The organism is Parabacteroides caeci (assembly GCF_023656795.1).
GTDB lineage: Bacteria > Bacteroidota > Bacteroidia > Bacteroidales > Tannerellaceae > Parabacteroides > Parabacteroides segnis.
In genome coordinates, this window is sequence record NZ_JAMOKT010000007.1 from 1 (window position 1) to 56869 (window position 56869).

Genomic DNA, 56869 nt, shown 5'->3' on the forward strand with positions numbered 1-56869 from the left:
GACTTGGCTGGTTCAGGCTCTCGCCCATTGACCAATATTCCTCACTGCTGCCTCCCGTAGGAGTCTGGTCCGTGTCTCAGTACCAGTGTGGGGGACCTTCCTCTCAGAACCCCTATCCATCGTAGACTTGGTGAGCCGTTACCTCACCAACTATCTAATGGAACGCATGCCCATCTATCAGCGATAATTCTTTAACAAATATTTCCATGCGGAACCCCTGTTTTATGCGGTATTAGTCCGACTTTCGCCGGGTTATTCCCCTCTGATAGGTAGGTTGCATACGCGTTACTCACCCGTGCGCCGGTCGCCATCAAAGTATTGCTACCTTATGCTGCCCCTCGACTTGCATGTGTTAAGCCTGTCGCTAGCGTTCATCCTGAGCCAGGATCAAACTCTTCGTTGTTTAAATTGTTATATCTTATGCTCAGAATTCGTATTTATTTTCAAGTTATTGACGGTATTAATTTTTAATACTTGTACTACTTGTTGATATGTAAATCTTTCAAAGAACTTTCGCTTTCTTTTCGATTGCGGCTGCAAAGGTAAGGACTTTTTTTTAACTGCCAAATTTTTCAGAAGAAAATTTGAAAAGTTTTTTTCGAGTCGCTGTGGCGGTTGGAATTTTGCTTAGAACATCTAACCTCATCCCCTTTCCTCAGGTTACCTCTTTCATCATGTTCGTGCGCCGTTCTCTCTCGAATGCGGGTGCAAAAGTAGTAGATTACTATATACGATCCAAACTTTTTACAAACTATTTTTCATTTATTTTTTTACCGGAGACAATGTTATATAATGTACGCACAGAGAAAGAGAAAATTATGCATCTGACTTTCCGCTTATCTTATAATGAATGAAACCTCGCTTTGGAAAAGTTAGTTTCTCGCTTGGAATAATTAATCGTTCGATATTTATCCTCTATTCGTTCGACAGTTGTCGAATGAATAGAGAACGCCTGTTTAATGAATAGAGAATGATTGTCGAACGATTAATTATTCCATCAGAAAGAATAGTTATAACATTGGGAGATTTGCAGGGAGGTCGGGGAAAACTCAGAAAAAAGATATATAAATAGGATCTGTTTACTTCTCTTACCCCAGTTACAATAAATAGTAATAGAGTCTATACCAAAGTTCTAACAGCAAAGAGACATATCTCCCGAAATAATTCAAGGCAAAAGAATGGTTAGTATCAATAAGTTAACTATATTTGCTGTCTGATAAAAACTTACGAAATATAGATATGAAACAATTTTTTAAAATGATGTTCGCCTCAGCACTAGGTGTTTTTGTTGCTGTTGGCCTGATTTCCATTGTATTTGTATTCACTCTGATTGGTATTGCAGCCAGTGTAGGTAGTACTCCTGATTACACCCCAAAAAGCAATACCGTATATAAATTAACGCTTGAAGGAAACCTCTCCGACAATACCGAAGAAAACCCAATCGCTATGCTGATGGGTGAAACAGATAAGTCTCTTTCATTAAAAGATATTCTTTCCTCTATCCAGACTGCCAAAGAGAACAAAAACATTAAAGGCATATATATAGAAGCAAAAAGTCTTAGCACCGGCTCTGCCAGCCTAGAGGCCATACGCAGAGCATTGAATGATTTCAAAGAAAGCGGAAAATTCATTATTGCTTATTCTGATAATTATACGCAGGGTTGCTATTATCTATGTTCTGTTGCCGATAAAGTCTTCCTGAATCCACAAGGTACGTTAGGACTTGTCGGAATGGCTTCACAAACGATGTTCTATAAAGATTTATTAAAAAAGGTCGGCGTAGAAATGATGATATTTAAAGTCGGAACTTACAAGGGCGCTGTTGAACCGTTCATGCTCGACAAACTAAGTGACGCCAACCGTGAACAAATCCAATCATATATAAGTACCATTTGGGACAATGTAACCAACGGCATTGCCGAATCCAGAAAAATCCCGGTTGCCGACATCAATAGCTTTGCCAATCAAGGCTATGCTTTCTCTGCGGCCGAAAAAGCTGTCGAATGCGGCCTGATTGATGAATTGAAATACCGTCCCGAAGCCGAAGAATTCGTAAAAGAGCTGGCCGGACAAAGCGACAAACGCCTACAGACCGCCAGCCTTTCAAATATGAAAAGCATTAAAACCATCAGTCGTGAAAAGGCAGATCGTATAGCAATCCTGTATGCAGAAGGCGAAATCAAACCCGAAACTCCCTCTTCACCTTATAATACGGAACAGGCTATTACAGAAAAAGTAGCCTCCGAACTCATCAAGTTAAAAAATGACGAAAACGTAAAAGCCGTTGTTTTCCGTGTCAACTCACCAGGCGGAAGTGCCTTCGTATCCGAACAAATCTGGCGCCAGGTCATCGAATTGAAAAAAGTAAAGCCGATTGTTGTCTCCATGGGCGATGTAGCTGCCTCGGGAGGTTACTATATTTCGTGTGCCGCCAGCAAAATCGTAGCTGAACCCAACACGCTTACCGGTTCTATCGGTATTTTCGGTATTTTCCCGAACGTAACGGGCTTATTCGATAAACTGTCGCTTACTACCGATATTGTAAAAACAAATACATACGCAGATTTGGGAGACATGAGCCGTCCGATGCGTGAAGATGAAAAAGTCCTGATTCAATCATTTGTTGAGAGAGGGTATGACACATTCATTACTCGTTGCGCCGATGGCCGCGATATGAGCAAGGAAGCAATCAACGAAATAGGGCAAGGACGCGTTTGGACCGGCGAACAAGCAAAAGAACGTGGCCTGGTTGACGAACTCGGAGGTATAGATAAAGCTATCGAGACTGCCGCCTCTTTAGCCGACCTGACTGATTACAGCCTGACTTATGTTTCCGGTTCCAAAGATTTCTGGAAAGAATTCATCGAAAAACAACTCGGTGAAGTAAAAGTTTCTGTTGTAAAAAGTGTATTGGGCGAAGAATATGAGTATTTCAAAACACTGAATAATATCAAATCGACAACCGGAGTCCAGGCGCGACTTCCTTATGATGTTAAACCATTATAATCCGAGATGCCGACAGAAAACGACATAAAAATACACTCTCTGCTTTCTCCCTTTTCCTTCCTGTATGGAATAGGAGTCCGGTTCCGCAATCAGCTGTTCGACTGGCGACTGCTGTCTTCGGAGTCATATCCTATACCTATTATATGCATTGGGAATCTGGCTGTGGGAGGAACAGGGAAAACACCTCATACCGAATATATCATCCGTTTATTAAAGGATGATTACAGGATAGCCGTACTCAGCCGGGGATATAAACGAAAATCTTCCGGTTTTATCCTGGCAAACGAGCAGAGTACAAGCCACGAGATTGGTGACGAACCTTATCAGATGAAACATAAGTTTCCCGATATTCTCGTGGCCGTAGATGCCGACCGTCGCGAAGGTATCGGCAAACTGCTGGCACTTCCTGAAGAACAGCGTCCGCAAGTCATCCTTCTTGACGATGCCTATCAGCACCGCTACGTCGCCCCTTCATTCTCTATCGTCCTGACTGACTACCATCGTTTGTTCTACAACGACAAGCTACTCCCCGCCGGCCGCCTGCGTGAACCTATCTGCGGAATACGCCGGGCAGACATGGTTATCGTCACCAAATGCGAGGAGGATATGAAACCTATCGAGTACCGCATCATTGAAGAAAACATGAAGTTGCTGGCCCACCAGTCCATCCACTTCACACATATCGCTTACGATGAAATTAAACCGGTATTCGGGAATCAGGGCAAACCGCTCAGCCGGAAAGACATTCAAAAAGAAGACGAACTGCTGGTTATATCCGGCATCGCTTCTCCCGAAGGGTTCATCAAAGAAGTCGGAAAGTTTTCCGACAAGGTAACGCCGCTGATTTTTCCGGACCATCATGCCTTCGAAAAATCCGATATACGACGCATTAAAAATACCTTTGATAAAATGAAGTCATCCGCCAAATACATTCTGGTTACAGAAAAAGATGCCGCCCGGCTATTGGATAATCCGCACATTCCGGAAGATTGGAAAACGTGCATGTATTATTTGCCGATTACCATCGAATTCTGCCTGGACAAGAAATTTGACGATGAAATCAAAAAACATATAACAACTTTCCATAAAGATAATTTGTTACGATAAATAAAAGATGAGCAAAAGAACAGAAATTGCAACATTTGGCGAATTTGGTTTAATCCGCCACCTTACAGAAAAGATAGAGTTAAAAAACGAAAGTACAGTAAAAGGCGTTGGCGATGATGCCGCAGTACTAGACTATAAGGAAAAGCAGGTATTGGTAACAACCGACCTTTTACTTGAAGGCATTCACTTCGACCTGACGTATGTTCCGCTAAAACACCTGGGATATAAATCAGCAGTCGTCAACTTCTCCGATATTTATGCAATGAACGGAAAACCGAAACAGATAACGGTCTCCCTCGGTATATCCAAACGTTTTTCGGTAGAAGAACTGGAAGAATTCTATTCGGGTCTCCAACTGGCCTGTGATATTTATGGAGTTGACATTGTAGGTGGTGATACTTCCGCATCTTTGACCGGCCTGTGCATCAGCATTACATGTATCGGTGAAGGTGAAAAAGAAAAAATAGTCACCCGCAGCGGAGCAAAAGATACCGACCTTGTCTGCGTATCCGGAGACCTGGGAGCCGCCTATATGGGTTTGCAGTTGCTTGAAAGAGAAAAAAGGGTATTTAAAGGAGAAAAAGAATTTACCCCCGACTTCACCGGCAAGGAATATCTACTGGAACGCCAGTTAAAACCGGAAGCCCGCAAAGACATCATCGAGTTGCTTGACAAAGCCGGTATTGTTCCTACCTCCATGATGGACATTTCGGACGGCCTTTCTTCCGAATTACTTCATATATCAAAGCAAAGCAATGTAGGTTGCCGTATCTATGAAGATCGCATTCCTATCGACTACCAGACAGCAGCTATGGCAGAGCAGTTCAACATGAATTTATCGACGGCAGCCCTGAATGGCGGCGAAGATTATGAGCTTTTGTTCACCGTCCCTCTAACCGCCCACGACAAAGTTTCTGAGATAAAAGGAGTTAAAGTCATCGGTCACATTACCCGTCCCGAACTGGGCAATTATCTAGTAGGCCGTGACGGTGGAGAAGTTGAACTGAAAGCCCAGGGCTGGAATTCACTTAATGAATAATTTTTATCATTTTTTCCATCGAACTATTGCATATTAAAAAAAAGTCCGTATCTTTGCACCCGTTAAACAAAACAACGGTGCCATAGCTCAGTTGGTAGAGCAAAGGACTGAAAATCCTTGTGTCCCCGGTTCGATTCCTGGTGGCACCACCAAAAAGCTTTTCAATTTTAGAAAACCCTTGAATTAGAGATAGTTCAAGGGTTCTTTTTTTACCCTCGCTACGCATTTCATTACATATTTGTGAAGTTGGATTTTGCCAGTTCAGTGGCTTTTTTTAAGGTTTTTGAAAAAGCCATAAATATGTATCATACTTCATTGTTTTTCAACTGTTTGACAATTTCAATCTCCGGTGTGAAAAAGTAATTTTGCACACATGACCGGATGGAGTTGAAAATGTGAAATAAATTTAAAAATTCGGTATTTCCCATCGGGATAAAAAAAGGAATCGAACCCGGGATACAAAAGGCAATTCGAACCTGATAAAAATGGGATTTTTATGGCTATTCCACAAGTCCCTCAAAAAAGCCACCGAATTTAACATTTCGTTTCACGTCCTCATGCCATCCGGTTTTGACGAAACAATTGGATGTAACACCTCTAAAAAAACAAAAGTGATGAAACAAGGAACAATGAACATTCTTTTTTTCGTGCTCAAAACGAAATTGTTGAAAAACGGTGAGGCCCCCGTACTGATGCGGATAACCATCAACGGGAGCTACGACGATGCCCGTATCCAAAGAAGCGTGCCTCTGAACTTATGGAATGCGGCCAAAGGATGCAGCAAGGGCAGGGACAGGGCATCCATCGCATTGAATACCTATATTGCGGAGTTACACGCACGTGCCCTCGAGAAACACAAGGAACTGGTATTGGAACAGGCCCTGATTACCCCGAAACTGATCCTGAAACGTGTTTTCGGGAAAGACACCGAAATGCGTACATTGCTCGGTACCATGCAGGATGGCATCAAGGAAATGGAAACACTGACAGGCATAGACTACTCTCCCGTTACGATCAACCGGTACAAGAACGTGGTGAAGAAATTGCAGCGGCTTATCCCCTCTTATTACGGCAAGGAGGATATCACCTTCCATGAGCTGACACCGGAGTTCATCCGCGCGTTTGACATTTACCTGAAAACGGAGGGGGGACTGTGCCGTAACACGATAGTCCGCTACATGAAATGTTTCAAGAAATTCACCAACATGGCATTGGCAAAGGAATGGATGCGTAAGAATCCCTTTTACGGTTACAAGATGGAACAGGACGAGACCGATCCGGTATTCCTGACCTACGACGAGTTGCAGGCCGTCATGAAAAAGAAATTCACCATCCCACGGCTCGAGCTGGTCAGGGACATATTTGTCTTCGCGTGCTTCACCGGTCTGGCGTTCTCCGATGTCGCCACTCTGAGTGGTGAAAACCTGGTACAGGACAATCTCGGTGACTGGTGGATAAGGAAAGGAAGGGTCAAGTTGGAACACCGCAGAAAAGCGTCTTCCATCAGCAACATCCCGCTGCTGCCCGTTCCACTGGCCATATTGGAGAAATACAGGGAACATCCGATCTGCGTAAAGAAAGGATGCTGCCTGCCTGTCATGTGCAACCAGAAAATGAACAGCTACCTCAAGGAAATCGCCGATTTCTGCGGCATAAAGAAAAATCTGACCACGCATGTGGCCAGGCACACTTTCGGGACCACCGTCACGCTCGCCAACAATGTACCCTTGCAGGACGTGTCCGTCATGCTCGGACATGCCTCCACACGCATGACGCAGCATTATGCGCGGGTCATGAACAGCAGCCTGAAAGAGGCGATGAACAATGTGAAGGAACGTCTGGAATGGTAAACCTAATTTCCGCAAGCGAATGAAATCAGAGATTGCCATGCATTTTTTAGTGAGTTTATTATCTTTACATTGTGTTTTAGTGAAACGAAGGTGCCAAAGGTCCACTCTTTTGCATAACTTCCCCTTACCCCATGAAGCGACTTGAGGCAATACGCATTACCCACCATTAGAATAAGGATTAGCCAAAATCCTGTTGAAAGGCTATTTTATACGCTGGATTCTCGGTATAGATGTTTAGCACGTACGTCCTTGAAGTCCTAATCCACTTTGCGGCAACCGAGATGTATTTGAAAACGAAAGTCTTAATACGACTCGATATGGATAGGCCAAAATCCTTAACGTTTAATTTTCGGATGATCGTTTTGTAGAAGTTCCTTATCAATGCAGTCATCAGCAGGTATACTGCATTTTCTGCCATGAATGACTTTGGCAAATGTTTCCATCCAAACCCGTTGTTCATGTCATCGAGGATTCTTTCCTTCCCACCGCGCAGGTTATAGAACTCTACGACATCCCTTATATCGGATTCGAAATCATTGGTAAGGATACACCGGTAGGTATATTCTCCTTCCCATAGCTCCCGTATGTCATCTGCTCTTCTTTGTCTTTGGATGACAAGACGGTATGGTTTCCCCTTCCATTTTTCTACGACAATCGAGTTCAACTCAAACCTGATCCCGTTGATTTCCTCAGCTTTCCATCCCCTGAGAGCGAACATGTCTTCATAAAAAGCGGAGCATCTGTTGGCTCTGATATAGAAGTACTTGCAATGGGCCTTGACGGTATCTACAATCTCTTCGGAGCACGACCCACAATCCATACGGGCTCTATTTATATGAATGCCGTTCCATTCCAGCCTGGTGAAGATTCTTTCCAATGTACACTGCTGACAGAACCGGACATTCGTGTTGCCATCCCGATTTTCAATGCCGACAATATGGTCACCTATAACGGCCACTCCCGGGCTGTATCCTGTGAACTTCTTGTATGTACGTTTGGCATCATACTTCTCCGTTTCAATGAACTGGTGGTCAAAATCCAGATCGTAACCCTGCTCCTGACATAATTCTCCGGTAGCAATGAGAGACTTGACCAACAATTCGGTCATTGTGTCAGCTGTATTGAAGTCATATGATTTACCTGAGTCTGGAGATGAATACGTTATGTTGTCTGTAGTCAGTTCTTTTATGGCGCGAAGAATCGTGTCTGCGCTGCAGGTTTTAAGTTTGGGATGCAGGGAAAGATGGGGCATGAGATGAGTGGATATGTCTTCAATGCACGAGCCGCCACAGAAGAATACGCACATGAGAGAACGGATGATTTCACTGTATTGGTAACCATAGGTTCTGCTACGCAGTCCTAATGTGGAGTCGATTACGTCCGATAAAAGAGCATCAAATTGCTCCATGATTGAAAATATTCCGCCAAAAGGTGTGATTGAATCGAATTTTATTTGTACTTTAGCCATGTCTGCTGAAGATTGGTTTGATTTTTACGCAACACGAAGTTAAGTAAATCTTCGAACATGACAAAGCACTGAGTAATATATTACTACTCACTGCTTTAAATTATTCTTATACAAAAGTGTTGCGGAAATTAGGTTTATGTTGATAATAATCACTTTCTGATGCAGGAATTCCTACGGCTAATGCCACTTTATCCCAATTACATGAACCTATCCTGCCTGAAAACGGCTGCAAAAGTAACGATTTTCCACGAGCATCCAGCCAACAGTCTGTCACAAAAATAAGGGTGGATAGAAAGTGGATAGCATTAGAGTAGTCAGGCGGACAAAAGATATCCTAAACTATTTTCAACACACGTAATCAGCAATCAATCTTTATTCAGATCGTATAAAAAGAAGGATATAGAAAAAGATGGGCTGCAAATTTATAAAGAAGGTAAGCTCATTGCAGATGTATCCGTTCCTACGAATTTTAGAGTAATGGGATATATGGCACCCTATTATTATTCGTATATCATACCCAATATGGACGAGGAAGACAATTCATTAATGCTATATCGTTTTAGACTATAAGTGAAAGTCACAAAATAGGCTGAAAGCTCAGTGGTCTTCCTCGCCCATTTTGTCTCTTTTAACCCAATTCGGTCGTTAGAACGAATAAAAATAGTCAGTCGCTTTACTTTTCTCGTTCTAATGACTGATTGAGGTTTATCCGCTAAAAGCCCTACTTAGGCCACATATCTACTATAAATTCTTTATTCCAGGCATCTTTCTCCGCTAAAACATATTCCGTTTCCCACTTGCCTAACGAATATCCCACTATATGCAATTCGGCTCCTGTCTTACCGGCCAGCTTAAACTTGCCGCTGGTGTTGACCTTGAACTGATAGTCGGAACCCGTTACTACACTTGCAGACAGATCTGTTGAAACAGAAGGACCTACTTTAACGAAAGGACCTCCGCAATAGGCTATATTGACTTCCGTCTTGAAATATACACCCAGGCTTGCAGCCACTTCACCAGAGTAAGTGATGTTGGTTCGATCTACATAGCAGTTAAACGAATGGTTGTATTCTTTATAAAAGACCCAGCCTCTGTCTCTTGCATAGGAAGGACCCAGCTTAAAGGAAGAATCAAAAGTCATGGGCAGAGTTATGCCTATCGTGCCTTTTGCATGTGCATTACAGTCCATAGTTAAAGTGGGTATAACCATGACCGAAATGTGAATGGGACCTGCTATCGGGAATACAACTACAATAGGAGGATAATAGACTAATGGGACTTCACCGCCGCTTGATTTATCCTTCACATCCCATTCAACGAACAGAGGACCATCCAGTTTGTACTCACCTGTGAAGTAGCAATCAAAGTTACGTAATTTGAACCAGGAAATGTTGATGCCGATTTCAAGGTCTAATGCTGTGTGGGTCTGTACATCCTTCAGTCCAATGCGTAAGCCTTTTTCTTCGTATGAATAATTGGTTATTCCATCCTTGTTGAAAATATGCCATGTAGCTTCTTGGGCCAGCAGCTCTTCGGCTGTTGCATACTTTTTGCCATTGTCTTCTGTACCGCTGAAGATAACCACGCTGGGATGATAAACGCCGTCTTTGGAATAACGGTTCTTCAAGCCTTTCTCGCCGTAGTTAACATACAATTCCGTGCTCAGCTTGAAGTCGCCATGCTCTATCAGGTCTGCCAATGTACCTTGGGTTGTCGTCAGAATAGCATCCTTTCCGTTTGCCGATACATTTGATACCTTCCGAATGAAAGGTGGCGTGTCGATGCTGCGCCATATAGACAACACATCGTTCTTGTTTACCTTTGTCTTTATCTTATCCAGGTATGCCTGGCTCACACGAATCTGTGTTGTGTCAGCATTTAAGATCTCCACATCGTTCGGATTGATAAAATCAAAATAGTTGAGAGCTTGGGCATTTTCTGCAAGCTCAATTTCGCCTTTCTCAATAGGCGGATCGGGAGAAACATTGTTATCGTCATCGTTGTCACAAGATATTACCGTAAGTGATACGAAGAACAAGGCAAGAAAAGCAAACTTGCCCGATTTGAAAAAAGACCAATACTGCTTCATAAATGTGGATTATTTTACGCCTTCCAGGTTTCTTGGAAGAACCTGATAATACATGGAAGCGTGAAACCGGAACACCGCATTTTGAGTGGAGTCACAACAAAACAAGCATAACGCTTCCTCAATTGTTGATATACCTAATTTCCGCAACACTTTTGTACAAGAATAATTTAAAGCACTGAGTAGTAATGTATTACCCAGTGCTTTGTCATGTCAGAAGATTCACTTAACTTCGTGTTGCAATAAAAATCAAACCAATCTTCAGCAGACATGGCTAAAGTACAAATAAAATTCGATTCAATCACACCTTTTGGCGGAATATTTTCAATCATGGAGCAATTTGATGCTCTTTTATCGGACGTAATCGACTCCACATTAGGACTGCATAGCAGAACCTATGGTTACCAATACAGTGAAATCATCCGTTCTCTCATGTGCGTATTCTTCTGTGGCGGCTCGTGCATTGAAGACATATCCACTCATCTCATGCCCCATCTTTCCCTGCATCCCAAACTTAAAACCTGCAGCGCAGACACGATTCTTCGCGCCATAAAAGAACTGACTACAGACAACATAACGTATTCATCTCCAGACTCAGGTAAATCATATGACTTCAATACAGCTGACACAATGAACGAATTGTTGGTCAAGTCTCTCATTGCTACCGGAGAATTATGTCAGGAGCAGGGTTACGATCTGGATTTTGACCACCAGTTCATTGAAACGGAGAAGTATGATGCCAAACGTACATACAAGAAGTTCACAGGATACAGCCCGGGAGTGGCCGTTATAGGTGACCATATTGTCGGCATTGAAAATCGGGATGGCAACACGAATGTCCGGTTCTGCCAGCAGTGTACATTGGAAAGAATCTTCACCAGGCTGGAATGTAACGGCATTCATATAAATAGAGCTCGTATGGATTGTGGGTCGTGCTCCGAAGAGATTGTAGATACCGTCAAGGCCCATTGCAAGTACTTCTATATCAGAGCCAACAGATGCTCCGCTTTTTACGATGACATGTTCGCCCTCAGGGGATGGAAGGCTGAGGAGATCAACGGAATCAGGTTCGAGCTGAATTCGATTGTCGTAGAAAAGTGGAAGGGGAAACCATACCGTCTTGTCATCCAAAGACAAAGAAGAACAGATGACATACGGGAGCTATGGGAAGGAGAATATACCTACCGGTGTATCCTTACCAATGATTTCGAATCCGACATAAGGGATGTCGTAGAGTTCTATAACCTGTGCGGTGGGAAGGAAAGAATCCTCGATGACATGAACAACGGGTTTGGATGGAAACATTTGCCAAAGTCATTCATGGCAGAAAATGCAGTATACCTGCTGATGACTGCATTGATAAGGAACTTCTACAAAACAATCATCCGAAAATTAAACGTTAAGGATTTTGGCCTATCCATATCGAGTCGTATTAAGACTTTCGTTTTCAAATCATTGCTGTCCGCTAAAGTTTAGTGTAGTACGATTCGCCTACCCGCAGTGTCACTTGATAGGCATTGCGGGTGTTTGTTTTGTCTGGTAAGCCCCTCTATCCAAAGAGCAGGAGTTCCTTGGGTGGCGATTCTGCCTCGGCTACCAGTTTTGACCAGTCTTTGTCGGGTTCTTCGAGGAAGGTGTAGAGGTTGACGTAATACATTAACATGATTCTGACCATTGTTGCCAATCCCGAGAAGCTCCAGCTGCGTTTGATGCGTTTCTTCAGCACCATCAGTAGAAGGTTGGCGATGAGGGTTATCCATATCTGGATTTTGATGGCATTGGCGCTTTCGCCGTAAAAGTACCGAAGGGGGAAGTTCTGCTTTATCTGCTTGAACAACAGCTCTATCTCCCAGCGTTTCCGGTAGATTGCCACAATATCCTCGGCGCTCATCTCCATGTCGTTTGTGAGGAGGGATATGAGCTTGGCCCCTCTTTTCTTTTGGTCGACGTAGGTGACTATGCGTGCATGGTGCTTTATATCGTCGCCATCTTTGACCTTCTTCGTGAATGTCACATGGCGTTCCCGAAGTGCCATCAACCCACTTTCTGTCATGTATATCGTATCAGCAGAAACCTCATAGACAAGATTCTTCTTCATCTTGGTGACATATATGACACCTGCCCGGCTCAGCTCCTCGAACTTGGCGTAATCGATGTAGGCCCTGTCCAGGGCAACGATGTCTCCGCTTGTGTAATTTGACGGCTTGAGCATGAAACTGTCATTAGTGGCGGCAGATGTGAACCTGATATCTGAAGAAACTCCCTCGTTTGCATGGATATTGGTGTGGACCTTTATGCCGCCTTTCTTCTTCCCCGTCTTCGGATGGCGTCCGACTCCCGTGAAGATAAGGTTGGAGAACAGGCTGATTGTCGTCGAATCGATAATCTGCAGCCGGTTTATCCAACTGGAAGATGGATTGTTTCGGCTGTCCGATGAAAGTTCGTTGCGGTATGTCTTGTACAGGTCGCGATAGATTGCCTCAAAGATTCCCTCTGACCTGCGTGCATTTGCGTCAGACAGAGTACTGCGCCGGGGCATCATGCTTATCCCAAGATGGGCAAGCTTTCTCGCTTCAGGGAACATCGAGTCCGTGATTTCCCGCAGCGAATCGAACCGTTTGATCACGGCATACAACATTATCAGCAGATGCTGCCAGGCGTCAAAGTGTTTGACATACCGTTCGCCGCCCTTTTCTTGACTGATTTGGAGAATTTTTGACTTGTCCAGCAAATTTATCAGCTGACCATATGCCGGCTGTCCGTTGAAATGACTACCTTTGTTCATCGTTATTGATTTATTTTTTAGCAGAAACAAAGGTAACGAAAAAGGCTGGACCTCCGAGAGGGGATTCAGCCTTGTATTTTTGATTCGGTCAAACTTTTACCGGACACCAATATTTTCAAATACATCTCGATTGCCGCAAAGTGGATTAGGACTTCAAGGACGTACGTGCTAAACATCTATACCGAGAATCCAGCGTATAAAATAGCCTTTCAACAGGATTTTGGCTAATCCTTATTCTAATGGTGGGTAATGCGTATTGCCTCAAGTCGCTTCATGGGGTAAGGGGAAGTTATGCAAAAGAGTGGACCTTTGGCACCTTCGTTTCACTAAAACACAATGTAAAGATAATAAACTCACTAAAAAATGCATGGCAATCTCTGATTTCATTCGCTTGCGGAAATTAGGGTAAATATGCAACCGGCCCGTCATTGAAGGTATCTGAAAAGGATACCTTCTTTTTGTTATACTGTCTGTTATCCATTTTCTCTGGAAAACATCTTTGATCTTCATAATCATCCTACGCTGGCGAAATAATTCATCATGGACACTACATATCCAAGTAACGGTATCAGTACACCGATTACATATACCATAGCGTACCCCAAAAGGACGAGAGGTAATATTTTACGGTAAAGACCGGCGATAACAAGAAATATAAACAAAAAACAAGAACCATAAACTCCTATTTGAAAACCGGGCATCAATTCATAAACGGGTACGGGCTCGGGGTTAAGCATGGCTCCGGCCACAATGGAATAAAGACTTGCCAACAATATAAATAATGTATACAGGCAGCTCTTAAAAATCCCGGGATCGTTTCTTTTACAATAGAGAATTGTTTGGATATCACTCCTAAGAAACTCAATACCCAGCAAGAGAGCTACCATGACACCCGTATCAAAAGCAGAGAATATATTCATTTCAATCAATCACCTTTGACGCGAAGACATGTATTTATTCCGGAATGCCACGCCTTCGCTTGTTTTACGATATGATATTGATATCCGATAGTTTGGAAAATATTTGAAAAACCTTCGTTGTATGCTTTTAAATTTGCTCATTATACTTATTACATGTTGTATCCGACAAATTGAAAATCCCAGCCATTCTTTCAATTTCTTACCTGCAAATATAGCCCTTTGCCGGGTTGATTGCGCAAGGCGGCCCCTTTCAGGGGCTGGTTGGCTAAAAGAAAATCATCCTCGCTTCGCTGCGGTATTTTCTTTTGCCAAGCCTTGCGCAATCCCCGGCAAAGGACAGTCCGGCAAGTAAGAAACCGAAAAACCGGCTCCACGGAGCCGATCATGTCAAACAAACTAAAAAAATGAAGGTATGAACAGAGAGACAACAAGCAAAGTCCACAAAGGACAGCAGGGTGCCAATCCGAAAATGAGAATGTTGGTTTATCGGGAAAGGAGCTATCCCGCACGGAAGGTGCAAGGCAGGGACGGAAGCTATACGGTTGCCGCAGACAGCCTGGTGCCGGAACTGCTGGACGGCATCAGAAGCCTTGACCCGGCAGCTTTCAAGCTGGACGAGGAAATCGCCTGCTATTGCTCGGACGAGGAAATCCAAAAACTGGCGGACGAAGAACTGGTAGAAATAATTTATGAATGGCAACGGTTATGACTGAAACAACAACAGCAAAGGTCCGGGAAGAACAAGTAACGGGCCTTACCGCAGAGAATGCGCACCGGGTCACGATGATCCGGGAAAAGGGTACGGACCATCCTCCCGTACCGTTCCATTTCAGAAAGGAGCATCATGGAACGGGCAACTATGTACACCTGTACGGAAATCCGGAAGATCGGAATGAATTGCATTCCAGGGACTTCAAAGACTGGGAAGCCGTAGCGTTCAAACATCCTGGCTATCTGGAGGATATGTGGAAACAGGCTTGCGACGCATACGCCTGGAGTTCCTTCGACCCGGAGATTCGTGGCGAGACGGACATCATGATTTACGGGGAGGAGCTGCACAACGACCTGCAACTCATGCAGGAAGAGGAACGGGATACATACATCGCCGCCTACCGGAAAAAGCTATCCGCCCAGCTCTCGGCCCTCTCACGCTGCGCCAACCCGATGGTGACGGGACGAGGCGGATTTGATTACCACAGGCAGGAGAATACGAACAGAAGCTATCAGAACCGCTACGAGGAGTTCCGCAATTGGCGGCAAAAGGTTCTTGAAGCCGTCAGACGAAAAAAGGAAGCCGCACGACCGGAGGAAGAAAAACTGGAAAAGGCATGGCAGACGCTCAAACGCGACATCAAGAGCAGCGCCGACACCATCCACGGGATTGACACCGGACAATGCCGGGGTTATAACCGTGCCCTGTTCGTCAGCAGCATCCTGAACAAGGTATCCACCTTCGCCAATCACGGGGAAGTGGAAATCGTCCGCAGGGCCGTGGACTTCATTTCCGAATATAACGCAAGGCTAAGGAAACCCGTCATCACCCCGAGAAACAAATTCTTCCAATTGCCGGAACTTGCGGAACGGATGCGCGAAAGGCTGAAAGCGGTGCAAAGCCGGGAAAACAAGGAAGTGCCGTTCGAGGGCGGGACACTTGTATGGAACTATGGGGAAGACCGCCTTCAGATCCTGTTTGACAGGATTCCCGAAGACAACAGACGAAAGGAACTGAAATCCTCCGGATTCCGCTGGTCACCCAGAAACAAGGCATGGCAACGGCAGCTCACCTCCAATGCCCTCAGTGCCGCCAAGAGAGTGTTGAACCTTCAAAACATCTGAACCATGAATAACGACAAACTGAAATTCGTAGTCGATTCACGCAGTTTTGACGGCAGCTGCGTGACCACCATGTCTGACGGAATACACGGCGACTACCATCATGAGACACTGGAGGAACTGAGGGACAGGGAAAAGAACCCGTACCTCACAGCCGTGTCCGGAAATACCGTCCGCAAGATGATACGCATCCACCTGCAATCCCTCTGCGCCCCGTTCAGTGAGATTACGGAAGAAAGATATTTCGACTACATGGATGTCTTGCCCCCCATCCGCCATACCCGGAATTTCTTTTTCCTGGGAGAGCCTTATCATGCGGACATCTACCGGTTCTGCTTCCGGGCGGGCGGACGCTACTTCACGGGACTCCGCTCCGTTACCACGCCAAGAAAGGAACTGGAACGGCAGATGGACAACCATTACCGGAACATTACCTTCAAAGGAGACATCCTGAAAGAAAAGCCGATGGTCATCTCTGACCACGCACGGCATGCCTCTATAATTATAGTTCCTTATCTGTTTCTTGACATAAATGGCGAGAAGAAGTTCATCTGCAACCTGATGAGAGGAACGGACGAATCGTCAGGCAGGGATGTAAGGCTGGAAACCGCCAAAATCCTGCGAAGCCTGCGCCGTCATCATTTCCTCTACTTCTCCGGCTATGAGGGAAACGACGATATGGACAAGTTCCTAGGCGAAGTGATGAAGAAAAAGCACACCCTGCTGGCAAACGGCAACTTCCTCCAATATCCCGTGAACCGGGAGTCCGTGTCTTTTACCGGAACGGTCAGGGAAACAGGCGAGCCGTTCTTCTTCCGGATTTACGACAGGGAGCTGTTCCTGCACCTGTTGTACGTCCTGAGAGGCATCAAAAGGGAAAAAGCTAAAATATAACGTGACACATAACGACGGTATGGTGACTGTCTTTCCGACCCGTCACCATACTAAAAAAACAATGAAATCATGAGAACTGTGACCGAAGAATCGTTGCGACGCAGGCTGGCCCGTCTGGAGTCGGCCCTGGAAAGCGAAAAGGCACGCCTGAGAAAAGTATGCGGCGGCATCCCCTGGGGAGCCGGGATGAGGCGTACCAAATGTACCCCCTCATTCCGAAGGGAGGACGAACTGATTGGGAAAATCAAGGCGGTGAGACAGCAACTCTCCCAAATGTCCGCAGGCGGTGACAATCACACGTTTAAAGAAACAGGCAGGTGAATGCCGGCCAATTAACTTGCAAGTCAATAATTTTAAAACCAGTTACGAATATGAACACCCGATTGGCTATAATCCGTTCAGAGGGAAAAGAACATCTCTGCTACCGGGAAGAGGAATGTTTTGTCGATGTATCCTATCCGATGGTGACATTTACCAAAGGGGAGGATGATTTTGAAATTGCCAAATGCGACCATCCGTCCATGGAAGAGACTTTCCTGTATCAGGAAAGCCGTCTCTCAATCGTGATTGAAATGTACCATAACGGCTGGCCGGCATTGTCTCTGAAAGATCCCGTGACCCATGAGATATACACGGTCCTGACGGTCAACTTAGAAGATAAGGCGGCATTCTCACTGCCTGACAGGGCATTCGTGGACATCAACAACAATCCTGATGCCATGGAGTTCCTTCTGTCTAACAAATTGGCTGAGGATACAGGTTATAGACGTCAGAGCGGCTGAGTAAGCTACCCGATGGTCACACTTAACCTTCCGACGTTTTACAGGCTTGACCCACATGCCTTTAGCGCAATATTGAATATCCGGTAATCCTTCCGGGCAATGAATCTGGTATCAACAATCAAATGGAAAGAATCATGAAAAGATATGACATAAGAGTAAGGTATTCCTTCGAGGGCACTTACACGGTAGCGGCAGAAGACCGCGATGAAGCAAAAAGAATGGTAAATGACGATTGCGGTCTTGTTTTGGGCGGCGATATCCACACGACACGCGATGACGATGAAGTGTTGGACTGGGATTTCTGTATCCATCCCGACACGCGGATTCTCTCCTTGCAGGAAAGAGGCGGAAAAGGAAGTTTACCGTCAGAAGCCGTTGATTTCAGCGGCAGGATCAAGGAACTGCGGGGGGACATCATCGACGCGATACGGCAGTTGCTCCATGCTCACTGCGTGAAAGAAATTCGTCTTCCGGAAGAGGATTATGATCCGGTCTGGGTGATATGGTTTGGCAAGAACGGAGAACCATATGAATGCAGGGTGACAGGACTCCGGGTAACGGCGGACAGCCTGACCGTCCTTGCCGAAGAGAAAGAAAGCGGTGACGAGGTGCAGTGTCACAGCCCGTTTGAACTCGGCGCGAAGAACATAGACTGGCTTCATGAGATGTATGAGGCTGTGTGGCATCAACTGAGAGAAACAAACAATGTAGAATCACAAATAGAAGAACCATGAAATATCAAGCGGAAAATACCGTCTCCAGTTTCTTCTACTACATGTGGAACGCCTGGAGCGAGGAGGAATGCAAAACCGTGTATGGCGGCATGTACCCGCATTTCTGGGAAAAATGGTGCGTGGCGACAGACAAGGGCACATTCGGCGCGGCGGAACGGTTCTATCTGGAACTTTCGGAAGACAACCGCAGGCTTTTGGTGGAACGGGCCGTCTCGATATACGACGGACGAGGCCTCAGAAACAGGAACAGAAACATAAAAAATCAAACAGCATGCAGGGAAACATTATCAGTCTGATCTGCAACTCATGCGGTTGCGGTCAAACGGAAGCACAGGAATACCTGGACTCCGAAATCCGGTACCTGCGCGAATTGCAGGAGGCGGACGACCTGAGAGAAGATGACATGGAAACGGCCTGTCTCAACCTCGGTCTTGACCTTGACTACCGGGAATATTTTATCAACCGCCTCGCAGGGGCATAAAAAACTTATGGCTATGACTTATTTTCAGAACATACACTCTCTGGCGGACTTGAAGAAAGAATACCGCCGGCTGGCATTGGAGCACCACCCGGACAAGGGTGGTGACACCGCAATCATGCAACAGGTGAACACCGAGTTTGGAAGGCTTTTTGAGGCTTGGAAAGAAAAACCGGATATTCCCTCGACCTCAACCGGATATGAATATGACTATCCGGGAGCCACGGCAAAGGAATACACCAAGTATGTGTATAACGAATACCGCTGGAAAGGCCGCAATTACAAGGGGCAGCACGCTCCTGAAATCGTGGGACTGGTACGGGCATGGCTCAAGGAGACCTATCCGGGATACAAGTTCTCTGTCAGACGGGAGAATTGCCACTCCATCCATATCCGGTTGATGAAAGCGGATTTCGAGGCGTTCACCAAAGAGTCCGGAAAAGTTCAAGGCGATGTCAACCACCATCATATCCATTCAGACAAATCCTTGACGGACAGGGCAAAGGATGTAATGGTGAATATCTGCGATTTCATCATGTCGTACAATTTCGATGACAGCGACCCCATGACGGACTATTTTCACACCAACTTTTACCTGACGCTCGGAATCGGAAGTTACAAACAGCCGTACAAGGTGGAACCGCCCAAACTCGGCAGCAAAGACAAGCCGGAGATATTCAAGCATCCGGAAGGTCCGGCACACGAGGCAATGCGCCGGGCATTGGGCAAAGCGCGTTTCGGCTTCATCGAAAGCCGGAAGTATGCCGGGGAAATAATTCTGGGGGAAGACTGTTTCGGCTCACGGGGCGAAGTCTATTTTTGGCCGAAGGAATATTCAAGCGCAAAAATGGCCCAAAAACGCATCGACAAACTGGAGGAAGCCGGAATAAGGTGCGAACTCACCGGCTATAACGGAGGATACATCCGCCTGCTCGGATACACCCCTGAGATGAGAAATTCCCTGGAACGGGAACGTCAGGAGTATGCCGCCGCGTATCAGGCATGGTACTCAAAACAGAATTTAAAAACAATCTGATTCAGAAATTATGGATACAAACAATTTGGACAAGTGGTGGTACGGACTTCCGGAAAACACCAGACAGGCTATAGGAAACGATGGGATATGGGAAAAACTGGATATGCCGTCCCGTTCGGCGCTACACCGGTATTCCCGGCTTAGAATTTACGGAACGGCAAAGGACAGGGATGAGGAACGCACGCTGCTCAATGAAATCGCGTGCGGACTGGGCGACCTTGCCCTTGTCCGTAAAAACGGCATCGCTTTGGAGAAAATGTGCAACGGGAACGGGGAATTTTACGATGAATACCAGGAACAGTTCGACATATTATATGACAATTACGGACATACAATAGAAAATATAAGCTGGCCGGACTGGATCGGACATACAATTCCGACAAACAGGGAACTGGTCCGGTTATTGGAACATCACGGTTACAAGCGTATGGAAATCGATACCGACAGAAGAATCCCGAAAACTTTCTATGTTTTCCGTCGTGGGTTGCACATCAACGCAAGCGAGGACTTGTCTTACCACATCGTACCGCAACAGGACAGTTTCGGACTGGGGCGTTTTGCGGTATGCGCTACCAAAGACGGTGAAAGCTCCCAGCTGGGAACTGACTGTGCCCGGCTCTTTTTGAGGCGCTTCCTTGCCTTCCTGAAGGGTGAAAGAAGCGGGAAAGAGATTATAGATGAAATATGCAACAACCGACAAACTGAACGATAGTATGAAAGCAAAAGTATTCAAGTACAGGTCTGACGGGAATACCGTCGTGGCTCCTTATATGGAACTGGAACCGTACGCCGAGAATGTATATCTCTCCCTGTCTAGAAAGAACGAATATGGGAATGAGGACGATGACTGTTTCCATGTGGTCTGCCGGATTGAAAACGTTTATTTCTCCAGCGGGCAGTATTCACGCCGGTTCCTCAACGGAGAAAACCGCAGGGACGAAACTGCCGCCTATTGCAGGAACTGGATCGCGGATACGCTTCAGGGCGCGGAAAGAGGAGCCTTTGTCAGGTTGATCTCCGTCCGCGTGTTCGAGGCTCTCGGACTTGACACCACCCCCCTGGTGCAAGCCCGTGAGGCATACAAAAGGAGGCAGGAACAGAAACGCAGGGAACAGGAGGAGAAAGAGGCGGAAGAGCGCAGAGCGCGGGAAGAGCAATATCAGCGGCTGCTCGATGAACAGAAACAGAAATTCCTGGACGGGGAACGGATCACGGGAGGAATGTTCCTTGAAATCACCGGAAGGGACGGTTTTGACATCCATATCAGAACCAAAGGGACATTCAACAGGCATGTAAGAGGCATTGACAGGAACGGAACCGTCAGTTACCGGAAAATCAAAGGTCTCCGGACTCCGGACTTTACCGGATGCCATAAGGCCGTGGGCGATTATCTTGCATTTATAACAACAAGAAAGGGCAAATAATAAAACCTGGCGGTAACGGCGTGCTCCATGCGGCTGTTACCGTTGCCGGCTTCCGGACTCACAACTTACGGTTCAGCGCCATCGCCAACGGAAACATAAACCGGTTATAGGCCTTGAGCTTTTGCAAATTCAGCGCATATCCGGCATAGGGGCTGGTCAGATCGGTATAGAAGAATACATCGGTAAATCCCGCGTGTTCCTCCACAATTTCACCATCCAACGGAATCTCCTCCACATTGAACCGCTCCAGAGGCAGCTCTTCCAGACGGGCATGCTCCGCATTGCCCAATACGTTCAGGTTGCGGTTAAACAGCACGAATCCTTTCTTCCTGTAATCCACACGCATACCATACGGACGCTCCACAAGGAAAGCATCCGCCGCTTTCTTTATATAGTTTTCCATGATCCTGAAATTAGAAACTGCAAAAATACACCATTTGTCCGGCAATGGCGAACAAATCAGGAAGATTATCTCCGGAAGCCATACAAGATCCCGCAACAAGGAACAACCGCATATTTTATTTCCCACCCTGCAAAGGTAGTCCCGTGTCCTGTGTACCCGTACAAGGTCAGGCCCCTGCGGGGTTGGCTGAAAGAAAATCATCCTCGCTTCGCTGCGGTATTTTCTTTCGCCAAACCTTGCGGGTACGGCCACGGGACTGTCAGGCAGGCGAGAAATAAAAATACCGGCTCCCGGAGCCGGACGTGTTTAACAGATAAAAATACAAAAGTCATGAAAATCCTGAATGAAGAACATTTCGAGAATGTAAGGCGCTATGCCGAATCCATCGGTGACACCTCGCTCCAAAAATGTCTGGAACGGTTGAAAAGCTGGGAAGAAAACCCTGACTGTCCCTGCGAAATCTCACTCTACTACGACCATGCCCCGTACTCGTTCGGCTTTACACAGCGCTATCCCGACGGAAGGACAGGTATCGTGGGAGGTCTGCTCTATCATGGAATACCTGACAGATCGTTTGCCGTAACATTGCAGCCGTTCCACGGATGGCAGATACATACCTGAAAAACATGAGACTCGACAATGACCGAAAAGCAGACTTCAGAACAGAGAATCCGAGGTCTGCTTTTTCATTTCTTGCTGTAAAGATAGCCGTTTCCCGGGCTGATTGCGCAAGGCGGCCCCTTTCAGGGGCTGGGTTGGCTGAAAGAAAATCATCCTCGCTTCGCTCCGGTATTTTCTTTCGCCAAGCCTTGTCGCAATCCCCGGCAAACAGGCCGGAAAGACACCAAGAAATAAAAATGCCTACCCATGTAGGCCGATGTTTTACTTAAAAAAGAACGGATATGGAAACACTGGATTATAACCGGCTGCTGCTTGTCTCTCTGTGGCAATACAACCACCATGGGGATGAAGGGCTGACTCCCGCACTTTTCGAGGAAACGTTCGGAAAGGTCTATGGAAGTCACTGCTACGAAAAATGGACCGGCTACTTCAATCAGAATCTCTGGGACATGATTGCCTATTTCAGAAGCGAGAAGGAGAACGGACAGAAGTTCTGTGATATGGTTGCCCGCCAGGTCAAATTGTACCAACAAAAACGCTCTCAATATGAAGTACGGTAATTTTTATGATTTGGAAAGCCTGACTCTGCTCAACAGGCATGAAGGGTGTGCCTGTTCCATAAAGGAGTGCGACGTGGAGAAGGTGAACCGGCTGATTTCAAGGATGCGGGAGGACAGGGAAAGAGTCAGTTTACCGACCGCAGGGGATGTCGTCACTTATACTACCCGTGGCGGTGACTATTATCCGCAGGCACACATTGAAAGGGGCGATGACCGGGAAGTCCATATTTGCCTTCTCCCACAGACACCTTTCTGCCATGAAAATGAAAAGTGTACCGGTTACAATACGGAAGGAGGCCCTTGGGTTATAACCGGTCCGGAATTGCTGCTTCCCGATGGCATACGCAGCAAACAGTTCCGGATGTGGGGGCATACCGGAAGGCACAGGAACGGTGCCGTCCTCTTCCACACATTCGTCAGGGCATGGAAATACACGGAACCCGATCCTCTGTACGGAAAGTACACCACAAAAGAATGGACGAGATACATCATCGAGTGTCAGCCGGATATTGAACCGGCTGATGCCTTTATCTATCGGAATGAGTCATTCACCCTTTACTCGCGGGAAGAACTGGAGCGGCTGGTCGGGATTCTGCACGGAGAACTTTTCAACGGATTCCGTCCCGGTCTGTTCATACTCTGGGCATACCGTATGGAATGGAAGGAACTTCCCACATGGGAATGGAACATGCTGAAAGCGGAAACGCACCTCTTTTTCCTTGGCGTCTCCCCCGTCAAGATACGGACAGACCATAACGGACATACAGTAACCTTCTATAAAAAAACAGAACAATATGACACGCTATGAGACATCCCCAGAAGTCCGGCCACTTGAAAAGACAATCTGTGAGTTTGCAGGCTTGAACGGGTACGATCCGATGAACGTGTTCACAGATTTCCTGCGTTACGTCATACACGGATTCTCACCGGGCGCTCCTCCGCTGAAAGACTGGAGGTACAAGCGGCAGCAGAATGCCGCATTCATGAAAATGTTTGCGGAATGGGTGCGGCTCATGCAGAAGCAGCTGGAGGCCGCATCCTGGTATGACGCGTTAGGAGACCTTTTCATGGCGCTCAGTTCCAGAAAGGGACAACAGGCGCAAGGGCAGTTCTTCACTCCCGTACATATCTGCGACCTGATGGTAATGTGTACGGAAACGGACGGAAAAAAGACCGGGCAGAGGATAAACGACCCTACCTGCGGAAGTGGGCGTCTCCTGCTGGCATATCATGTACGCCACCTGGGTAATTATCTTGTCGCGGAAGATGTCAACCGTACCTGTTGCCTGATGACCATATGCAATATGCTCATTCACGGCTGCGTGGGGGAAGTCATCCACCATGACAGCCTCTGCCCCGAAAACTTCATGGACGGCTGGATGGTAAACCATACACTGACCCAGACGGGCATTCCTTCCATTCGCCGGATGAGCGAGGAGGAATATCGGACAAGCAGGAACATGTCCGTTGACCTGCTCAGAAAGCAGAAAGAGAAATTGCGCCAAATGCAGCCGGACAAGAAACAATTGCCATAAAAACATGGCAGAATTTATAAACAATAAAACGAATGATTATGAAACTGAATGTTAGCAATGAATTGAAATCCCGCCTGGTGCATGCGGCGGAAAACGGAAGTGTGATAGCCAAAGACATCCTTTCGGAAGTAAAAAAGAACGTACCGGTGGAAGAGATCATACGCGGTACCTACAACTGCTTCTCCACCAAGCGCAAGCGGACGGAAGCGGGCACGTTCAAGAAAATCCGAATCGTGTTCACGGCCTGCAGCAAGGATCTGGCCCATCCCAGTTTCCCGGACCGGAACAACCCGCAGGCACCCTGGTTCCCGGAGAACCGGACAGACCTGGAACCCTCCACGTTTGTGGAACTGTTCAAGAACCTGCCCAAGTACTCACCCGACGAAATCAATTATTTCTGTAGTTCTCTCTCATTGGACAGCAAAGTCACGGTCAGGCTGCATGAAAGCATGAACGACTTCATGGAAGCCTATCTGGAAAGCAACTACAGCCCCATCTCCGACAGTGACACATCCAGCCTGCACAGTTCCTGTATGCGGTATGAGGACAAGGCACGCAACGCCGCTGACTTCTATACCAACTTCGCCGGCGCTAAAATCCTTGTGGCAAGGGACGAGAGCAACAACATACTCGGACGGGCTGTCGTATGGAACGAGGTAACATTGTGGAAATCAATAAACACACCGATTGCCGCCTCCCTGCTGGACCGCATCTATTCCTCACACGCATTCGTCGCCGAACTGATCCGCAAGCAGGCGCAGGAGGCGGGCATCCTGTTGCGACGCAGATACAACGATTATACACATACAACGGATTTCACCGTACTGAATCCCATTGAGGGGCAGGAATGGGCGGCCGGAGACAATATACAGGTTTCATTGACGGTGAAAGTGCCCGCCTGCAGGTGGCACAAGAAAGGGGTGCCTTACCTCGACACGTTCTACAGCCTCCATCTGACGGACGGTAACCTGGAACTGAGAAATACGGAGGGCGACACGAGCATAGCCACCTGCCGGAGCACGGAAGGGCGCGCAAACAGGAGAAAATATGTATGTCCCAAATGCGGAAAGATACATTCCTTTCCGGATACGGCATTCTGCAAGAATTGTCAGGACATGTTCTATATATCCACCGTATTCGGAAAAGTACTGAAAGGCACGTCCGCGGAATACAAGGGAAAGAAATATCCGTCCTTCCTCTTCAAGAAGGGACGTCCCGTACCGGAGTTCAGACGGTACCTGCAAATCGAAAAGTTGTTCATCTCCTGAAAAGTCAGTATCATGGAAAAATTAATGGCTCTTTACAACATCTCCTCCCCCTCCGGCAAGGAGGGGAAGATGGCCGGGTTCATCATCGGGGAACTCAGGCGGATGGGTATTCCTTTCCGGCAAGACCGGCACGGAAACATCTACGCGGTCAAAGGCAACCGGAAAAGCTACCCCTGTGTCGTGGCGCACATGGACGAGGTACACCGGCGCAAGACAGGCACCTATGCAGCCCATCTTGTGGCGGACTCGATGATTGTCGGCTATGACCGCAAGCGTAAACGGATGGCCGGAATCGGCGCGGATGACAAGAACGGCATCTGGATCTGCCTGAAATGCCTGGAGGATTTCAAGGCGGTGAAATGCGCCTTCTTCGTACAGGAGGAGATAGGATGCATAGGCAGCGGCCATGCCGACATGTCCTTCTTTTCCGACTGCCGTTTCGTCATCCAGTGCGACCGGAAAGGGAACGGGGACATGGTGACACAAATCAACGGAATGAGGCTCTGCTCCAATGAGTTCATTTCGGCAGTAGATCCCCGGAGGTACGGTTACAAGCCTGCACAGGGGCTGGCTACGGATGTGGCGGCATTGAAAAGGAACGGGCTGGAAGTATCCTGCGTCAATCTCTCCTGCGGATATTATGAACCTCATACGGACAACGAGTACACCATCCTGGCGGATCTTTGCAAGTGCTACCGGTTTGTCCGGCACATCATCTGTTGCCATAAGGAAACCAGCACGCATATACCGGAAACGGAAAGAAAACCCTTCCCCGGATATTATGAACTGTTCGGAACGGCCGGATATAGCGAAAAGGATTATATCCGTCTGTCAGAAGAGTACAGATCTGAATTTACTAAAACAAGCAGGACAAGCCATAAGAACAAATTGTAATTTATCAACGACTTTAAAAACAAGAAATATGGAAGCAACGTAAGTATTCGATAAACTCCCTCGTATATTGGGTAACGTATGTTCATAATGTCGTTTATTCATTTTATCGTTCTATGATTTATTGTTACATCAATTCAACCCAAAGATGTGCGGGTTCTATAGTAATTGATATTATCCCTACTAATGGAGCGGATAAAAGGAAGTTTTTCCCCTTTGCCCCTTATTTTCCTGTGACAAATGTGATAAAGCGATATTTTTATCCCTACTTTCCCGCCATAATTGGTATAAAAGGGTATTCTTTCCCTTATTTTCCCTATTTATCGGGGATAATGAAGATAAAAACGGCACTTTATTCCCTATTTTCCCGTCTTGATTGGCATAAAACGGTAGTTTTCCCGTGTTTAGGCGAGATTTACGAAGGTATCAGGAGTCTTTCTTGGGAGATTCCGGTGACGTAACGGATAATATCTTGCCCCTGGATAACAGATTGTCAGGTAACAATTCGGCCAGATCCATCGAGTAGTCATCGTCATAATCATGTATATGTTCAAGGAAGTAGATCAGCCACGTGCGGAAGTCAGCCCCGGCAGCCTTGCAGCAGCCGAAGAACGAGTAGAGCACCGCCGCATCTTCAGCGGCATCATTATTGCCACAGAACAGGTAATTACGTCTGCCGCACGCGACAGGCCGCACTTTATTTTCTATCTCGTTATTATCCGGTCTGTAACGACCGTCCAGATGGTACCTGGAGAGTTTGTCGAACCTTCCGTATGTATATTTTATGGCTTTTCCGATCGGACTGTCTTTCATTACTTTGGGATATTCATTGACCAGCCATTTCTCGAAGCGCACAAGTATGGGATATGCAAGACGTGCCCTAAGTTCAGCCCTCTGTTCGTAAGTCAGGCGTTCATCGTCAGCCTTACGCTCCACGTCATAAAGCAACTGTATCTGTGCGAGCGCATAGTCGACACGCTGCATGTCATTCTTTCTTGCCTCCCAAAAATGTCTGCGTGCATGGGCCCAACAGCCAAGAAGGATAATACCTTTCTTGGCGTCCAGCATCTCGTACCTTTCGTATCCGTCCGTCTGTATGGCTCCCCGGAACTTGCCGAAGAGTTTCAGCACCACCTTTCCACTTCGGGAACCCTTGTCATAGTAAAAGAACTGACGTCCGGTCATGACACTGCGCACAAGCCAGATATAACCTTTGACCGTCTTGTGTCTCTCGTCATTCATCACGGGGATTGTCGTTTCATCCGACTGTATGTAGTCAGTCTGCATCACCAGCTCCCATAATCGGAAGTAAAGGGGCCTTAGCAAATCCGCCACATCCTTGAACCAGTCGTTGACCGTTGACGCGGGGAGATGTACCCCCACACGTTTGAACTGTTCCAGTTGCCTGTGGAACGGTATGTGATCCACATATTTCCCTATCATCATGTCTGCCAGCAATGAGGCAGAGGCATAGCTCTTTGCTATTGGCATGACGGGAAGCGGGCCGGTCTTGAACTCGTTTGTACCCTTCCGTTTGGCTGTATGGCGCACTATCCTGCGGATATAGAACTTCTCGGGCTCGTGCATAAGGATCTCGGTCACTTCCTCTCCGGGAAGGAGCGTCCACTCTTCCGGATTATACCCTTCGGGATATATATGGACCACCTCACGCTCAAGATTCTCCGGAAGGGATTTTCTCGCAGGATGCTGCTTCCCCGCTTTTTTACGGGCGATGATCGCTTCTCTGGTAGCCTTCAACTCCTTTTCTGCTTCTTCTGCGGCTTCAGCCTCCTGGGGAAGCATGTCAAAGCCTTCAAAATCCAGCCAGCGGTCCTGGGCGTCAGGCTTTATGAACTTTTCCGCCTTCTTACCGTACAACTGCCGTTCAAGATAGGATACACGTTGCTCCAGACTGTTGATTTTTGCTTCCTTTTGGGCGATTATGGCATCCTTGTCAGACAATAAAGCCTCATACACCTCTTTGTCCGCAGCTTTAAGGGGCTGCGTGGACACCATCTCCTTCAACCGGCTGTTTTCTCTATACAGACAGTCGCATTTGTGCATGAGATCCTTTATCAGTAATTCCTTATCGGTTGGCATAATCGTTTAAATATGATGCTAAGATACTAAAAAACAGCCGGAATACGGCATTGTATATGTTATAATTTGTTACAACTATAACCCATGGAAACCACTCCTTTTATAACGCCTGACCTTGCTGCCGTCCATTCCTTGAACCATCATCACAAGGTCATTCCAGAAGGTTTCAATCGCTTTAATCCGACCTTCCTCCGTATTTATGACCGGCAGATGGAAGTGCCCATGTTCCAGCCTCATATGGTATATCACCAGACCACCATATTCCATATGGAGGATTTTCATACAGGTACAATTCGCATTGATAAAAATGAAAGCGTCACCGTCCCGTACATTCTTTCCCATCTGGTTGGTCACGATGCCGCTAAGCGTATAAAAACTCTTACGCATGTCTGTCGGATACGGGTAAAGATAATATCTGTTGGATTCATTCAAAGAAAACATAGGCTAACGGTTTGAATTCAAAAATATCAGGGTTTGCAATACCTCCGGTGACAAAGGGCTGTTCAAGCGGACTGTGACGCCATTGGGATAGGAGATCTCACATAGCGGCTGGGGAATTGGCGACGGGCTGACCGGAGGGGCAGACAGCAGGGATTTCTCCTTATGGGGAAGACTGACCTGGCCCTTACTGTTTACCTTTACCGGGATAAAGCCGCCTTTGCGCAACAGCTTGGAACGCCACTCGTAGAAACGTTTGGGACGAATACATTCATTCGAACAAAAATCCATAACTGACAGTCCGCTCGACTTGAAACGGGAATAAATAGATTCAAAATCTTCCATGGTCCATTGATGTGACATAACAATTGAGCTTTTTTACTTTGATTACAAAAGTAATATCACATTTTTAGAATGAAAGGGGGAGTTTATCGAATGCTTACGAAGCAACAGTCATGCCGGCCACTGCACCGGTACAGAAACAGCAGGGACTCAACCAGGTAGTCATCAACAAGGTACGGCGAATGATAGAAGGCAGGCAGGGGGATGTCATGGACACCATCAACCGTCTGCTCAGTGAGGGACGGATCGCGCAGGATTTCATCGCTCCCATCGGGGTAAGCCAACGTAGCAAGGAACGCCCCGTTATCTCTTTCAAAGCGGAAGGAAGGGTACAGATGGCAATGCCCGAAGGGAACTTCAACCTGCACGGCAACGCCATAAGCCAGATTTCGGAGAAGATGGGCATTCCCGCCAAATACCTGCGCGAGCTTTCCGCCGGGGATGTTTGGCAGAAACAGTTGTGCGCCACCATCCTGAACGAGCATTCGGGATGGACCGAGCGTACACGGGTACTGATACGGGCGGTAGGAATGGAAGTCCGGGGCGTATTGTCGGACTCCTACCGTCGGCTGAACTCGGTGGATATCCTGACCGCTTTCATCCGTGAGGCGGGAGGACAGGGGGCGGTCGTGTCCGATGCCTATATGAACGACACGAAAGTATGGTGTGAGACAATCCTGCCCACTCCGATAGAGATACCCACCCGTAAGAACGGAACGGTCATCATCTTCGCAGGAGCACGCTTCTCCACATCCGACTATGGCAACGGATCGGTGGACATGCGGTCGTTCCTGCTCAACGGGGCGTGCCTGAACGGGATGGTCAGGGAGTCCGTCATGCGGCAGATACACCTTGGAGGCCGACTGCCGGAATCCCTGTCCCTCTCCCAAAAGACCTACGAACTGGACACGCAGACCACCGTATCGGCTGTTTCCGACCTGACCAAAGGACTGTACAGCAAAGACACCATCATGCAGAAGGCCATCGAAATTCAAGGAGCATCGGAAATTGACGTGGATTTCGACAAGGAACTGAAGAATCTGGTGCAGAAAGGAGCCTTGTTGAAAAACGAAGGACGCGAGGTGGAAAAACTGCTGATGAACAACAATCCTGACGACGGAGTGACAGGCGGGGCCACGCTCTGGAAACTGACACAGGGAATCACCGCCTTTGCAAGGGAACAGCAGCCGGAACGCTGCCGGGAACTGCATGAAATATCGGGGCAGCTGATGAACCGGGTAAAGGTAAATTAAGAGTGGCTAAGACTAAAGCCGTGAACGGCGATGGCAAGCGTCCGTTCACGGCTTTGCATAATTTCAATCTACGGTATATAGAACAGTTCAAACTCCTCTTTTCTTCTTCTCTCTATGCCTGGAATGACTTTCCCCCGATAACAGCGGAACGATACATATTCCCTGTAAATATCCCGGTTGCCGCTGTCCAGTTTCTGAATCAGTCTGCTTTTAGGTATTTTGCCGTTTCCGATCAGACGGTAACAGCCTACATTAAAGCCTAACAGACTTAAAAGAAGCGAGTCTTTTCCATATTTACGGAATACGTTCAGGCACCGTTCAAGGTCGCATCTCAAAAGTGAGTCCGCCTGTGCCTCACTCAGGTTCTCGGTCAGCTTCTCATGGGGGAGCAGGCGGTGTCCGTAACCGATGTAAGGCATTTTCCCCCGGTGCCAGCCTTCCCACCGCTTGATGCAGGCTACCGCCTTATCCTTGTCAGACGGGGGATTTTCCGCCTTGCCATACAGAACAAGTGACAGAAAAATCATAATAACCGGTATTCTTTTCATGCGGCCTCCGTATTATTGTCTTCCTCCTCCGCATCCTTTCCATTGAAATCATATGTCAACTGTTGCAGATTTCCCCAATTGTCTTCAAAATAGAGGTCTATGGTCTGTGATTCCTTGCCGCTCTGCGAGGTATAGTAAAGACGGAATTTCCATTCGTTCAGCAAATAACGGTCATTGGGTTTCAGTACCGTTCCGTCCTCCATCTTCAGACTGCCCTTTCCGTCGGGCTGGAAATACCTCAGCGTATAGACAGTTCCGGAAAAGTTTCCTTCCGGCTTGATTTCCAGACGGATTTCCACCGTCTCACCGTTTACGATTTCGTCCGCCACCGGCATGGACTCCACCGTGAACGGGTATTCTTGTCTGATATCCAGCTCATTGTCACAGGCGACAAGGGCAAGAAAGGAAAATACCATGCAACAGGCTGTCATCATAAAATCAAGGATTCTTCTTTTCATGGGTATATGTTCTTTTTAAGGTTAGAAAATGTATTTGACTCCGGCTCCATACTGGAAATGGCAGCGGCCGGAAGCGCCACCCCATACAAAACGTTCACGCAGGCGTATCAGCAGGGCTATCCTGTCCGACAGGTATCCCTCCGCTTCCAGTGTCACCGCGCCTCCATAGATGAAGGACTCATACTTGCGCAAGGAAGCTCCGTCATCCAACAGGCGGTTTCCGTTGTTCACGGCCTCGTAGCCCAGCAAGGCGGAAGCGCCGAGGTTCAGAAAGAAAGACTTGCCGGATGTGGAAAGGATTGTATGATAATAACCGCCTTCCCCTGTATATTGCGACAGTGGGACATACGTGTTCCGGTAAGGGTTATTACGTTGTAGCATCTCACAGCCAAACACCCACTGGTTCCCTTTCTTTGTGTAAGTGGCAACAGCCAGCGAAAAGGCGTAGCCCGCATCATGGCGGTCTGCCCGGCTGTAAAAGCCGTCGGCCATTTCAGCGGTAAAGCGGACGGATTTCATCCCCGGCAGCCGGCGCTGGGCTTCCGCCTGCCCCGTAAAGAGGGCAAGCAGGAGGATAATAAAGATGAAGTTTCTTTTCATGGCACTCATCTTACTTTCAGTTCATTGACAGTCTCGGCGCGTACAAGGTCTTCGTTCTCCACCTCAAACGACTGATGGCGGCCACCCTGTTTCTCGTACATCTCCACGACCAGCTTCTTGCCGTCGGGGATGGTGAACTTGGGCAGGGCGAACACCGTCCGCTCGTTCTTCTTCCCGTCCACACGGGTCACATAGTTGAAGGCACGCAGCGGATAGATAACCTGCTCCTGCATGGCGGTACGCTTCACGATTTTCTTGTCTACAATCTTGAAAGTTACGAAGTCCACATCGAAAGGCACGTGCGTGGCGTTCTTCACCTCGGTATGGAAATAGAGCAGCTCGCCGTGTGCGTAAAGCCCCTTGAGCAGGTATTGAACCCCGAACCGCTTGCTGCCGATGTGCTTGACCTTGCGTTTGTCCTGCCCATACACGGATTTCATGATCAGCCGTACCAGACGGGGCGACTCCCCGGCGAGTTCCTGCAAGTAGATTTCCATCGCATTGTTCGGACGGTTAACCGACTCCCCGTCATGGATGAAGTCGCACATCTCCACGTTCAGCAGCAACGGCTCGTCGGCATACTTGACGTTGAATGTGTAAAAGTTGCCGTCCTCGGTTATCACGCTCATATTGGTTTCACTGCGGAAATGTTTCCGGGTCGCCTTCACACGGATGACGTTTTCCGCACCGTCCGCCTTGCCCGCTATCAGGTTGGGGGAACCCAAATCCACGTATCTTACGGGAGAGGGGAAAATTATATGTACAGTCTTGTCATACGTGATTTCCAGACCATGCGGGGGAATCATTTGGCTGAAGCCGATCTTGCGGCTCAATCCCTCGTAATAATCCCCGCTGCCTTGCTGCGCGTATGCAGCCACTGCGCCCATAATCAGGGCAAACATCATCAGAATCTTCTTCATGTGCGTTCTTGATTGGTTGGTGAATAAATGGTTGGTTTCTTTTCTCTTTTCATTTTTCGGGAGAGTGCAGCAACAGCCGGTGTCCGGCTTTTAGGGTGATTTTCACCGCACGCATTTTCTTTTCCACATATTGCGACACGCCCTGTATTACCCCCTTGCCCACGTCCGAGGCAATCTGCGCCCCGGCATCCGTCGAGATGTTGATGCTGCTCCCCATTGAGGCGCCCATACCCGCGGCTATCTCACGCGCCGCATCATACTCCATCGAGTTCGGCACGAGGATTCCCCGCTGTCCGTCGGCATCATATACCTCCAGTTCCACAGGAAACAGCGTGCCCTTGTATTCCACCGTCTCTACAAGGATGTCCATCCGCTCCCCCTGGATGCGTGTACCGCCGGTCAATACCATCCCTTGGGGAATGAGCCGGTCGTCCACCGCCATCGGCTCCAGTAACCGGATGCGCAACACCTGCCCGTCCGATACGGTCTGCGTGCCGTGTACACAGGCGGCGATGGTATTCCTGCCGGAAGGGAGTGTCCTGCCTATAGGGGTGTGGAAACCGGTATTCCTCTCTCCCGCAAATTCGGCGATGAAATCCTCATTGCCCATAGGTTGTGCAAGCGATGACACCACCTGATTCCGTACCTGTTTCACCGGGCGGACGGCTGTCCTGTCTTTCCGGTCGCTCCGGCCATTCACGGCAGCCGGGGCATCCGGTTGCTTCCCGTTGTACCGGGCGGCCAGCTCGTAAGACTTTTCCAGCAGTGCCATCTTTTCTTCCAGGGTCTGTCCTTCCGGCTGTCCTTCCGCCGGTCTCTTTTCTTTTTCCAGTTCCTCTATACGGCGGAGCAGATCGGCATTTTGTTGGTTTTCATTCCGGGTATATACAGCACCCAGCGAGCGGTTCATATTCCGGTAGGCTTCCGCAGAGGAATGGACGGAGCCGGGGGATTTCCCCGTTTCCGGTTCCGGCGGAAGTTCCGTGTTGGCTTTTCCTGCGGTAAGGCCGGCAGTATCCTGACTGTCCTTGTTGAGCAGCTTGGACATCTCCTGGAAGGTTCCCCTGCGCCATTTTTCCTTTTTAGCCAGTGCTTCCTGCTCGTAGGCGCTTACCTTGTCGCCCTCCATTTCCGAATCTTTCGGCGAGGGCATCTCTACGTTGAATCCCTTGCCCTTTTCCTTTTCCGCCTTCTCCTTTTCCGACGGGCTGAATACCAGCAGGAGAAATCCGGCGCACAGCAGGCAGAAGAACGGATAGACAATATACCTCGCGCGTCGGCGCTTCTCTTCGGGAGTCAGCGGCTTGTCACTCGACAGCCCCAGCCGTTCCCTGATTTTCTGAAAGTCCATTTTCATGTTTCTGGATGTTTGAATGAATGGTTGTTGTTTCCGGCCGTAACATGACGGGCCGGATATGCCCGGTTTTCATGTCGCCCTTCCGTTCCCCCAAACGGGACACGGAAGAGACAACCGAGTACAGGCAGGCTGCCGTGAACAGAAGCGAGACGACACTTGTCAAGACAATGCGCTGCTTCCCGGTCAGCCGGCGGCAGAACAGCCGGATACGGCTGTCCGCACGTTTTAAGACGGCAGGTTTCCCTCTCATCGTTCCACACTCCTTATATCCCTGTTCTCCAGTATGGTGAACTGCTCGATGATGAACCCGTTGGGATTGTCGTCCGAACGCCCCGTATTCTGGAGCGAACAGGAGGTGACAAGGCTTCGCTCGGTCACGTTGCTCTCACGGATGATCAGCTGCCGGGCATATGTACGCGCCTTGTAGGGATAGGCGGCAAAGTCGCACACCACGCTGTCCACGTGTACCACCTGGTTGATGTTGCCCGAAATCAGCCGGTTGTAATATCCCTTTTCGGCAAAGTCCACATAGTAGTGATAGGCGCTCTTGTCCGCCAGCTGCAGGGCACGGCCTATATTGTGCTCGATCGCGTCCTTCTGCGGGGAGAGCGAGAAGAACAGCTCGTGAAAACGCCGGACGTGTTCCCGCGCCTCGGCGGGGCGGTTCTGTGAAAGATCCTGCGAGAGGGCGAGCATCAGCGACTTGCCCTTATCCAGCACATAGATCTTTTCCCGTTGCTTCTCGGCGAAACGGTACGAGCTCCACAACGCATAGCCGGTAATGAGCGCACAGCAGCCGGTAAAGACAGCCAGCATCAACCGGATACGCCTGAAGCTGCTCTCAATGTTGGTCAATGACTTGAATTCCATTTAGCGAATGATTGGTTTGAATGAATAAATAAATGTTCCGGTATGACCGGGCGGCTCCTTCCGACAAGTCGCCAACCCGGTAATCCAAGTTGCCGACTCACGGAAACGGGTTGCCATAGAGCCTATTTGCCCCGCAGCCTTCCCCCGATATTCCCCAGTACGGCACCGCCCGTCCCGGCAGCGAAACCGCCCGCTTTCGTGGCCGTGCGGTTCAGGTTACGGCTGAAGTTTCCGGCTCCGCCCGCCTGTACGATCCAGCCCGCCACCGTCGGGACGGTGAAGTACCCGATAATCCCTATCAGCATGAATATGATATAGACGCTATTTGAGTTGTCTATCGAGTAGTCGGGGTTGTTCTGTAATTCCAGAATGTCATTTTGGAGCATCAGCACCTGGAGCTTGGCGAGCAGGGTGCTGAACAGGTCGCTGACCGGAAGCCAAAGGTAGACGGATATGTACCTCGTGAACCACTGCCCGAGCGTGGACTGGAAACCGTCCCATACGCTGAAGGCGAACGCCACCGGTCCCAGTATGGAGAGCACGACAAGGAAAAAGGTCCTCACGGTGTCTATCAGCAGCGATGCCGCCGCGAATATCAGTTCCAGCAGGCTGCGGAAGGCGTCACGGATTTTCTTCTCCAGATTGTACATCCCCACCTCCACGTACATGCCCAGGCGGGAGGCGGTATCTATGGTTGACCAGCCCAGCTCGTCCAGCTGACGGTCGAATTCCTCGTCGCTCACCAGGTAGGCGGTTTCGGGATTGCGCAGCATGGCCTCCCTTTCCAGTTCCTCCTTCTGCGCCCTGTACTGTTCCATATCCAGCGTCTGCCCCTCAAGCATCTTGTGCGTACCCTGTACTATCGGGCTGAGCACGGTGTTCAGCGTGCCGAGCACCAGCGTGGGGAAAAGCAGGATGCAGATGCCGATGGCGAAGGGACGCAGCAGGGGATAGACATCTATCGGTTCGGCACGGGCCATCGACTGCCACACGCGGACGGCGACATAGAACAGGGCACCCAGCCCGGCAAGTCCCTTTCCCACGTCCATCATGTCCTTGCAAAGGGGCTGCATATCGTCATACAGGGTCGCCAGTATGGTATGCAGGTTGGCAAAATCTATCGACAACGGCATCATGGCTACCAGTATTTGGAGGTTTCATTCCCGTAAAGCCGCATCACCCGGTCCAGGTCGTTCTTCTTTCTGGCACGGAGATAGCTCACGGCGATGTTCTTGTTCGTGTAATAGCTCACCAGGTTGCGGTAGCGGCGCATCTCATAGTAGCAGCGGTCCACCACGTCCATGCGGTCCTTGTCGGTCATGGAGAGCGTGCTCACGTTGATGACCTGCCTGAGATCCTGCAGCACGCCGTTGCTCTCCTCCAGCAGGCGGGTGTAGCCGAAGGCGATGGCGTCCAGCTCGCGGGGCGAGAAGTTCCCGTCGTTCATCATCTTGCCGAAGTTCGTTACATAGATGTCGGACACGTCGCCCACCATCAGGATGATGTCGCGCACCTTGCGGGCGTCCTGTATCAGGTCGTTCACCGCCTTTAACTGGTCGTAATACTTCTTGGCCTGCTCGTAAATCTTCACCGTCTCCGCAAAGCTGTCGGCCGTATTGACCGCCGTTTTCGAGGTATGGGCGATGTTGTCCGACATGTTGATGATGCTTTGGGCAAGGTTGCCGGGATCGGTCACCACCCACTGGGCATTGGCGCCGGTGCCGCACAGGGCGAGTACCGTTCCGATCAGGAGTGACTTCGCTTTCATGGGCGTTCCTCCTTCCGCACATAGTCACCGTTCGGGGAGAAGGTCAGCACGTCGGCGGCCTCGTTGTAGGAGATGTCGATGCGGTGCCCCGTGTTGATGAACAGGTTCCCGTTCTCCTCAACCAGCAGGTAGGTCTGAGGCCTGAGACGGCGCATCTTTCCGCTACGGGCGAACACCGTCACCTTGTAGGCTTCCCCTTCCTTATATACCAGCACGTCCGGCTTGCCTTCCACGCTGCTCCACGAGCCGCAGAGCTTGTCACGGTCGGTGCCGCTCTCCGAGCAGCCTTGCAATACCATGGCGGCCATACCGATCAGGCACACCGCCAGTCTCATAAGGGATTTGTTTCTCATTGTTCTCTTTTTGGGGTTGATACTTGTCTTTGTTCCTCTCGTTTTCTCTCTGCCATCCGGCGGATGGCAAGTTCCAGGTTGCCGTCCAGCTCCTCGGCAAGCCGTTGCACTTCCAGTTTCTCGGACTCTTCCGTCGTGAACGTGAAATACTCTTCCGCGCTCACTTCCGTAGCATAGACCGCCGAACGGGTGCCGCCAAGCCCTATCCAGACTTCACGGTAAAAACGTCCGGGATGGTTCGCCTGGTTGATGGAGAGTATCTGGCTTTTCTCTTTCTCCGTTAGGCCGAGCAGCCGCTGGATATGCTCGAACTTGTTCATGTATTTCCGCTGGTCCAGAAGGATCTTGCAGTCGGAGTTGTTGATGATGGCCTCCTTCACAATCGGGGAGCTGATGATGTCGTCCACCTCCTGGGTCACCACAACGGCCTCACCGAAATATTTACGGACGGTCTTGAACAAATATTGGATATAGCCGCTCATGTTGGCGGACATAAGGGCTTTCCAACACTCCTCTATCAATATTACCTTGCGGATTCCTTTCAGACGGCGCATCTTGGCGATGAAGGTCTCCATGATGATCAGCGTCACCACAGGCAGCAGCACCTTGTTGCCGCTGATGTTGTCCAGCTCGAACACGATGAACCGCCTGTTTGTCAGGTCCAGTTCCCTGTCGGAGTTCAGCAGGAAGTCGTAGTCGCCACCCTTGTAGAAAGGCTCCAGCACGTTCAGGAAACCGTCGATGTCGAAATCCTTCTCGCGTACCTTCTTTTCCGCTATCATCCGGCGGTAGTCACCGTCCACGAACTCGTAGAAGCCGTTGAAGTCCGGCCTTGCCTCCCGATTCCCGGTAATTTTACGGATATAGGCGTTCACCGCTCCCGAGAGCGCCACCTCTTCCGAACGTTTCGGCGCCTCGTCCTCCCGTTTCCACAAGGTCAGTATCAGAGTCTTGATGCTCTCGCGCTTTTCCACATCGAACTGTCCGGAATCGGTGTAGAACGGGTTGAAGGATATCGGATTGTCCTCCTCATACGTGATGTAGATGCCGTCCCCGCCGCGTGTGCGGTCGTGGATCATCCGGCACAACCCCTGATAGCTGTTGCCCGTGTCCACCAGCAGGATATGCGCTCCCTGCTCGTAATAGTTGCGCACCAGATGGTTGGTGAAAAAGGACTTGCCGCTGCCGCTTGGTCCCAGGATAAATTTGTTGCGGTTGGTGATGATGCCCCGTTTCATCGGAAGGTCGGAAATGTCCACGTGCACCGGAATGCCGTTCTGCCGGTCCGCCATGCGGATGCCGAACGGACTGGGAGAACTTCTGTAATTGGTCTCCCCGGCAAAGAGGCAGACCGCCTGCTCCAGGAACGTGTAGAATGACTCTTCGGCAGGAAAGTCGCCCGCATTGCCCGGAATGCCCGCCCAGTAAAGCACCGGGGTGTCGACGGTGTTGTAACGGGGGGTGCATTCCATCATGGCAAGCTGGCTGCCCGTGTCGTTCCTGATACGGCGGAACTCCTCCGCATCCTCCGCCCAGGCGATGACATTGCAGTGGCATCTGACGGGAAGCACTCCCTTGGTATGCGCCTCGTCCAGATACATCTCCGTCCATTCCTGGTTCACGGCATTGCTCCGGCTGTACCGTGACAGAGAGAGCATGTTGCGCGAGTTCTTCTCCATCATCTGCAGGATTTCCTGCGCGTTGTCGATGAACACGTACTGCGAGTAGATGTGGTTGCAGGAGAGCAGCAGCCCCACGGGTGCGGCGAAGGAAAGGCGGCAGTCGCTCCTGTCGGTGGACATACGCTCGTAGCGCATGTCGGTGGAGAGCTTGCCCGGCAGGTCTTCCGTATCCGAAAGTGTGTGCAGGCAGAGCCGCTTGTCCCCGATACGCATCCGTCCGGGCTTGAGGCAGATGTCCTGCAGCACGGCGGTCCCGTCCTCCATCGAGAGGGAGAGGTATTTCTCCACCAGCCCGGGATGTTCCTTCGTGCCGGTAATCTCCTCCGTTTCCAGGCGGCGCAGCCGGATATGGGCGGAGTCGTTCACGATATGCTCGAACTGCTCCACCGCTTCCAGAAAGCGGGCCGCCATGTCCTTGTCGGTAATCTCCCTGGGCAGCAGGAATCCCCGGCAGAGGGTGCTGAAGTCACTTTGCCGGCGGTTGCGCTCACGGGTGGTCTTTGTCAGATACAGGTAACAGCGGTGGTTCAGGTACGGCCTCTCGTTGAAGTGCCGCTCATAGCTGCGCGAGAGGAAGCTCTGTTCCTCCCCGCCGTTTTGGGGACGGTAGCTCTCCTTCGTGAACCAGTCCTGCTTGCAGACGATGCTGTGCTCGGGCAGTACCCTGGCGGCCTTTATCCAGGTGGAGTGCATGGCCTCATACTCTTCCGCCGTCACCGTGTACAGCTCGGGAAGCTCCACCTCGAAGGCCACGGTCAGGTCGGCGTCCTTGCTCACGATGCAGCCGTTCTCCACCGAGAGCAGGGGGAACTTGCGTTCCAGCGTTTCCGCTTTCAATACATTTCTCATGATTGTCGTTTTTTTCTTTTTGCAAATAATCTGAAAACTCTCTTGCGGTGGATCAGGTAGCGCGGATGGCGTTTCTCCGCCAGCAGCTTCATAAGACCGTGTTCGCCGTAGCGGGCGTTCAGCCGGAACACCGCCCATGCCAGCAGACCGCCGGATACGGTCCCGAAAGGGATGCATATCCATTGGTCCACGCCTGCCAGGTAAAGGATGACTACCGCCAGGAGCACCGTCACCAGACCGCCCGCGAAGACGAACAGGTATTGTGACTTGAGCCCCTTGAACTCGACGGGATTGCCCGCCCCCTTGTTTACAGAATACTCCATACCGCTTAGAGGAAGAAGGAACGCAGGATGGTGGCGGCTACAATCAGAAAGATGCAGGCAAAGAACCAGCTGGCGGCGGTTTTCGAGGTGTCGGGATCACCGCTGGAGAACTTGCCGTAGGTCTTGATGCCGCCCACCAGGCCGAGCACCGCACCGATGGCATAGCACAGTTTGGTGGCGGGATCGAAATACGAGGTCATGAGGCTGGTCGCCTCGTTGATACCGGCAAGGCCCTGGCCTTGGCCCTGCGCGAAAGCACCGGCGGCAATCGCCGCGCACATCACTGAAAAAAGGATTCTTCTCTTCATTGTCGAATCGTTTGGGTAAGACATAAATTTGAATTCGACGGCGAAGATAAAAAGGGATAATACGCTGTTATTCAGAGGTGTCATCAGATGTCGCCAGATGTCATCAGATGTCATCCAACAAGTGCTTTTGCGCGTCTCTACAGAGATTTTCAACACTGTTTTACGTCATTGCGGAGACGCTTACCTCAAGCATAATACATGATTAATTGATGATTTTGGCACAAACATGGATTGTTCAAACGGTTACATGTTTTTCTGTACCATTTATATAATTGCCATACAAAAGCCAGCAAATTCCATAAAGTTGATTTCTTGTCAAAAACGACTATTATTGATATTGGATTAAAATAGCTATATTTGCATATCAAACGCAGTTTTATGGCCAATGTAAACAGGTTAAAAATAGTATATCATGTAGTAGTGTATAAAGAGAGTAACAATATCACACCTTGATAAGGCATTTTTAAGTAATATATCTGTTTATATTCAAGAACAGCCAAACAGAGAACAATAACTTTCATACTTATAAGTATGAACAATGAAATTATTGTGCCTGAAACAAAACGAACAAAATATGAGGCCGTAAAATAAAGCATGATGCAACAATTGCTTACGGGCAAAATATTTAATCAGTTAGTGTATGAAGAAAAAACTTAAAGATTTGTATTGCCAACGCCCTCATGTCGTGATAGTTGGAGCTGGTGCTTCAAGAGCGGTCATGGGAAAATCTTGCCCGACGATGAATGAAGCCATTGAACAGGTTGGGTTAGATAGGATCCTTGAAGGATTTATGTTAGAAACGAAAAGCAAGAATCTTGAAGATATATAGTGAGCTGTTTAGACGTGGTGATGAGTGTAAAAACGCACGGATAGCAATGGAAAAAAAACTTTATGAATATTTTTCAAATGTGCAGCTTCCATCCTTCTTGACCATCTACGACCTTTTGATTCTTTCGCTCACAGAAAAAGACTGCATTGTATCCTTCAACTGGGATAGTCTGCTTATCCAAGCATATAACAGAGTGGCAAAGATTACCTGGAACAGACCAAAGATTCTGTTCTTGCATGGAAATGTGGGGGCTGGTGTGTGCAAAGACTGTATGACCTTTGGTCTTATACAAAACTATTGCAGAAAGTGTGGCAAACCATACAACGCTGTTCCTTTGCTGTATCCTGTAGAACAAAAGGATTACAACAGCGACAGCTTTATCCGTGACCAATGGAGTGTTGCAAAGTACTACATATCGAAAGCAGGCAAGGTAACAATCTTTGGGTATAGCGCACCTTCTTCTGATAAGGAGGCAAGTGAAATACTTAAAGCTGCGTTCTCTAAACATGATGGTGTTCATAGATTGGATGCAGTGGAAATAATTGAACGTCCCGGATTCAACGCGAATGAAATATCAGAAACTTGGCAGTATTTCTTTTCATTGACCAATTACCATTCTGACATTGTGGACTCCTTTTATAATAGCTACTTGGCGCAGGCACCTCGCCGTACCTTGCAATACCAATACCAACAATTCATTAGAGGATGGTGGGGACAACCAAAGATACACTTCTCAAAACAAGATACTTTTGAGTCGGTGGAAACGCTTTTAAAGCCACTTCTTGTAAATGAAGAGCAAGGAGATTATTCTATAATTTAAGTCAATAACACTAACATCATCATTACAACCGAATGAATAGACTTGTTATCATAGGAAACGGATTTGACATGGCACATGGCTTTAAAACAAGTTATATGGATTTTATCAACTGGTATTGGGACCAACGAGTGTATACTTTTTCCGGTAATACTACAAATGTATCAGAAGATTGCCTTTGCCGTTTGGTTATCAAAGATAATGTAGGCATTAATTGCTGGAATGTTTTTGTCTTCAACAACTCATGTTTTTTTAAGGATATCTATCGTAAAGAAAGATACTCAGGAAGCGAAGTTATTCAGTATATCAAGGACCAACCAAACATTTTTTCTATTGAATGTTGCCCTTTTTTTAAAACTATTCTGCAATCAATAGAAACCAAAGGATGGGTGGATATTGAAAACGACTATTACCAACTGTTGAAAGTTGGCATGGATAGCCCTGGTTGTAATTATACAATCAGTGAGTTGAATGAACAATTTGCATTCCTTCAAGAAAAATTAATTGAATACCTCCATACAATAGAAACAGACAATGTAAGGAATGACCTTCAAAATGCAATAATTGACTTCTTTGATCCTGCTGATTTCTCAACAGAAGGAAAAAAGAAAGCTCTGGATAACATTGGGCTGGATATATCCAGCCTTGCAGATGTTGAATACAATTATGGAGAACGCGATAAACTTATCCCTAAACGTATCATGTTGCTGAGTTTCAACTATACAAAAACAGCTAAGATGTATGGTAACTTTAATATTACCCACAATTATATTCATGGCGAATTAGAAAAACCTGAAAATATAATTTTTGGCTATGGGGATGAACTTGACAAAAGTTACCAGTCTATTCTTGATATGAATGACAATGAGTTACTTAGATATGTCAAATCCGTTAAATATTTAGAAACAAGACATTATCATGATTTGCTCGAATTTCTTTTAGCTGCACCTTTTCAAGTTTTGATAATGGGGCATTCTTGCGGAAATTCAGACCGAACATTACTAAATACCGTCTTTGAACATGAAAACTGTGTTTCCATAAAGCCGTTTTATCATAAATGGGAAGATGGCAGAGATAATTACTTGGAACTTGTTCAAAATATTTCCCGAAACTTTACTAATATGAAGTTATTCAGAGATAGAGTTGTGAACAAGGAGCAATGCAAAACCATGTAATGGAACACTAAATTTAAATGTGATTTTTTCTATGATATCTTGTTATGCACATAAAGTACGACAAAAATATTGTGCAAAAGGAAGCAGGGAAACGGATTTTCATCCATTAGAAAAAGTAAGGAGCTGGCTTGGTAAGCAGCTCCTTACTTTTTTATAGTCGTTTATAGGTCTCTTATAAAGAAATTTCATTTAATAAATTGAGTTATAGTTTTTCCTGTCAGCAAATCAGGATAATTTCATTCTTTTACTTTTGAATCGTAAGCAACAGTGAGGAAGTATCCGATTTTCTGAGTTGTCCCCGTGATTTCTATGTTTTGAGTGTTTGTTCCTTTCTATGACCCTTAACAAAAGACAAACTTCAACCTTTTTCATAGATTATAGAAAAATACAAAGTTGGGTACATAATGAATATCCTATATATAATATTCAACAATATGGAATTTTGTGGCATAATAGCATATTACTTTCAGACCAGCTTCCTCCAGTCTGCGACAGGTTTGGAAACGTTCCTCTCTTTTTTTAAAGGCAGAGCATTCCCTTCCTCATCCACATACCTTTCCATCAGCTCCTCTATCAGTTTCTTGTTCTCCACCTGGGAGGAGAACAGCTCGAACATGTCCGTTTCCCGGATGGCACGCAGTGTCATGGCGGCCCGGTATGATTTGTCCTCATCCGAACCGGCACCGTCCAGATTAAGCAGCACGTCACCTACATTGAGCAGGTCGGCAGGAGTGACTGCCGGAACAATGGCTTCCGCCTCGGGAGAACGGCTGTCCAGCTCCTCCTGTTCGTCTTTCAGCATTCTCATCTCCTCCAAAGGCAGTTTGCATTCCACTTCATCTTCCGGAATATCCTCATCCTTGCCGATAAGGTCGCTTCCCATTTCCAGTTGCTGGCTCATGTAAGGGGCAACGGTCTTTCCGGCATTCTCATCCAGATAGACAAAACGGGTGGCCCCCATCACATCTGCCGCATTTTCCGGATTCCGGTGGTGGCCCTTCTCCATTTCCGGTTTCTTACGGGGAGTATAAAGCAGATCGCATATCTTACCTATTCTCTTTTTCTGCTCCCATACCTTATATAATAGATAAGCGGTACAGCCGAGCCGTATTGACAAATAAACTATTTCTTCCATTCTATCGGTTTTTGTGTGGCTTCCTGATTATATATCTCATTGATGATGTCCTGGTACCTTTCCAGATGGTCTGACAGGACGCTGCTTAGAAACATCGGGACGGACATGTCCGGCGCAATGACCGGCAGCACCCTGGCAACCGCCCTATACAGGGAATCGTGGATATAGGTCTGCCTTCTGGTACCCGTCAGCTTTGCTTCCAGAAAACGCAGCCGGTATTCATCGGCACCTGATGCCTCATCCGGAAATTTTCTTGTTTGCTGTTTTGGGGAATCGGCAGAGGTTTTCTTCTCCTGTCTCTCCCGGGAAAGGGAGGGCTTTATTTCCGGAGTCTCAGCCGGAGCTGCTGTTTCCTCCAATGCCGTGACATCCCCCGCCATCATACGCTTCAGGGCATCCTCGTCCACCCGGTAATCCGTTCTTCTCTTGGTAGCCATGATGATTCCTATTTAAGTTTCAGTATGGTTTCCATCTCCGCAACCAGCAGATCCAGATTGCTGCCTTTCAGTGCGGCGGCTGATGGAGGGAACAAGGTGCTGCGGAACAGGGACCCCTTCATCCCGGAATCTTTGTTGTAGCGTTCCGCACTGGGAATGACGGTCTCCAGCACCGGCAGTTTCAGAGAGCGGAAAATTTCGGTATAGCCGTTATACAGCCCTTTGGACACCCGTTTGTCCATCCGGTTCCAGAACATATGGATGCCACGCAAGGGTACGTCCGCATGCCGGTGCATGTATTCCCTGATGGCAAGGACAAAAGACATGCTGCTCCGCATTACCATCCTTTCCTGTGTAATCGGAGTGAATACATAGTCCATATTGATTACGGACTGGAAGACACCGGGCACATTCACGGTACCGGGGAGGTCAAAAAGGACAAGGTCATAGTCCAGCTCCGACTTTTCGAGAAAGCGGCCGGCCGTCTCCCTGGCTTCCTCCGGGGTGGAGTTCAGGATGCTGTAGGCTTTCCTGCCGCTTGTTCCGAACTGTTCCACCAGCAGGTTTTGCAGATGCACGTTCTTTTCAATGTTCCCCACTTCCCAGTCCCGCATGGCACTGATGCTGTGCTGTGGATAATCACAATCCACCACAAGTACGTTATATCCGTTCAGGTAATGGAAATAACTGGCGAGCAACACGGTGAACGTGGATTTTCCCACACCGCCTTTCTGATTGCTCAAAGCGACAAATAAAGGTTCTCTCTTCATAGGCTTGAATTTAGAGTGTATGACTTGTTTCATATCTGTCTGGATTTTTTCGTTTCATCACACGGCAATGCATCCGTTGGTATATGGCAATGACGCATTGCTTGCCTGTTTGCATGAATACATTGCATACCATATCGCATCAGTGTAATGCCGGTTGCCGGAGGGTGTTGCCGTATAAGGTGCATTGCATTCATGCAATATGGAGTTCAATGTACCCCATACTGCATTGCACGGATGCAATGTGTCCCGTCATGCAGGACTGCCATGCGGCATATATGGCATTGCGCATACATGGATGATACCGCATTCGCGTCATGCACCACCTGTGGCAGGCAAGCAATACACCTTACAGGACAATGTTCCAATGTATGCCCTCATGCACTGTGCCAAAAGTAGCGGCTATTTTTGAAACTTCCGCCAACATTTCCCCTACCTGACATCAGATGTCGTCAGATGTCATCAAATGTCATATCAAGCACTGTTTACCAATCGGTTATCACTGTCTAATTTTGCAAAACCGGAATCAGACAATGGAAAGGAACTGACTTCGCCGGACCACAGCACGCCGTGAACGTCGCGCAGCAATCCGACGAAGGAGGATTCTCTGTTCAAGCGAACAGAGCAAGTTGTGTCCTTGTCCGACAAAAAGTCTTTTGTCCGACAAGAACCAACTTGCCCGCCCAGAGGGGCGGGGGAATCCGCTCCAAAGTCGCGGATTCTGGAAGAGAAAAAAGTACAAACCAAAAATCTCATGTGTATGGAGAAAACAACAGGGACAAGGACGGGCAGAAAGCCTAAAAATGATCCGGCGGACCACAAGTACAGTTTCCGCCTGAACGCCGAGGAGAACACAAGATTTGAAAAGTTGCTGGCGGATTCAGGAGCCGGCAACCTCACGCTGTTCATCAAGAAATCCATCTTCTCGGGACAGATAAAGGTCGTGAAAATAGACAAGGCGACGATGGACTATTACATCAGGCTGACAGAATTCCACAAACAGTTCCAGGCTGTCGGCAACAACTACAACCAGGTCGTCCGTGCCTTGAAGAACAATTTCGGGGAGAAACGGGCGATGGCATTGCTCTATAAGTTGGAAAGATTGAGTCTTGAGCTGATGCTCATCTGCAAAAAGGTCATGGCGCTAACCCAGGAATACGAGCGGAAATGGTTGCAAAAATAAGCCATGGCATGAGTCTTTACGGAGCGCTTGCTTATAACTACGAGAAGGTAGCGGCTGGTACGGCTGAGATTCTTTCCGGTAACCGTATGATTTCCGACCGGCTCGGATTGCCAAGCGAGGACATGCGCTTGGCATTGCTCTCTTTTGAGAATTACCTGCTGGCAAACCGCAATACGGAGAAGCCCGTCCTGCACATTTCCCTTTCCCCAGCACCGGAAGACCGGCTGACCGACGGGCGGCTGGCAGAACTGGCGGAACGTTATATGCAGAAGATGGGGTATGGGAATCAGCCTTACATCACCTACAAACATGCCGATACACACAATACCCATATCCATATTGTCAGTGTCTGTGTGGATGAACAGGGGAAAAAGATCAGCGATGCCTACGAGCATCGGCGTTCCATGACCGCCTGTCGGGAGCTGGAAGTGGATTTCGGTCTGCGAAACGGAGCGGATGCGGAAAAGCGGAATCCAAAAGCGGAACTAAGAAAGGTGGACGCTTCCTTGGGAGATGTCCGCCATCAGGTAGGTAATACCCTTAAAGCCGTATTGGAAAGCTACCGTTTCCAAACCTTCGGGGAATACAATGCGCTGCTTTCCACGCTCAACATCGAGGCGAAACAGGTCAGGGGAGAATACAACGGTACCCCATATACCAGTATTGTATATTCGGTCACGGATGATACCGGCAAGGTTGTCAGCCCACCGTTCAAAAGTTCCCGATTTGGGAAACGCTTCGGAAATGAACAGTTGGAAAAGCGGATGCTGATAAATCTGAAAGCTCTCAAAGATGGGAAATGGGCCCCCTCCATACAGGCGGACATCGTTCGTGCCTTGCGGCAGGCGGATTCACAGAAACGGTTTGTGGAACTGCTCGGGCAAAGGCGTATTGATGTGGTTTTCCGCAAGAATGAGCGGGGACGTATCTATGGTGTCACCTTTATTGATCACAACCATCGGGAGGTGTTCAACGGCTCACGCATGGGCAAGGTGTTTTCTGCCAATGTGTTCAACGACTATTTCAAATGGTTGGAAAACATACCCGAAAAGGAACGGGGCGGACATTCCGCTACAGAACTTTGGCAGCATCACCGTCACGAATCCTCTAGCACGCTCGAACTGGCGGCAGGCATTTTTTCCTTGGAAACCAATCCGCGGGATTACGAGGAGGAAGCCTTTGCACGCCGCATGAAGAAAAAAAAGAAGACCGGACGCAAGCGTGGCATTTAGACAAAACAAGTATCAACCCATTTATATACAATTCTTATGCAGCAGGAAGATGATTTGAGGGCTCTCGCTAAGATAATGGAATTCGGCAGGGCCGTGAGTATTTTTCTTTTGGTGGTACACGTCTATGTGTACTGCTATCCGAGTATCACCGCATGGCACCTGAACCTTGAGGTGATAGACCGGATTCTGGTAAACTTCAACAACACGACCGGAATTTTCAACTGTATTCTCTGGAGCAAACTGTTGGCAGTGCTTCTGTTGGCCGTTTCCTGCCTGGGTACGCATGGGGTCAAAGGTGAAAAAATAACCTGGCCTAAAATTTATGCGGTGTTGGTGGCAGGATGCGCATTGTTTTTTCTGAACTGGTGGCTTCTTAAACTGCCATTGCCACACATGGCAAATACCGCATTCTATATTTTTACTCTTACGGCAGGCTATCTCGCCCTGTTGATGTCGGGATTATGGATGAGCCGCCTTTACAGGCACAACCTCATGGAAGATGTGTTCAATATGGAAAATGAGAGTTTCATGCAGGAAACCCGACTGATGGAGAATGAATATTCGGTAAACCTCCCGACGAGATTCTATTATAAAAAACGCTGGAATAACGGATTTGTCAATATTGTCAATATTTTCCGTGCCTGCATGGTTATCGGGACACCGGGCAGCGGCAAATCCTATGCGATAGTCAACAGTTACATACGCCAGCTTATAGCCAAAGGCTTTGCGATTTACATCTATGATTACAAGTTTGATGACCTGTCCACCATCGCCTATAATTCTTTGTTGAAGAATATGGACAAGTACGAGGTAAAGCCCCGGTTCTATGTCATCAATTTCGACGATCCGCGCAGGTCTCACCGGTGCAATCCCATTAATCCGGAATTCATGACGGACATTTCCGATGCGTACGAGGCAAGCTATACGATAATGCTCAACCTCAATCGCACCTGGATCGAAAAGCAGGGGGACTTCTTCGTGGAGTCTCCTATCATTCTGCTTGCGGCAATAATCTGGTATTTAAAGATTTACAAAAACGGTATTTACTGTACGTTTCCCCATGCGGTAGAACTGCTCAACAAACCCTACTCAGACCTGTTCACCATTCTGACCTCTTATCCGGAGCTGGAAAACTATCTTTCTCCCTTCATGGACGCATGGAAGGGAAATGCCCAGGACCAGCTCCAAGGCCAGATAGCCTCGGCTAAAATACCCCTTACGCGCATGATCTCCCCACAACTCTACTGGGTGATGACCGGTAATGATTTTTCATTGGATATCAACAATCCGAAAGAGCCCAAACTGCTCTGCGTGGGCAACAATCCGGACAGGCAGAACATTTATTCGGCAGCGCTCGGATTATATAATTCCCGTATCGTCAAGCTTATCAACAAGAAAAAACAGCTTAAATGCGCCGTTATCATTGACGAGCTTCCCACCATCTATTTCCGTGGGCTTGACAACCTGATCGCGACGGCGAGAAGCAACAAGGTGGGTGTGCTTCTGGGTTTTCAGGATTTCAGTCAATTGACACGTGACTACGGAGAAAAAGAATCCAAGGTCATCCAGAACACGGTGGGGAATATTTTCAGCGGACAGGTGGTCGGTGAAACCGCAAAAACGCTTTCAGAGCGCTTCGGCAAGGTGCTTCAGCAACGTCAGTCCGTATCCATCAACCGTCAGGACGTATCCACCTCCATCAACACACAGCTAGACTCGCTCATTCCCGCATCAAAGATCGCCAACCTCTCACAAGGCACGTTTGTCGGGGCTGTGGCGGATAATTTTGATGAGAGGATAGAGCAAAAAATATTTCATGCCGAAATTGTCGTGGACCATACCAAGATCAGCGCAGAAGAAAAGGCTTATCAGAAAATCCCGGTCATCAACGACTTCAAGGACAGGAACGGTAACGACATCATGATGCAACAGATACAACGCAATTACGACCAGATCAAGGCGGATGCGCAGGCTATTATCAATGAGGAGATGCGGCGTATCAAAAATGACCCTGAACTCCGTAAACGACTAGGTCTGGAAGATGAAAAAGGAAAGGACCCCGACAAATCATGACAAGTGGAGGGGTAATTGAAGAAATTATACCCCGACTGATCGGATTATTGAAAAAGATGCCGTATATTTGAAACTTGAAATAGAGAAATAAGGCCGGTCTCGACAATTGGGACCGCCATTATTATACATAAGTCGCAAGACGTCTCGAACAGGAATCTGACAAATTCAAAAACACAGAGGCTATTGCGTGAGGCTTATGTTATACCTTATAGCATGAGCCCATGCGGGTTTCTGTGTTGGGCTTTGTCAGAGCCTCTGTTCGAAATAAGCATGGGTTTCATGCTTTTTTAACAAGAGGTATGGCAAAAATTCAAGTTATCATGGCACTCACTTTGGACGGGTTCCTTCCGCATGAAGACGAGATGCTTATGCGATGGGTGAGGGAAAACAAACGGTATGGTTTCCCACGCTGGCAGCGACAGGCCACATTCCACATCTACCCCCATTACGGTTTGATGGACTTGCTGAATGTAAAGGAAAAGCATGACAAGGATTGTATTTATCTGGCAGGAGTGGGAGATGGAGGAAGTGCGGAATATGCCGATGGACTTTTTCGGTATAATCTGGTGGATGAGACAGTACTTTTTCTGCTGCCTCTTTCTTATGGTGGTGGAATCCCCTTGACGGGAGAATTCCGGTCTGCCCGCTGGAAACTTCTTGGCTGCAAAACTTTCTCCAACGGAATCTGCCGGCTTATGTATAAACGAAACGGATGAAGATGCTATCTCAACCCATACCTTTCCATTTTCTTGTATAGCGTCGGACGGCTCATCCCCAACATTCTCGCCACACGACTGATCTTACCTCCACATTCTTCCAGAATCTTCCTTATTAGTTCTTTCTCTTCTGCTTCTTCCATCAAGCCTTTTTTACATTTTTCGCCTGTCCTACAGATGGTCGCATTAAGGTTCAGATCTTTATGGGTTAACAATGGAGATACCGCCAACAGGACAGCACGTCTTATCCGGTTGTCAAGTTCACGCACATTGCCCGGCCATGAGTGGGAAAGCATGGAGATTTTGGCTTGTTCGGTAAAACCGGAGGTCTCCACACGTATCTCTTCTGAATGTTGCTCACGAAAGAAGTCAGCCAGTGGCAATATATCTTCCGGGCATTCGGAGAGAGAGGGCTGGCGTATCTCAAACTCGGCGAGACGGTAGTACAGATCCTCCCGGAAACGTCCCTCCCGTATGGCACGCTCCATATCCTCGTTGGTGGCCGACAATATCCGTACATCGGCTTCAAGTTCTTTGCGGCTGCCCACTGGACAATACACTCTTTCCTGTAATACCCTGAGCAGCAGTGTCTGCATTTCGGGAGGCATGTTTCCGATCTCGTCAAGGAAGAGCGTACCGCCCTTGGCCGTCTCAAAATAGCCGGCAGTATCCTTTTTCGCATCGGTAAATGCCCCCTGCACGTGACCGAAGAACTCAGATGCGGCAAGTTCCCCCCGGATACAACCACAGTTCACCGCCACAAAAGGCTTGTCCTTACGCCCGCTATGCTGTTGGATCAGCTGTGCGACAGATTCTTTTCCGCTACCGTTCGGTCCAAGGATCATGACGGAACAATTCAAAGGAGCCACACGACAAGCTATCCGCTCGGTCTCCCGGACCGCCCCGCTAAGCCTTTTCATTAATGATTTCTTCGGGGGAACGGAAACTGGCAGACCGATCAATCCCCGTAACAGTTCCATCAGTAACTCCTCGTGGACAGGCTTGGGCAAGTAGTCCTTTGCGCCCAATTTGACGGCACGCACCGCATCTGCAATGGAGGCATGTTCAGTCATCACCACAAAAGGGATATGTAACCCTTGGGAGATGCTCCATTCCAGTAAACTGATGCCATCCCCTTCGGGAAGGCGGACATCCGTCAGTACCAGCGCCACGTTATTCCCCTTGATTTTCCGGCGTGCCGAAGGCTCATCTATGGCCGTCAATACCCTGTAACCGGCTTTCTGTAGCCATCTCTCAAGAATATCGCAAAGAATCAGGTTGTCCTCCACGATCAATAAAGTCTTTTTCATCCCCGTCATTTTTCTTTCTTAATTCATTATTTACTTCGTCTATCAGTAACCGTATCTGTTTCATAATTCTCATCGTGTACTCTCTGACCGTCTCGTCGCTCGAGGTCTTGTCATGCAGGAGCTTCCGATAACCGAACAGTACATCGTTGGCCCCTAACAACTCCCAGACCGGAGCCATCCGATGTACGATCCTCCGCATGGCTTCCCGATCGTTTTCTCTTAAAGCCTCCTCCAGTTCGGCAAGATCCTTTTCTGACTCTTTTGCGACAAGACCGAACATATGACGACGGTCGTCCGTACTTTCCATCAGGCGGGAATAGTCGAACGGAGACATGCCTGCACTTCTGCCCTCCGTAACGGAGGAGATAAAGGCCAGCAGTCCTTTTGAAGAGAAAGGCTTATGTATGCAACCGCAAAAACCGGACTTCATATACACGCCCGAGTCCCCGTCCCCCCGTGCCGTCATGACAGCGACCGGAACGGTACGGGAATTTCCGATATCCGAGTTACGCAGTAATCTCAACAAGCCGAAACCATCGGTCACGGGCATCTGTATATCTGTCAATACCAAATCATAATCCAAGCGGTCGAGTGCTAGAATGGCTTCTTTTGCATTTTGACAGGTCGTGCATTCCACCCCGTTGCGCCCGAGCATGTCTTCCGTTATTTTCAGAAGGATGCTGTCATCATCCACTACCAGTACATGTTTGGGAAGTATCGTCGCAGATTGTACCGGAAGCTCCTCTGTTTCCGGTTCTCCTGTCGTTTCCGAAAGGGGAAACGACAGGCGGAATGTTGTACCTTTACCTGGTCGGCTCTCTACTTCAATGCTTCCGTCCAGTACCTTTACAAGAGCTTTCGTGATAAAAAGCCCAAGACCGAAACCTTCCGAGTTTATCTCCTGCGCCGCACGCTCGAACGGACGGAAGACACGTTCCAATGTCTCCTCGTCCATACCGATACCGGTATCACCGACCTCCACATATAATCTTCCCGCCATGTACTCGGTATGGAAACGGATCGTACCCGACAGGGTGAACTTGATGGCGTTTGTCAGCAGATTGTCCAATATTTGTTCCAATTTGTCTGCGTCTCCTCTCACTGTAATATCACCGACATTCTTATGCCGGTGCTCGAACAGCAAGGCCCGGCCACCCGCTTTGCGGGCATATTCCTTCGATATGTTGTCAAGCAAGTTGTTTAGACGGAAAGGAACCTCGTTACGGGTATCCTTGGTCTCATTGATCTTATAAACATCCATCAGGTTGTTCACCAGATTCAGTATATGGCGGCAGGAATGGCGGATGTTCTCCAGATAGCCTTCCCGTTTTTTCTTTTCACGGGTTTCCGAGGCCAGTTCCACGCAGTTGTTGATATTACCCAATGGTCCTCGTATATCGTGCGAGATGGTCAGGATGATCTGTTTACGCATACCGAGCAGTTCCTCGTTCTCACGGTTTATCCTTTGGAGCTGTGCCCGCCCTTCCCTTTCTTTCCTGATGTCATGCCGTATGATCAGGAACGAGATGAATAGCAAGGAGGAAGCAGAGACGATTACCAAGACAAACAGTTTGAAAGAAAAATCTCCGGCTTCCGTGATTTTTTCCTCACGACTGATGAACGCCGCCTGCGCTTGCCCGTCAAGATGGGTGATGAGTATTTGCAACTTCCGGTTCAAGGCCTTATTCTGTATGCGCAGACTGTCGGTATACATGTCTATCCGGCGTTCACGTTCCTCTTGCATGGCGATCAGCTTCTCATTCAAATCTTGCAGTCCTTTCGATGGCTCGAAGACCTGTACGCTCCTTTTCCCTCCGAACCAACCGGCAATCCCTTTTTTCTTTTGGGTGACTGTCCGGGTACGAACCGCTTCCCTGATAACAATAGGCAGACGATTTGCGAGCAGGCTGTCCGCTTCCCCCTGTCTGGTAATGGTCTCCATAATGCGGAGCAGATGTATCTCCTTAGCTTCCAATAAATGACATAGGGAGTCTATCTGCTTTGGCAGGACGAACGTGCCACAACTCACTTTCAATATTTGTAACAAGCTGTCCGTTTGCAAGCGTTTTCTGCGATACTCACGAAAATCGGTATCCTCCCAGACAATGACGGACTCTCCATAGGTGGCAAGCTCCGTGATATAGCGATGCGCCGTACTGATGTCATGGCGTATCCTGCGTATCTCCGATGTTTCCGTTTTTATCTCACGCATGCGGCTCCGTTCGTATAACAAGATGGAAACCATGCCGCAAACAGCCATGATCAATATCATATACCCTAAAAGAACCTTATGCTGTAATGAAACTTTCCTTGCTACCATAAATATTTTCATTTTACGTAAACACTCACTTTAAACCACCAAGGATTTGTAACGGATTCGTTAAGCCAGTGTAATAGTTATCTATAATTCATTTATAAAATATAGAAGAAGCCCCTGTCTTCTCCGATAACCGGCTTCAGACAAGGGCTTCCATATTGGGATGAATCAATAACGATTTACTTTATGAGATTGGTCTTATTCCGGTTTTATCAGTTGGTTCCACCCGTATGCTGGCAGTTCCAAATCCGGGTAATGACAGACACTGTTCCAATGTTGATTATAATTGAATAGACAACTTTCATAACGGATAGAATCGAATATATTCCATATCAGGCAAGAGGGAAACCGATTCTTTCCAATTGTGCTTTTCGCTCGTCTGACATGTTCCCCTTGCGGTAATCCCGTCTTTGAATGGTACACCAGCGTCCCAATGCTCCTTCACGGCATCCCGGCCATCGTCCTTGCAGGTTATGGAACAGGCACAATTGTTCGAAGTTGCCTTGCCAGACCTGTTCCGCCGACCAGACAAATCCTATTTTATCCAACAGGAGCCGGCGGTCATTGGGTAACTTTCCCTGTTTACGCATTTTCCGTTGTGTATGGCACCATCCGCCCAAATTCCCTTCCGTCGATTTAGGGAAACGCCGATATTTTCTGACAAAAGACTTCAGCTCCTCGTAGTTCTTCATCCATTCCCCTTGGAGGTTCTGATTCCAGACAAAGCCTATCTCATTCAAAGCCCGGATGCGCTCTTTGCTCAAACGTCCATCCTTCCGTCTTTCCCGCTGGGTATAACACCAGGTCGCAAGCGGGCCGTCTTCACGTTTGGGCCAGCGTCCGCAGGTATCAAAGAAGACTTTCAATGCATGGTATTCCCTCATCCATTTGGAGTCGAGCTGATTCCACTCAAAACCGATTGCATCAAGCTGGTCGCACCGTTCCTTGGCAAGACAGCCTCGTTTGTAGGCGATGCGTTGCGTGTTGCACCAAAGGCCCAGTTTCCCTTCCGTCACTGAAGGCCAGTCGTTCTCTTCCCGGTGGAACTCGACCAGCCGCTCGTACATAATCTGCCATGGTTCCAGCTCGGCCAGGATCTCTTCGATGCGGAGCCGGATATCCGACAAATAGCCGGTAGCGAGGAACGAGGTTGTTCTTTCAAATCCGTGGGGCGATGGAAGATAAGAGAGTCGCTCCCAGTGGCACGCCATCACGTCGTAGACCGATTTACCCGACAGGTTATTCACGAAATCCAAGACGACCGGCTGTTTCCCGCTTCCGGCATCCAGACAGCGCCCCAGCTGTTGCAGGGTGACAATGTAAGATTCGGTGCGCCGCAGGAACAAGACGGCATCCACTCCCTCGACATGCAATCCTTCGATCAGCATATTGACGGAAAAGAGTACGTGTAACCGGTCCGACTCTTCTCGGAAAGCGGCCAACAGCCGCTGATTCTCCTGCTCGCTTTGCGCATGATGGATTTCAAATGGCGTAATCGATCGGCCTGCCTGTGTGAGCCAGTCGCACACTTCCGGCACCATCTGTCTGAGATCGGCCAGGTCGCGACAGAAAACCAGCAGTTTGCGTACGCTTTCGGGTAGGAACTTCCGGATCACCGACGACGCGCCCAAAGCACCTTTGAAATCGACCCGCGCCAGGTCCAGTTTCTTTTGGATGCGCTCTCTCCGGCGGACTGAACAACCGCTGCGTTCCAGCTTTCTTTGCAGCCGATCCAGTTCGTTGTCCAGCCCGTAAGCACTTTGTACCAGGATCGGCACTGGTAAGATATTGTAATACCAAGCTTGCGGCAAGGTAAGTTCATAAAACAAATTTCCTTCGAAATAAAGATCCACCGTATCGATCATTCCTTCCGGACGGATTGGCGTTGCCGATGTTCCCAGGACATAGGCACAGGGATTGTTTTCTATCACTTCCTGCAAGGCACTTCCCCAAATTTCCGCCCCGAAATGATGGAATTCATCAATAAGA

56 protein-coding genes, 1 tRNA gene, 1 rRNA gene and 2 pseudogenes (1 of these 60 cut by a window edge) are annotated in these 56869 nt (G+C 48.3%); 32 read left to right on the forward strand and 28 right to left on the reverse strand.

Going from position 1 to position 56869, the window contains the following annotated elements; genetic code table 11:
- Nucleotides 1-403: ribosomal RNA gene (locus NBH15_RS04890) — 16S ribosomal RNA — on the reverse strand; the annotation flags it as partial.
- Nucleotides 404-1239: 836 nt separating this feature from the next.
- On the opposite strand from NBH15_RS04890, the gene sppA reads away from it, so the two are divergent.
- The 5 genes from sppA (at nucleotide 1240) to NBH15_RS04915 (ending at nucleotide 7002) form a co-directional block, all read left to right on the forward strand.
- Nucleotides 1240-3006, forward strand: a complete 1767-nt coding sequence (gene sppA / locus NBH15_RS04895; protein WP_186958153.1) for a signal peptide peptidase SppA — start codon at nucleotides 1240-1242, stop codon at nucleotides 3004-3006.
- Between the two features lie 6 nt (nucleotides 3007-3012).
- Nucleotides 3013-4113: a tetraacyldisaccharide 4'-kinase gene (lpxK, locus tag NBH15_RS04900; protein ID WP_186958154.1), complete on the forward strand. Its 1101-nt coding sequence runs from the start codon at nucleotides 3013-3015 to the stop codon at nucleotides 4111-4113.
- A 7-nt stretch (nucleotides 4114-4120) separates the two neighbouring features.
- On the forward strand, nucleotides 4121-5152 hold the full coding sequence (thiL, locus tag NBH15_RS04905; protein ID WP_250822138.1) for a thiamine-phosphate kinase: 1032 nt from the start codon (nucleotides 4121-4123) through the stop codon (nucleotides 5150-5152).
- 76 nt (nucleotides 5153-5228) lie between these two features.
- A tRNA-Phe gene (locus tag NBH15_RS04910) sits at nucleotides 5229-5304 on the forward strand.
- A 462-nt stretch (nucleotides 5305-5766) separates the two neighbouring features.
- Complete coding sequence (locus NBH15_RS04915) at nucleotides 5767-7002, forward strand: site-specific integrase (RefSeq protein ID WP_005864602.1); 1236 nt, start codon at nucleotides 5767-5769, stop codon at nucleotides 7000-7002.
- 178 nt (nucleotides 7003-7180) lie between these two features.
- On the opposite strand, the gene NBH15_RS04920 is transcribed toward NBH15_RS04915, so the two are convergent.
- Both NBH15_RS04920 and NBH15_RS04925 read right to left on the reverse strand, forming a co-directional pair.
- Nucleotides 7181-8470 (reverse strand): IS1380-like element ISBvu1 family transposase, encoded by a 1290-nt coding sequence (locus NBH15_RS04920; RefSeq protein WP_005640453.1) that lies wholly within the window; start codon nucleotides 8468-8470, stop codon nucleotides 7181-7183.
- 721 nt (nucleotides 8471-9191) lie between these two features.
- Nucleotides 9192-10559 carry a hypothetical protein gene (locus NBH15_RS04925; protein ID WP_005640468.1) on the reverse strand — a complete coding sequence of 456 codons (1368 nt, stop codon included), beginning with the start codon at nucleotides 10557-10559 and terminating at the stop codon, nucleotides 9192-9194.
- A 267-nt stretch (nucleotides 10560-10826) separates the two neighbouring features.
- Here NBH15_RS04925 and NBH15_RS04930 point away from each other — a divergent pair.
- Nucleotides 10827-12008 (forward strand): annotated as a pseudogene (locus tag NBH15_RS04930) (IS1380-like element ISBvu1 family transposase); the annotation flags it as partial.
- A gap of 97 nt (nucleotides 12009-12105) precedes the next feature.
- On the opposite strand, the gene NBH15_RS04935 reads toward NBH15_RS04930, so the two are convergent.
- Both NBH15_RS04935 and NBH15_RS04940 read right to left on the reverse strand, forming a co-directional pair.
- Entirely contained in the window at nucleotides 12106-13341 is a 1236-nt protein-coding gene (locus tag NBH15_RS04935; protein WP_005640472.1) for an IS4 family transposase, read from the reverse strand.
- A gap of 512 nt (nucleotides 13342-13853) precedes the next feature.
- Entirely contained in the window at nucleotides 13854-14261 is a 408-nt protein-coding gene (locus NBH15_RS04940) for a hypothetical protein (protein ID WP_005640474.1), read from the reverse strand.
- Nucleotides 14262-14382: 121 nt separating this feature from the next.
- Here NBH15_RS04940 and NBH15_RS04945 point away from each other — a divergent pair, with 121 nt between their 5' ends.
- The 12 genes and pseudogenes from NBH15_RS04945 (at nucleotide 14383) to NBH15_RS05000 (ending at nucleotide 21442) form a co-directional block, all read left to right on the forward strand.
- Entirely contained in the window at nucleotides 14383-14613 is a 231-nt protein-coding gene (locus NBH15_RS04945; RefSeq protein ID WP_229035968.1) for a hypothetical protein, read from the forward strand.
- Nucleotides 14614-14673: 60 nt separating this feature from the next.
- Nucleotides 14674-14970, forward strand: coding sequence for a hypothetical protein (locus NBH15_RS04950; protein ID WP_005634950.1), 297 nt, complete (start codon nucleotides 14674-14676; stop codon nucleotides 14968-14970).
- Nucleotides 14955-16097, forward strand: coding sequence for a hypothetical protein (locus tag NBH15_RS04955; RefSeq protein ID WP_007851204.1), 1143 nt, complete (start codon nucleotides 14955-14957; stop codon nucleotides 16095-16097). Before NBH15_RS04950 ends, NBH15_RS04955 begins: the two co-directional genes overlap by 16 nt.
- A 3-nt stretch (nucleotides 16098-16100) precedes the next feature.
- Nucleotides 16101-16988, forward strand: coding sequence for a hypothetical protein (locus tag NBH15_RS04960; protein WP_005828696.1), 888 nt, complete (start codon nucleotides 16101-16103; stop codon nucleotides 16986-16988).
- Nucleotides 16989-17057: 69 nt separating this feature from the next.
- Nucleotides 17058-17309: a hypothetical protein gene (locus NBH15_RS04965; protein ID WP_005634966.1), complete on the forward strand. Its 252-nt coding sequence runs from the start codon at nucleotides 17058-17060 to the stop codon at nucleotides 17307-17309.
- Between the two features lie 50 nt (nucleotides 17310-17359).
- Nucleotides 17360-17857, forward strand: a pseudogene (locus tag NBH15_RS04970) (DUF4313 domain-containing protein).
- A gap of 47 nt (nucleotides 17858-17904) precedes the next feature.
- Complete coding sequence (locus NBH15_RS04975) at nucleotides 17905-18504, forward strand: hypothetical protein (protein WP_005864584.1); 600 nt, start codon at nucleotides 17905-17907, stop codon at nucleotides 18502-18504.
- Nucleotides 18501-18800, forward strand: coding sequence for a hypothetical protein (locus NBH15_RS04980; RefSeq protein WP_005637786.1), 300 nt, complete (start codon nucleotides 18501-18503; stop codon nucleotides 18798-18800). The genes NBH15_RS04975 and NBH15_RS04980 overlap by 4 nt, the downstream gene beginning before the upstream one ends.
- Nucleotides 18776-18985 carry a hypothetical protein gene (locus NBH15_RS04985; protein ID WP_005802673.1) on the forward strand — a complete coding sequence of 70 codons (210 nt, stop codon included), beginning with the start codon at nucleotides 18776-18778 and terminating at the stop codon, nucleotides 18983-18985. Before NBH15_RS04980 ends, NBH15_RS04985 begins: the two co-directional genes overlap by 25 nt.
- 13 nt (nucleotides 18986-18998) lie before the next feature.
- Nucleotides 18999-20018, forward strand: a complete 1020-nt coding sequence (locus tag NBH15_RS04990) for an LPD29 domain-containing protein (RefSeq protein ID WP_008778735.1) — start codon at nucleotides 18999-19001, stop codon at nucleotides 20016-20018.
- 10 nt (nucleotides 20019-20028) lie between these two features.
- Nucleotides 20029-20730, forward strand: coding sequence for a hypothetical protein (locus tag NBH15_RS04995; RefSeq protein ID WP_005636610.1), 702 nt, complete (start codon nucleotides 20029-20031; stop codon nucleotides 20728-20730).
- 1 nt (nucleotide 20731) lies between these two features.
- Nucleotides 20732-21442: a hypothetical protein gene (locus tag NBH15_RS05000; RefSeq protein ID WP_005840921.1), complete on the forward strand. Its 711-nt coding sequence runs from the start codon at nucleotides 20732-20734 to the stop codon at nucleotides 21440-21442.
- A 58-nt stretch (nucleotides 21443-21500) separates the two neighbouring features.
- Here the strand turns inward: NBH15_RS05000 and NBH15_RS05005 are convergent, their stop codons facing one another.
- Nucleotides 21501-21845, reverse strand: a complete 345-nt coding sequence (locus NBH15_RS05005; protein WP_005636608.1) for a hypothetical protein — start codon at nucleotides 21843-21845, stop codon at nucleotides 21501-21503.
- 330 nt (nucleotides 21846-22175) lie between these two features.
- Between NBH15_RS05005 and NBH15_RS05010 the strand changes: the two genes are divergently transcribed.
- From NBH15_RS05010 to NBH15_RS05035, 6 genes are all read left to right on the forward strand, one after another.
- On the forward strand, nucleotides 22176-22466 hold the full coding sequence (locus NBH15_RS05010; protein WP_005942846.1) for a DUF4120 family protein: 291 nt from the start codon (nucleotides 22176-22178) through the stop codon (nucleotides 22464-22466).
- A 281-nt stretch (nucleotides 22467-22747) separates the two neighbouring features.
- Complete coding sequence (locus NBH15_RS05015) at nucleotides 22748-23026, forward strand: hypothetical protein (RefSeq protein ID WP_005636603.1); 279 nt, start codon at nucleotides 22748-22750, stop codon at nucleotides 23024-23026.
- Nucleotides 23013-23834, forward strand: coding sequence for a DUF4121 family protein (locus NBH15_RS05020; protein ID WP_005636601.1), 822 nt, complete (start codon nucleotides 23013-23015; stop codon nucleotides 23832-23834). The genes NBH15_RS05015 and NBH15_RS05020 overlap by 14 nt, the downstream gene beginning before the upstream one ends.
- Nucleotides 23821-24561, forward strand: coding sequence for an N-6 DNA methylase (locus NBH15_RS05025; RefSeq protein ID WP_032557856.1), 741 nt, complete (start codon nucleotides 23821-23823; stop codon nucleotides 24559-24561). The genes NBH15_RS05020 and NBH15_RS05025 overlap by 14 nt, the downstream gene beginning before the upstream one ends.
- Before the next feature lie 32 nt (nucleotides 24562-24593).
- Complete coding sequence (locus NBH15_RS05030; RefSeq protein ID WP_005636598.1) at nucleotides 24594-25829, forward strand: hypothetical protein; 1236 nt, start codon at nucleotides 24594-24596, stop codon at nucleotides 25827-25829.
- A gap of 12 nt (nucleotides 25830-25841) precedes the next feature.
- Nucleotides 25842-26723, forward strand: coding sequence for a hypothetical protein (locus NBH15_RS05035; protein WP_005828711.1), 882 nt, complete (start codon nucleotides 25842-25844; stop codon nucleotides 26721-26723).
- A 423-nt stretch (nucleotides 26724-27146) separates the two neighbouring features.
- Here NBH15_RS05035 and NBH15_RS05040 read toward each other — a convergent pair whose 3' ends face one another.
- From NBH15_RS05040 to tnpA, 3 genes are all read right to left on the reverse strand, one after another.
- Entirely contained in the window at nucleotides 27147-28820 is a 1674-nt protein-coding gene (locus tag NBH15_RS05040) for an IS66-like element ISBf10 family transposase (protein ID WP_250822139.1), read from the reverse strand.
- 75 nt (nucleotides 28821-28895) lie between these two features.
- A complete protein-coding gene (gene tnpB / locus NBH15_RS05045; protein ID WP_004312010.1) occupies nucleotides 28896-29261 on the reverse strand; it encodes an IS66 family insertion sequence element accessory protein TnpB in 366 nt (121 codons plus the stop codon).
- A 3-nt stretch (nucleotides 29262-29264) separates the two neighbouring features.
- Nucleotides 29265-29621, reverse strand: coding sequence for an IS66 family insertion sequence element accessory protein TnpA (tnpA, locus tag NBH15_RS05050; RefSeq protein WP_004319780.1), 357 nt, complete (start codon nucleotides 29619-29621; stop codon nucleotides 29265-29267).
- Nucleotides 29622-29713: 92 nt separating this feature from the next.
- Here tnpA and NBH15_RS05055 point away from each other — a divergent pair, with 92 nt between their 5' ends.
- Complete coding sequence (locus NBH15_RS05055) at nucleotides 29714-30853, forward strand: hypothetical protein (RefSeq protein WP_250822140.1); 1140 nt, start codon at nucleotides 29714-29716, stop codon at nucleotides 30851-30853.
- Between the two features lie 68 nt (nucleotides 30854-30921).
- Here the strand turns inward: NBH15_RS05055 and NBH15_RS05060 are convergent, their stop codons facing one another.
- The 13 genes from NBH15_RS05060 to NBH15_RS05120 all read right to left on the reverse strand — a co-directional run bounded on the left by NBH15_RS05060 (nucleotide 30922) and on the right by NBH15_RS05120 (nucleotide 40973).
- Nucleotides 30922-31401: a glycoside hydrolase family protein gene (locus NBH15_RS05060; RefSeq protein ID WP_005828716.1), complete on the reverse strand. Its 480-nt coding sequence runs from the start codon at nucleotides 31399-31401 to the stop codon at nucleotides 30922-30924.
- Nucleotides 31398-31859, reverse strand: coding sequence for a DUF3872 domain-containing protein (locus tag NBH15_RS05065; protein WP_005828717.1), 462 nt, complete (start codon nucleotides 31857-31859; stop codon nucleotides 31398-31400). Before NBH15_RS05065 ends, NBH15_RS05060 begins: the two co-directional genes overlap by 4 nt.
- 21 nt (nucleotides 31860-31880) lie before the next feature.
- Nucleotides 31881-32468, reverse strand: a complete 588-nt coding sequence (locus NBH15_RS05070; RefSeq protein WP_005828719.1) for a conjugal transfer protein TraO — start codon at nucleotides 32466-32468, stop codon at nucleotides 31881-31883.
- On the reverse strand, nucleotides 32465-33379 hold the full coding sequence (gene traN / locus NBH15_RS05075; RefSeq protein WP_005828721.1) for a conjugative transposon protein TraN: 915 nt from the start codon (nucleotides 33377-33379) through the stop codon (nucleotides 32465-32467). The genes NBH15_RS05070 and traN overlap by 4 nt, the downstream gene beginning before the upstream one ends.
- A 49-nt stretch (nucleotides 33380-33428) precedes the next feature.
- A complete protein-coding gene (gene traM, locus NBH15_RS05080; RefSeq protein ID WP_005828723.1) occupies nucleotides 33429-34736 on the reverse strand; it encodes a conjugative transposon protein TraM in 1308 nt (435 codons plus the stop codon).
- Entirely contained in the window at nucleotides 34687-34986 is a 300-nt protein-coding gene (locus tag NBH15_RS05085) for a TraL conjugative transposon family protein (RefSeq protein ID WP_005656892.1), read from the reverse strand. The genes traM and NBH15_RS05085 overlap by 50 nt, the downstream gene beginning before the upstream one ends.
- A complete protein-coding gene (gene traK / locus NBH15_RS05090) occupies nucleotides 34983-35606 on the reverse strand; it encodes a conjugative transposon protein TraK (RefSeq protein ID WP_005636947.1) in 624 nt (207 codons plus the stop codon). The genes NBH15_RS05085 and traK overlap by 4 nt, the downstream gene beginning before the upstream one ends.
- A gap of 122 nt (nucleotides 35607-35728) precedes the next feature.
- Complete coding sequence (gene traJ / locus NBH15_RS05095) at nucleotides 35729-36742, reverse strand: conjugative transposon protein TraJ (RefSeq protein WP_005656893.1); 1014 nt, start codon at nucleotides 36740-36742, stop codon at nucleotides 35729-35731.
- Between the two features lie 2 nt (nucleotides 36743-36744).
- Entirely contained in the window at nucleotides 36745-37374 is a 630-nt protein-coding gene (locus NBH15_RS05100; RefSeq protein ID WP_005656895.1) for a DUF4141 domain-containing protein, read from the reverse strand.
- On the reverse strand, nucleotides 37371-37727 hold the full coding sequence (locus NBH15_RS05105) for a DUF3876 domain-containing protein (RefSeq protein ID WP_005636939.1): 357 nt from the start codon (nucleotides 37725-37727) through the stop codon (nucleotides 37371-37373). Before NBH15_RS05105 ends, NBH15_RS05100 begins: the two co-directional genes overlap by 4 nt.
- Nucleotides 37724-40258, reverse strand: a complete 2535-nt coding sequence (locus tag NBH15_RS05110; protein ID WP_005828729.1) for a TraG family conjugative transposon ATPase — start codon at nucleotides 40256-40258, stop codon at nucleotides 37724-37726. Before NBH15_RS05110 ends, NBH15_RS05105 begins: the two co-directional genes overlap by 4 nt.
- Nucleotides 40255-40581, reverse strand: coding sequence for a DUF4133 domain-containing protein (locus NBH15_RS05115; RefSeq protein ID WP_005656899.1), 327 nt, complete (start codon nucleotides 40579-40581; stop codon nucleotides 40255-40257). The genes NBH15_RS05110 and NBH15_RS05115 overlap by 4 nt, the downstream gene beginning before the upstream one ends.
- A gap of 5 nt (nucleotides 40582-40586) precedes the next feature.
- Nucleotides 40587-40973 (reverse strand): DUF4134 domain-containing protein, encoded by a 387-nt coding sequence (locus NBH15_RS05120; RefSeq protein ID WP_074668503.1) that lies wholly within the window; start codon nucleotides 40971-40973, stop codon nucleotides 40587-40589.
- 556 nt (nucleotides 40974-41529) lie between these two features.
- Between NBH15_RS05120 and NBH15_RS05125 the strand changes: the two genes are divergently transcribed.
- The 3 genes from NBH15_RS05125 to NBH15_RS05135 are packed head-to-tail and all read left to right on the forward strand — an operon-like array spanning nucleotide 41530 to nucleotide 43710.
- Nucleotides 41530-41718 carry a hypothetical protein gene (locus NBH15_RS05125; protein WP_229055238.1) on the forward strand — a complete coding sequence of 63 codons (189 nt, stop codon included), beginning with the start codon at nucleotides 41530-41532 and terminating at the stop codon, nucleotides 41716-41718.
- A 46-nt stretch (nucleotides 41719-41764) separates the two neighbouring features.
- A complete protein-coding gene (locus NBH15_RS05130; RefSeq protein WP_229055237.1) occupies nucleotides 41765-42538 on the forward strand; it encodes a hypothetical protein in 774 nt (257 codons plus the stop codon).
- A 32-nt stretch (nucleotides 42539-42570) separates the two neighbouring features.
- Nucleotides 42571-43710: an AbiH family protein gene (locus tag NBH15_RS05135; RefSeq protein WP_005828737.1), complete on the forward strand. Its 1140-nt coding sequence runs from the start codon at nucleotides 42571-42573 to the stop codon at nucleotides 43708-43710.
- A 466-nt stretch (nucleotides 43711-44176) separates the two neighbouring features.
- On the opposite strand, the gene NBH15_RS05140 is transcribed toward NBH15_RS05135, so the two are convergent.
- Genes NBH15_RS05140 through NBH15_RS05150 form a run of 3 tightly spaced genes read right to left on the reverse strand, consistent with a single transcriptional unit; the run spans nucleotide 44177 to nucleotide 46085 of the window.
- A complete protein-coding gene (locus NBH15_RS05140) occupies nucleotides 44177-44845 on the reverse strand; it encodes a DUF4122 family protein (RefSeq protein WP_005828739.1) in 669 nt (222 codons plus the stop codon).
- Complete coding sequence (locus tag NBH15_RS05145; RefSeq protein WP_005828741.1) at nucleotides 44833-45282, reverse strand: DUF3408 domain-containing protein; 450 nt, start codon at nucleotides 45280-45282, stop codon at nucleotides 44833-44835. The genes NBH15_RS05140 and NBH15_RS05145 overlap by 13 nt, the downstream gene beginning before the upstream one ends.
- A gap of 8 nt (nucleotides 45283-45290) precedes the next feature.
- Complete coding sequence (locus NBH15_RS05150; RefSeq protein WP_005828742.1) at nucleotides 45291-46085, reverse strand: ParA family protein; 795 nt, start codon at nucleotides 46083-46085, stop codon at nucleotides 45291-45293.
- 724 nt (nucleotides 46086-46809) lie between these two features.
- Here NBH15_RS05150 and mobA point away from each other — a divergent pair.
- The 4 genes from mobA to NBH15_RS05170 all read left to right on the forward strand — a co-directional run bounded on the left by mobA (nucleotide 46810) and on the right by NBH15_RS05170 (nucleotide 51253).
- A complete protein-coding gene (gene mobA, locus NBH15_RS05155; RefSeq protein WP_005840900.1) occupies nucleotides 46810-47232 on the forward strand; it encodes a conjugal transfer protein MobA in 423 nt (140 codons plus the stop codon).
- Complete coding sequence (gene mobB, locus NBH15_RS05160; protein ID WP_005636905.1) at nucleotides 47217-48464, forward strand: conjugal transfer protein MobB; 1248 nt, start codon at nucleotides 47217-47219, stop codon at nucleotides 48462-48464. Before mobA ends, mobB begins: the two co-directional genes overlap by 16 nt.
- Nucleotides 48465-48500: 36 nt before the next feature.
- Complete coding sequence (gene mobC / locus NBH15_RS05165; RefSeq protein ID WP_005636903.1) at nucleotides 48501-50537, forward strand: conjugal transfer protein MobC; 2037 nt, start codon at nucleotides 48501-48503, stop codon at nucleotides 50535-50537.
- Nucleotides 50538-50758: 221 nt separating this feature from the next.
- On the forward strand, nucleotides 50759-51253 hold the full coding sequence (locus NBH15_RS05170) for a dihydrofolate reductase family protein (protein WP_005636900.1): 495 nt from the start codon (nucleotides 50759-50761) through the stop codon (nucleotides 51251-51253).
- A 5-nt stretch (nucleotides 51254-51258) separates the two neighbouring features.
- Here the strand turns inward: NBH15_RS05170 and NBH15_RS05175 are convergent, their stop codons facing one another.
- From NBH15_RS05175 to NBH15_RS05185, 3 genes are all read right to left on the reverse strand, one after another.
- Nucleotides 51259-52563: a sigma-54-dependent transcriptional regulator gene (locus NBH15_RS05175; RefSeq protein WP_005636898.1), complete on the reverse strand. Its 1305-nt coding sequence runs from the start codon at nucleotides 52561-52563 to the stop codon at nucleotides 51259-51261.
- Nucleotides 52508-54883 (reverse strand): hybrid sensor histidine kinase/response regulator, encoded by a 2376-nt coding sequence (locus NBH15_RS05180; protein WP_005840888.1) that lies wholly within the window; start codon nucleotides 54881-54883, stop codon nucleotides 52508-52510. The genes NBH15_RS05175 and NBH15_RS05180 overlap by 56 nt, the downstream gene beginning before the upstream one ends.
- A 329-nt stretch (nucleotides 54884-55212) precedes the next feature.
- Nucleotides 55213-56869 carry the 3' portion of a Helicase associated domain protein gene (locus NBH15_RS05185; RefSeq protein ID WP_005636894.1) on the reverse strand. It continues 605 nt past the right edge of the window, so 1657 of the gene's 2262 nt are visible here — the last part of the coding sequence; its start codon lies beyond the right edge, outside the window; it ends in the stop codon at nucleotides 55213-55215.

Bases quoted from the DNA above. Each gene is read 5' to 3' on its own strand.
- sppA (WP_186958153.1), top strand. From the start codon at position 1,240: ATGAAACAATTTTTTAAAATGATGTTCGCCTCAGCACTAGGTGTTTTT.
- lpxK (WP_186958154.1), top strand. From the start codon at position 3,013: ATGCCGACAGAAAACGACATAAAAATACACTCTCTGCTTTCTCCCTTT.
- thiL (WP_250822138.1), top strand. From the start codon at position 4,121: ATGAGCAAAAGAACAGAAATTGCAACATTTGGCGAATTTGGTTTAATC.
- NBH15_RS04915 (WP_005864602.1), top strand. From the start codon at position 5,767: ATGAAACAAGGAACAATGAACATTCTTTTTTTCGTGCTCAAAACGAAA.
- NBH15_RS04920 (WP_005640453.1), bottom strand. From the start codon at position 8,470: ATGGCTAAAGTACAAATAAAATTCGATTCAATCACACCTTTTGGCGGA.
- NBH15_RS04925 (WP_005640468.1), bottom strand. From the start codon at position 10,559: ATGAAGCAGTATTGGTCTTTTTTCAAATCGGGCAAGTTTGCTTTTCTT.
- NBH15_RS04935 (WP_005640472.1), bottom strand. From the start codon at position 13,341: ATGAACAAAGGTAGTCATTTCAACGGACAGCCGGCATATGGTCAGCTG.
- NBH15_RS04940 (WP_005640474.1), bottom strand. From the start codon at position 14,261: ATGAATATATTCTCTGCTTTTGATACGGGTGTCATGGTAGCTCTCTTG.
- NBH15_RS04945 (WP_229035968.1), top strand. From the start codon at position 14,383: ATGCTTTTAAATTTGCTCATTATACTTATTACATGTTGTATCCGACAA.
- NBH15_RS04950 (WP_005634950.1), top strand. From the start codon at position 14,674: ATGAACAGAGAGACAACAAGCAAAGTCCACAAAGGACAGCAGGGTGCC.
- NBH15_RS04955 (WP_007851204.1), top strand. From the start codon at position 14,955: ATGGCAACGGTTATGACTGAAACAACAACAGCAAAGGTCCGGGAAGAA.
- NBH15_RS04960 (WP_005828696.1), top strand. From the start codon at position 16,101: ATGAATAACGACAAACTGAAATTCGTAGTCGATTCACGCAGTTTTGAC.
- NBH15_RS04965 (WP_005634966.1), top strand. From the start codon at position 17,058: ATGAGAACTGTGACCGAAGAATCGTTGCGACGCAGGCTGGCCCGTCTG.
- NBH15_RS04975 (WP_005864584.1), top strand. From the start codon at position 17,905: ATGAAAAGATATGACATAAGAGTAAGGTATTCCTTCGAGGGCACTTAC.
- NBH15_RS04980 (WP_005637786.1), top strand. From the start codon at position 18,501: ATGAAATATCAAGCGGAAAATACCGTCTCCAGTTTCTTCTACTACATG.
- NBH15_RS04985 (WP_005802673.1), top strand. From the start codon at position 18,776: ATGCAGGGAAACATTATCAGTCTGATCTGCAACTCATGCGGTTGCGGT.
- NBH15_RS04990 (WP_008778735.1), top strand. From the start codon at position 18,999: ATGACTTATTTTCAGAACATACACTCTCTGGCGGACTTGAAGAAAGAA.
- NBH15_RS04995 (WP_005636610.1), top strand. From the start codon at position 20,029: ATGGATACAAACAATTTGGACAAGTGGTGGTACGGACTTCCGGAAAAC.
- NBH15_RS05000 (WP_005840921.1), top strand. From the start codon at position 20,732: ATGAAAGCAAAAGTATTCAAGTACAGGTCTGACGGGAATACCGTCGTG.
- NBH15_RS05005 (WP_005636608.1), bottom strand. From the start codon at position 21,845: ATGGAAAACTATATAAAGAAAGCGGCGGATGCTTTCCTTGTGGAGCGT.
- NBH15_RS05010 (WP_005942846.1), top strand. From the start codon at position 22,176: ATGAAAATCCTGAATGAAGAACATTTCGAGAATGTAAGGCGCTATGCC.
- NBH15_RS05015 (WP_005636603.1), top strand. From the start codon at position 22,748: ATGGAAACACTGGATTATAACCGGCTGCTGCTTGTCTCTCTGTGGCAA.
- NBH15_RS05020 (WP_005636601.1), top strand. From the start codon at position 23,013: ATGAAGTACGGTAATTTTTATGATTTGGAAAGCCTGACTCTGCTCAAC.
- NBH15_RS05025 (WP_032557856.1), top strand. From the start codon at position 23,821: ATGACACGCTATGAGACATCCCCAGAAGTCCGGCCACTTGAAAAGACA.
- NBH15_RS05030 (WP_005636598.1), top strand. From the start codon at position 24,594: ATGATTATGAAACTGAATGTTAGCAATGAATTGAAATCCCGCCTGGTG.
- NBH15_RS05035 (WP_005828711.1), top strand. From the start codon at position 25,842: ATGGAAAAATTAATGGCTCTTTACAACATCTCCTCCCCCTCCGGCAAG.
- NBH15_RS05040 (WP_250822139.1), bottom strand. From the start codon at position 28,820: ATGCCAACCGATAAGGAATTACTGATAAAGGATCTCATGCACAAATGC.
- tnpB (WP_004312010.1), bottom strand. From the start codon at position 29,261: ATGTTTTCTTTGAATGAATCCAACAGATATTATCTTTACCCGTATCCG.
- tnpA (WP_004319780.1), bottom strand. From the start codon at position 29,621: ATGTCACATCAATGGACCATGGAAGATTTTGAATCTATTTATTCCCGT.
- NBH15_RS05055 (WP_250822140.1), top strand. From the start codon at position 29,714: ATGCCGGCCACTGCACCGGTACAGAAACAGCAGGGACTCAACCAGGTA.
- NBH15_RS05060 (WP_005828716.1), bottom strand. From the start codon at position 31,401: ATGAAAAGAATACCGGTTATTATGATTTTTCTGTCACTTGTTCTGTAT.
- NBH15_RS05065 (WP_005828717.1), bottom strand. From the start codon at position 31,859: ATGAAAAGAAGAATCCTTGATTTTATGATGACAGCCTGTTGCATGGTA.
- NBH15_RS05070 (WP_005828719.1), bottom strand. From the start codon at position 32,468: ATGAGTGCCATGAAAAGAAACTTCATCTTTATTATCCTCCTGCTTGCC.
- traN (WP_005828721.1), bottom strand. From the start codon at position 33,379: ATGAAGAAGATTCTGATGATGTTTGCCCTGATTATGGGCGCAGTGGCT.
- traM (WP_005828723.1), bottom strand. From the start codon at position 34,736: ATGAAAATGGACTTTCAGAAAATCAGGGAACGGCTGGGGCTGTCGAGT.
- NBH15_RS05085 (WP_005656892.1), bottom strand. From the start codon at position 34,986: ATGAGAGGGAAACCTGCCGTCTTAAAACGTGCGGACAGCCGTATCCGG.
- traK (WP_005636947.1), bottom strand. From the start codon at position 35,606: ATGGAATTCAAGTCATTGACCAACATTGAGAGCAGCTTCAGGCGTATC.
- traJ (WP_005656893.1), bottom strand. From the start codon at position 36,742: ATGATGCCGTTGTCGATAGATTTTGCCAACCTGCATACCATACTGGCG.
- NBH15_RS05100 (WP_005656895.1), bottom strand. From the start codon at position 37,374: ATGAAAGCGAAGTCACTCCTGATCGGAACGGTACTCGCCCTGTGCGGC.
- NBH15_RS05105 (WP_005636939.1), bottom strand. From the start codon at position 37,727: ATGAGAAACAAATCCCTTATGAGACTGGCGGTGTGCCTGATCGGTATG.
- NBH15_RS05110 (WP_005828729.1), bottom strand. From the start codon at position 40,258: ATGAGAAATGTATTGAAAGCGGAAACGCTGGAACGCAAGTTCCCCCTG.
- NBH15_RS05115 (WP_005656899.1), bottom strand. From the start codon at position 40,581: ATGGAGTATTCTGTAAACAAGGGGGCGGGCAATCCCGTCGAGTTCAAG.
- NBH15_RS05120 (WP_074668503.1), bottom strand. From the start codon at position 40,973: ATGACACCTCTGAATAACAGCGTATTATCCCTTTTTATCTTCGCCGTC.
- NBH15_RS05125 (WP_229055238.1), top strand. From the start codon at position 41,530: ATGAAGAAAAAACTTAAAGATTTGTATTGCCAACGCCCTCATGTCGTG.
- NBH15_RS05130 (WP_229055237.1), top strand. From the start codon at position 41,765: ATGGAAAAAAAACTTTATGAATATTTTTCAAATGTGCAGCTTCCATCC.
- NBH15_RS05135 (WP_005828737.1), top strand. From the start codon at position 42,571: ATGAATAGACTTGTTATCATAGGAAACGGATTTGACATGGCACATGGC.
- NBH15_RS05140 (WP_005828739.1), bottom strand. From the start codon at position 44,845: ATGGAAGAAATAGTTTATTTGTCAATACGGCTCGGCTGTACCGCTTAT.
- NBH15_RS05145 (WP_005828741.1), bottom strand. From the start codon at position 45,282: ATGGCTACCAAGAGAAGAACGGATTACCGGGTGGACGAGGATGCCCTG.
- NBH15_RS05150 (WP_005828742.1), bottom strand. From the start codon at position 46,085: ATGAAACAAGTCATACACTCTAAATTCAAGCCTATGAAGAGAGAACCT.
- mobA (WP_005840900.1), top strand. From the start codon at position 46,810: ATGGAGAAAACAACAGGGACAAGGACGGGCAGAAAGCCTAAAAATGAT.
- mobB (WP_005636905.1), top strand. From the start codon at position 47,217: ATGGTTGCAAAAATAAGCCATGGCATGAGTCTTTACGGAGCGCTTGCT.
- mobC (WP_005636903.1), top strand. From the start codon at position 48,501: ATGCAGCAGGAAGATGATTTGAGGGCTCTCGCTAAGATAATGGAATTC.
- NBH15_RS05170 (WP_005636900.1), top strand. From the start codon at position 50,759: ATGCGGGTTTCTGTGTTGGGCTTTGTCAGAGCCTCTGTTCGAAATAAG.
- NBH15_RS05175 (WP_005636898.1), bottom strand. From the start codon at position 52,563: ATGAAAAAGACTTTATTGATCGTGGAGGACAACCTGATTCTTTGCGAT.
- NBH15_RS05180 (WP_005840888.1), bottom strand. From the start codon at position 54,883: ATGGTAGCAAGGAAAGTTTCATTACAGCATAAGGTTCTTTTAGGGTAT.